Below are 57671 nucleotides of genomic sequence, written 5' to 3'. Positions count from 1 at the left end.
ATTTCTTCCGCGACCAGCTGAGCTGTTTCCTGATCGATAACCTGGTTGATGGTTGCCATCGCCCCCAGTTTCATCATCGTTTTGATGACCTGAGAACCTTTGACCGCCATTTTGTTGGCCAGCTCGGCAACGGTAATGGTTTCGCCAATCACCACATCACGGTTGACCGCCTGCACAGGCTTATTAAAGCCTTGCTGCAGCGTACTCGGCTTACGTTTACCTTTACCGCCGCGAGTCACCGCACGGGCTTCTTCACGGTCAGCTTTCGACTCAGACAGGCGATTGCCTTTCTTCTGTTTGGTTACTTTGCTGCTGCGACCGCGACCGCGACCACCTTCGACCTGACGATCGTTCTCATCTTCCGCTTCACGCGCGTGATGAGAGGTGGTTACGTGGTAATCGGCGTCTTCGGTAACTTCGCTGCCTTCTTTTTCCCAGCGTCCGGCATTTTCTTCTGCCATCCGGCGCGCTTCTTCAGCGATACGACGAGCTTCTTCCTCGACTTTACGACGAGCCGCTTCTTCCGCCTTACGCTTGAGCTCAGCCGCTTCCGCTTCGCGACGCGCTTTCTCAGCCTGAGCTGGTTTAGTCATACTATCGTTTTGTTGATTGCTCACTTTCTCTTTTTCCGCTACGTCACGCTTAGCTTTTTCGGCGGCCTCACGTTTGGCTTGCTCTTCAGCAACGGCGCGTTTTGCCTTCTCTTCTTCCTCACGTTTGGCTTTTTCTTCAGCCTCACGTTTGGCTTGTTCCTCAGCAGCGCGCTGTGCCTGTTCTTCCGCTTCACGCCGTGCCTGCTCTTCCTCAGCTGCAGCTTGCTGCTCTTCGTGAGGATCGCGTTTTACATAGGTGCGCTTCTTGCGGACTTCGATCTGCACCGATTTGCTCTTACCACCGGTGCTGGGAATATTTAACGTGCTACGTGTCTTACGCTGCAACGTTAATTTCCCTGGCGCAGCACCGCGATCACGGTTCAGATGCGCCAGTAGTGTTTCTTTTTCGTTCTGAGTCACAGAGTCCGACGCAGATTTGGTGATTCCCGCATCAGCAAACTGCTGTATCAGGCGGTCAACCGGCGTCTGGATCTCTGCGGCCAGTGATTTTAGGGTTACATCTGTCATGCTGTTCCTTTCCTGCTACAGTTCGTTATTCGTTACTGCCACCAAACCAACAGATATTACGTGCGGCCATAATCAGCTCACCGGCTTGTTCTTCATTAAGCCCTTCGATATCTGCCAGGTCATCGACGCCCTGCTCAGCAAGATCTTCCAGCGTGCAAACACCACGAGCTGCTAGTTTAAACGCCAGCTCACGGGACAGACCAGATAAATTGAGCAAATCTTCTGCCGGCTGACCGTTGCCACGGTTCTCTTCATTCGCCAGAGCCAGTGTAGTCAGCGCCGCTTTCGCACGTTCACGCAATGCTTCGATGGTTTCTTCATCTAATCCATCGATTTCCTGCAGCTCATGCATGGGGACATAAGCCAGCTCTTCTAGTGAAGAGAAGCCTTCTTCAACCAGTGCGGTGGCGAACTCTTCGTCGATATCCAGATGTTTGGTGAAAATATCGATAGCAGCATGGGCTTCGGCCTGATGTTTGGCCTGCAAGTCCTCAATGGTCATCACGTTCAGTTCCCAGCCACTCAGTTGGGAAGCCAGACGCACGTTCTGACCGTTACGGCCGATAGCCTGAGCCAGGTTACCCGCCTCAACCGCGATATCCATGGTGTGTTTGTCTTCATCAACCACAATGGATGCCACATCAGCCGGTGCCATAGCATTAATCACGAACTGTGCCGGATTGTCATCCCACAGGACTATGTCGATACGCTCGCCGCCCAGTTCGCTGGATACGGCCTGAACACGCGCACCACGCATCCCTACGCACGCACCGACCGGGTCGATACGCTTGTCGTTGGTTTTAACCGCGATTTTAGCGCGGGAACCCGGGTCGCGGGCAGCGGCTTTGATTTCAATGACTTCTTCACCGATTTCCGGCACTTCGATGCGAAACAGTTCAATCAGCATTTCAGGGCGGGAACGGCTCACAAACAACTGCGCGCCACGCGCTTCCGGACGAACGGCGTACAATACACCGCGAATACGGTCACCTGGGCGGAAGTTTTCACGCGGCAGCATATCTTCACGACCGATCACCGCTTCAGCATTACTGCCCAAATCCAGCGTGATGTTATCGCGGTTCACTTTCTTCACTACACCGGTAACAATTTCGCCTTCCTGCTCACGGAACTGATCAACCACCATCGCACGCTCAGCTTCACGCACTTTCTGTACGATAACTTGCTTAGCGGTCTGCGTGGTGATGCGGTCGAAAGTCACGGATTCGATCTGATCTTCGATGTAACCACCCAGATCAATACTTGGTTCTTCGAATTGCGCCGCTTCCAGCGTGATTTCACGTGTTGGCTGGGTCACTTCGTTGACGACCAGCCAACGGCGGAAAGTATCGAAATCGCCGGTTTTACGGTCGATGCAAACACGAACATCAATTTCCTGCTCGTATTTTTTCTTGGTCGCTGTCGCCAGCGCAGTCTCCAGCGCTTCAAAAATCTTTTCGCGCGGCACGGCTTTTTCATTGGAAACCGCTTCAACAACAGCCAGAATCTCTTTATTCATCCTAGTTGCCTCATCCAAACTTTAAAAGTGGGGTACCAGGTTCGCCTTCTGGATATTGCTCAGCGCGAACACTTCATCTTTGCCTTCCACTGTTACGGTAATCATCTCACCTTCGACAGACTTGATAATACCTTGCCACTTACGGCGATTCTGAACCGCCATGCGCAGTACCAGACTCACCTCTTCACCCACAAAATGCGCGTAATGTGCAGCAGTAAAAAGCGGCCGGTCCAGGCCCGGTGACGACACTTCCAGGTTATAGGCAACGGATATGGGATCCTCAACATCCAATACCGCACTGACCTGGTGGCTAACATCAGCACAATCATCAACAGTGATACCATCTTCACTATCAATATAGATACGCAGTGTCGACTGGCGTCCCCGGATGAACTCAATGCCCACCAGCTCATAGCCCAGGGCTTCAACAGGTGCCGAAATCATCTCTGTTAACTTTTGTTCTAATGTGGACAAGCCCACCCCCAAGACATAAAAAAAGGGCTTAATAGCCCAGTAATTCTGCTGTCAGATAACAAAAAACCCCGATATATCGGGGCTTTATGCAACTGGACCCTATTTACCGCAAACTGCTGCGGTATAACTACCATCAAGTATTCTTTCAAAATTCACCGTAAACAATACGTTTGATGCAAAACAGTTTATTTGAAAAAAAACTTTTCTGGGAAGTTAAGTGGTTGCGGGGGCCGGATTTGAACCGACGACCTTCGGGTTATGAGCCCGACGAGCTACCAAGCTGCTCCACCCCGCGTCCGAAAACGTGGCAAATACTACGCTGACAACCGCTAAAATGCAAGTTATCTATAGGATTGGTACCGAGGACGGGACTTGAACCCGTAAGCCCAATCGGGCACTACCACCTCAAGGTAGCGTGTCTACCAATTCCACCACCTCGGCATCACAATTTGTTTTTATCATCAACATTTTCGTTGATGAAACGTCTGCGATTATTTAGGAATATCGCTCGACGGTGCAGCTGGTGCTTTAGGCTGGTCTGCTTTTTCAGCAGCTGCCGGCTGACTCAGGTTATCCCAGCCACTGCTTTTTTTGCTGTGGTCAGAACTCATATTACCCAGAATCAGACTGAGTACGAAAAACAGCGTGGCAAACAGCGCCGTCATTCGGGTCATGAAATTGCCGGAACCGCTAGAACCAAACAGCGTAGCGGAAGCACCTGCTCCGAACGACGCTCCCATATCTGCACCTTTACCTTGCTGCAGCATGATAAGACCAACAAGGCCAATTGCTACCAGCAGGAAAATTATCAGAAGAGCTTCGTACATAGTTGTACCCGTTATGTATCCTCACCATTCGGCAAGGCATCGCTAATTCTTGCGGTTCACCCGCGACTATCCGCAACAGGATGAGCAGCATCCCCTATAAAGCGGGTCTGAATACTAACTAAAGCCTCGGATGTACGCAAGGGTAATTTGGCGCCCATTAACCGATTGAGGAAAAAAACAGCGCCTTGGAGAAAAAGACTGGAAAATACTGATTACTCAGTGGTTCACACATTTGCCAGAGTGGCGGCAAGGGTATCCGCCCCTTGCCACCATTTCAGTCTGTCGCGTTACCGTTTAGCCTGCGGCTTTTACTGCATCCGCAATGTGGTTTGCCATCTGTGTCACGGTCGCCTCATCTTCCCCTTCCACCATCACACGGATTAGCGGTTCCGTACCCGACTTACGCAGCAACACCCGGCCACGGCCTGCCAGTTGTGTTTCCACATCCTGAGTCGCCTGTTTCACCGCATCGCTTTCCAACGGGTCACCCTCACCGGAAAAGTGAACATTCACCAGTATTTGCGGGAATAGTTTCATACCGCTGCACAGGTCATGCAAGCTCATGTGGTTGCGAACCATCGCCGTCAGCACCTGCAAGCCTGCGATAACTCCATCACCCGTCGTCGTTTTATCCAGCAGGATAACGTGGCCTGAATTCTCCGCCCCCAGCCGCCAGCCTTTTGACTGCATCAGTTCCAGAACATAGCGGTCACCCACTTTAGCGCGGGCAAACGGCACACCAAGCTGTTTTAGCGCTACCTCAAGCCCCATGTTACTCATCAGCGTGCCGACCGCACCACCACGGAGCTGGCCCTGACGCAACGCTTCACGCGCAATAATATAGAGGATCTGGTCGCCATCCACTTTGTTACCCTGGTGATCAACCATAATCAGACGATCACCGTCACCATCAAACGCCAGACCCACATCAGCCTTTTCAGACAGTACGCGTTCCTGAAGTTGGGTCACATCGGTCGCGCCACACTGCTCATTGATGTTCACCCCATCAGGCTCACACCCAATCGCGATCACCTTGGCACCTAACTCTCGCAATACGCTGGGCGCAATGTGATAGGTCGCGCCATTCGCACAATCCACCACGATTTTGAGGCCATTAAGACTCAGTTCACTCGGAAACGTACTTTTACAGAACTCAATATACCGCCCAGCAGCATCGACGATACGGCTTGCCCGACCCAATTCGGCGGATTCTACGCAAGTCAGCGGTTTTTCCATTTCCGCCTCGATCGCCTCTTCTACTTCGTCCGGCAACTTGGTGCCGTCAATCGAAAAGAACTTGATGCCGTTATCGTAGTAAGGGTTATGGGACGCTGAAATAACGATGCCAGCCTCTGCGCGGAAAGTCCGGGTAAGATACGCCACGGCAGGGGTTGGCATCGGGCCGGTGAATGATGCTGACAGCCCTGCGGCAGCCAAACCAGCTTCGAGCGCAGACTCCAACATATAACCCGAGATACGGGTATCCTTGCCGATAATGATCTTTCTGGAGCCGTGACGTGCCAGTACCTTACCGGCAGCCCAACCCAATTTCAGTACGAAATCGGGTGTAATCGGCAGGTCGCCCACCTTGCCCCGAATACCATCGGTGCCAAAATATTTGCGGCTACTCATATTTGTTGTTATTCCTTCGCTGATAGAGTTGCTTCGACTACACGTATCGCATCCACCGTCGCTTTCACATCATGGACGCGGATAATATGGGCGCCTTTCATGGCGGCAATCACCGCACACGCCACACTCCCGTAAACCCGCTCAAGCGGCGGGACACCCAGCAGTTGCCCAATCATGGTCTTTCTGGACATGCCAACTAATAGCGGTAAGCCAAATTGGTGTAAGTCTTCCAGACGTCCCAGCAGTCGATAATTGTGCTGCAAATTCTTGCCGAACCCGAACCCGGGATCCAGCAATAACTGTTCGCGTGGCATGCCAGCAGCGGTACAGCGGGCAATATGATGCTCAAAAAATTCCATAACCTCACCCACAACATCATCATAATGCGGCGTGTGTTGCATGGTTTTTGGTAACCCTTGCATATGCATCAGGCACACAGGCAAACCTGTGGCTACCGCAGCCTCCAGCGCCCCTGGCTCTCTGAGCGCCCGAATGTCATTAATCAGATGGGCACCCGCCTGTGCACTGGCAGTGATCACTTCCGGTTTAGACGTATCGACTGAAATCCAGGTTTCAAAACGTTGGGCCAGCGCTTCCACCACTGGCACAACGCGATCCAACTCCTCTTGTGTGCTGACTTCATCAGCGCCAGGGCGGGTAGACTCACCACCAACATCGATGAAAGTCGCACCCGCGGAGATCATCTGCTCAGCATGGATCAGTGCAGCGTTTAGAGTATTGTGCTTACCGCCATCAGAAAAGGAATCAGGGGTGACATTCAGGATCCCCATAACCTGGGGACAGGAGAGATCTAGCGTTAATCCGCGCGCGTTCAATTTCATGTTCTGTATCTCAGTGCGTTTGGTCAGTGCGCCCTTCTGGAGTAAAAAACCCCGGCAAGCCGGGGTTTGAGGGAATTGGCAGCCCAGATGAGGACTGTCACACCATATTTGTCTTACTTGTCGTTCAACGGCCCAGACATCGTATTGCCCGACGTTGGAGTATGGGGTTCATCCGCCGTTGTCGGCGCTTTAGGTGTACCGCCATTATCAGACGAGGAAGAGTTATTACCCGGTGTCGGATCTTCCCAACCAGCCGGTGGGCGAACATCCTTGCGAGACATCAGATCGTCAATTTGCGGCGCATCGATAGTTTCATACTTCATCAATGCGTCTTTCATTGAGTGCAGGACGTCCATATTAGCCATCAGCAACTCACGGGCACGCTGATAGTTACGTTCGATCAACGCCTTCACTTCCTGATCGATGATGCGTGCGGTTTCATCCGACATGTGCTTGGCTTTAGCAACAGAACGGCCGAGGAACACTTCGCCTTCCTCTTCCGCGTACAGCAATGGCCCCAGTTTTTCAGAGAAGCCCCACTGCGTTACCATGTTACGCGCAATAGACGTCGCCACTTTAATATCGTTGGACGCACCGGTAGAAACATGTTCCGGCCCATAGATGATCTCTTCAGCCAGACGACCGCCGTACAGTGTAGAAATCTGACTTTCCAGTTTCTGACGGCTGGCGCTGATAGCATCGCCTTCTGGCAGGAAGAACGTCACCCCTAGCGCACGGCCACGCGGAATAATTGTCACTTTGTGTACCGGATCATGCTCAGGCACCAGACGCCCGATAATGGCATGCCCAGCTTCGTGATACGCCGTGGATTCTTTTTGCGCTTCGGTCATGACCATAGAGCGGCGTTCCGCCCCCATCATGATTTTGTCCTTGGCTTTTTCGAATTCCACCATAGACACCACACGACGGTTGCCACGAGCGGCAAACAATGCTGCCTCATTGACCAGGTTGGCCAGATCGGCACCGGAGAAACCCGGCGTACCGCGAGCGATAACGGAAGCATCGATGTCTGGCGACAGCGGCACACGACGCATATGAACCTTCAGAATCTGTTCGCGGCCACGCACATCCGGCAAGCCGACCACAACCTGACGGTCAAAACGGCCGGGACGCAACAACGCCGGGTCCAGTACGTCAGGACGGTTAGTCGCGGCGATAACGATAATACCTTCGTTACCTTCGAAACCATCCATTTCAACCAGCATCTGGTTCAGCGTTTGTTCACGTTCATCGTGACCACCACCCAAACCTGCACCACGCTGACGGCCCACAGCGTCGATCTCATCGATAAAGATGATACAAGGCGCGGCTTTCTTGGCCTGTTCAAACATGTCTCTTACGCGCGAAGCACCGACACCGACGAACATTTCCACAAAGTCGGAACCCGAAATGGTGAAAAATGGCACCTTGGCTTCACCCGCAATGGCTTTCGCCAGCAAGGTTTTACCGGTCCCCGGCGGGCCAACCATCAGTACGCCTTTCGGAATTTTACCGCCCAGCTTTTGAAAACGGCTTGGTTCGCGCAGGTATTCGACCAGCTCGGCAACTTCTTCTTTGGCTTCATCACAGCCCGCCACATCGGCGAACGTGGTTTTAATCTGATCTTCAGTCAGCATCCGTGCCTTGCTTTTACCGAACGACATGGCACCTTTGCCACCTCCGCCCTGCATCTGGCGCATAAAGAAAATCCAGACGCCAATCAGCAACAGCATGGGGAACCAGGAGATGAAGATCGACGCTAACAGGCTCGGTTCTTCCGGCGGCTCACCAACCACTTTTACGTTTTTGGTCAGAAGGTTATCCAGCAGTTTAGGATCGTTGACAGGGATGTACGTGGTGTAACGGCTGCTGTCTTTTTTGACAACATTGATCTCGCGCCCATTGATGCGCGCTTCACGGACCTGATCCTGATTCACTTCAGTCAAAAAGGTTGAATAATCCACCCTACGGCCATTCGACTCGCTGGGCCCAAAGCTCTGGAATACGGACATCAGCACAACTGCGATGACCAACCAGAGAATCAGGTTTTTCGCCATGTCACTCAAGGGATTAACCTCATATTACATCTGTGTTAAAGAATAGCGTCAGGGTACTATAGTTTACGGCCTGTCGCTACAATGTACACCTCACGGGACCTGGCTCGGGAGGCATCTGGCTTACGAATCTTTACCGTCGTAAACAGGGAGCGAATCTCGCGTAGGTACTCATCGAAGCCCACGCCCTGAAATACTTTCACTACGAAACTACCACCTGGTGCTAATATATCCCGGCACATATCCAATGCAAGTTCAACCAGATACATCGCCCGGGGAATATCTACCGCCGGCGTACCGCTCATGTTCGGGGCCATGTCAGACATCACCACCTGAACCTTTTCGTCCCCAACCCGTTCCAACAGGGTTTTGAGCACTAATTCATCACGAAAGTCCCCTTGAAGGAAATCGACTCCGACAATAGGATCCATCGGTAAAAGATCACACGCGATAATGCGCCCTTTTCCACCGATCTGACTGACGACATACTGCGACCATCCGCCTGGCGCCGCCCCCAGATCTACCACGGTCATACCGGGTTTAAACAGCTTGTCCGTTTGCTGTATTTCATCAAGTTTAAACCAAGCGCGCGAGCGAAGCCCCTTTTTCTGCGCCTGCTGTACATATTTATCGCTAAAGTGTTCCTGCAACCAGCGACTGGAACTTGCAGAACGCTTTTTGTTAGCCATCGATTTTCCAACTATGATTTTTCTAACTAGTGTTAATTAAGATGCCAGCAGCGGACAACAGCGCTCAACGATAGCCAATCAGTATAGCCGGATTGGTGATAATCATGAGATGGCGGTAGAATGGTCCGTTTTCAATCCTAACCTAAGCAAAAAAGACAATGAATCTGAGTAACAAACAAAAACAGCACCTGAAAGGCCTGGCTCATCCGTTAAAACCAGTCGTCATGCTGGGCAACAACGGCCTCACCGAAGGTGTACTGGCTGAAATCGAACAGGCTCTGGAGCATCACGAACTGATCAAGGTGAAAATCGCTACCGAAGATCGTGAAACCAAAGGGTTGATTGTCGATGCCATTCTGCGTGAAACCGGCGCCAGCAACGTTCAGGTCATCGGCCACACTCTGGTGCTCTATCGTGCGTCAAAAGAGCGCAAGATTGTGTTGCCTCGTTAACATTTTCGGTTCAGGTTACCTTGTTTCACCGCAAGGTTCCATGACCCGCTGGTGAGAAAAAAGGCCGATATCGGCCTTTTTCCTTTCTTTACAATCCAGACTGGCGTCTTGTTTGCTCACCGTTATCAGAGGTATTCAACCTTCAGAATTTCGTACTCCACCACGCCACCCGGCGTGCTGATCGTCACCACATCATCTTCTTCTTTGCCAATCAGGCCACGGGCAATCGGCGAATTCACAGAAATCAGGTTCTGTTTGAAATCAGCCTCATCGTCACCCACGATACGGTAAGTTTGCTCTTCTTCCGTATCCAGGTTCATGACCGTCACCGTAGCACCAAAGATCACGCGACCATTGGCCGCCATTTTGGTGACATCGATGACCTGAGCATTAGACAGCTTGGCCTCAATTTCCTGAATCCGGCCTTCACAGAACCCTTGCTGCTCACGGGCCGCATGGTATTCCGCGTTTTCCTTCAAATCGCCATGTTCACGCGCCTCAGCGATCGCAGCGATAATTTCAGGCCGACGCACCGACTTCAGGAAGTCCAGCTCTTCGCGTAACTTTTCAGCACCACGCAACGTCATCGGAAATTGTTTCATATCGTCACTACCTCTAAAAAATCCGTACGGCTCACGTTACCGTCATCCTGACGCGATAAAATCACCTGCGACGGAATGTTTCCATGCCAGTGCACCTGACAATTTAAACAAAAACTGCCTCGCCCGGAACATCACTTCCAGGCCAGACGCGTTTTTGCATTTTGATACGCATTTTACCCCAGAGTTCCACCAGGGTCATCGTTTACTTTATCCCTTGATGCGCCGTAGTATGACCACCACGTTACCCTGTACTTGATTGAGATTATGCGTTTTTTATCGATTCTGACCGGTTTTACCTGTGCAGTTGCCCTGCATGCCAACGCTGCCGCCATGGATGAGTACACCAAATACCTGCCAGATGGGGCCAATCTGGCGCTGGTGGTGCAAAAAATCGGTGCCACGACGCCAACGCTCGATTACCACAGCCAACAGATGGCGTTACCCGCCAGTACACAGAAAGTCATTACGGCGCTGGCGGCATTGCTACAGTTGGGGCCTAATTACCGCTTTGTCACAACGATAGAAAGCAACGGTGCCCTCACCGGCGGGGTATTACGTGGCAATCTGACAGTGCGCTTTAGCGGTGACCCAACACTGAAGCGCCAGCAGATTCGCAATATGGTACAGGAACTGAAAAAGCGGGGAATCAAGGAAATCAGTGGTGACGTCTTCATCGACACATCCGTGTTCGCCAGCCACGATAAAGCCCCCGGCTGGCCCTGGAACGATCTGACCCAATGCTTCAGTGCACCGCCCGCCGCGGCCATTGTCGATAAAAACTGCTTCTCTATTTCACTTTATAGTGCGCCGAAAGCCGGTGACAACGCCTTTATCCGAGTGGCGTCTTATTATCCGGTGCACATGTTCAGTGAAGTACGCACACTGCCAAAAGGCTCGCCTGATGCCCAGTATTGCGAACTGGATGTCGTGCCGGGCGAACTCAACCGATACACCCTCACGGGTTGCCTGACACAACGGGCAGAACCCTTACCCTTGGCGTTCGCGATTCAGGATGGTGCCAGCTATGCCGGGGCTATCGTAAAAGATGAACTGGAGCAGGCCGATATTCGTGTCGATGGGAACCTACGGCGCCAGACATTACCGGGTACCCCCGGTACAGTGCTGGCACAAACCGAATCAGAACCGCTGCATGAACTGCTGACCACCATGCTAAAGAAATCGGACAACATGATTGCCGATACCGTATTTCGCACCATCGGGCATGAGCGCTTCAAAGTACCCGGGACCTGGCGTGCCGGAGCCGATGCCGTGCGTCAAATCCTGCGTCAGAAAGCGGGTGTTGATCTTGGCAACACCATTATCGTTGATGGCTCAGGACTTTCGCGACACAACCTGATCGCCCCTGCGACCATGATGCAGGTGTTGCAATACATCGCCCAACACGATAATGAACTGAATTACATCAAGATGCTGCCGCTGGCTGGTTATGACGGCACGTTACGCTATCGGGCGGGTCTACACGAAGCTGGACTTGATGGCAAAGTCTCAGCTAAAACCGGTTCTCTTCAGGGCGTATACAATCTGGCAGGATTTATTACCACCGCCAGTGGTCAGCGCATGGCTTTCGTGCAGTATCTTTCAGGCTATGCCGTACCACCGGAAGATCAAAAAGAGCGACGTATTCCGCTGGTCCGTTTTGAAAGTCGTCTTTACAAAGACATCAACCAAAACAATTAACCAGACAAAAAAATCCCCTATCTGCGGTATGCAGATAGGGGAAACATGTACAACTAACAAGCAAATCTTTCGACTACCGACCTGATGGTCGTCGCGGTATTAACGCTGATAAACGATTTCGACGCCTTCGTCGTCATCCTCATCCCAATCGTCATCCCACTCTTCTTCCGCTTCTGCCTGAGCCGCTTCCAACTGCTCACGGTGATAGTCATCCCACATGAAATCGACTTTTTCAGGTGCCTTGCTTTCGACTTCAGCCATGGCTTTCGGCTGAGTCTCCAGGAAGTTCATCACATCCCAGCACAGGGCATTCACCCCTTCACGGTTAGCCGCTGAAATCAGATAATATTTGCCTTCCCAGCCCAGCGCTGTAGCAATTGCCTTCGCACGGCTTTCCGCCTCGCCTTTCTCCAGCAAGTCGACTTTGTTAAATACCAGCCAGCGCGGTTTTTCTGCCAGAGACGCACTATATTGCTGCAACTCATTGACGATCACTTTGGCATTTTCAATCGGATCGGATTCATCGATCGGCGCCAGATCGATCAGATGCAATAGCACACGACAACGTTCCAGATGCTTCAGGAAACGGATCCCGAGCCCGGCACCTTCAGATGCCCCTTCGATAAGCCCAGGGATATCCGCCACGACAAAGCTTTTCTCGCTATCCATACGCACAACGCCCAGACTCGGCACCAGCGTTGTAAACGGATAATCGGCTACCTTCGGTTTGGCCGCTGACACCGCACGGATAAAGGTCGACTTGCCTGCATTCGGTAACCCCAGCATGCCAACATCCGCCAGCAACAGCAACTCCAGCAACAACTCACGCTCTTCACCCGGCGTACCATTGGTTTTCTGGCGAGGCGCACGGTTGACGGAAGATTTAAAGCGGGAGTTACCCAGCCCGTGCCATCCGCCTTTCGCAACCATCAATTTCTGCTGATTACGGGTCATATCGCCCAGTACTTCGCCCGTGCTTTTATCCAACACACGCGTACCAACCGGCACTTTGATGGTGATGTCTTTACCGCGCTTACCAGTACAATCACGGCTCTGACCGTTCTGGCCACGCTCTGCACGGAAACTTTTCTCAAAACGATAGTCAATCAGGGTGTTGAGGTTTTCATCCGCCAGCAGGTAGACGTCACCGCCGTCACCGCCGTCACCACCGTCAGGCCCACCGTTTGGAATATATTTTTCACGGCGGAAGCTGACACAGCCGTTGCCACCGTCACCCGCCACAACCAAAATAGTGGCTTCATCTACAAACTTCATGAACTATCTCCGCAAAAAACCAATAGAGAATGACCGACGCGTTTGAATAATTTATTGGTTCTCTTTGGCTCAACGAATTGGGTTGATGACAGATAACCACAGTATGTCACCTGCCACTGAAAAACCGACGCATCAGAACTGTTTCGATAAAAGGGCGCTGATTGTACCTGCTTGGCGAAAGGATTTCACCTGTATTAAAAATAATCAGCCCACATCAACTTCGGCATGGCCTTAAACATGCCTTGCCACAGCCGCCTCACACCCGAGGATATTTGGAACGTTTTGCTGCGATCACATGATGCCCAATCGCGGCAAACATCGCCCCTGCCACAACGACAAATGCACCGACGTATCCCAGAATATTAAGCGATGGCGCAATAAATACCGATGGCCAGGCCAATGACAACAGATCGGAGAAAAACAGCGTAAACAGCGGCGTCAGCGTAATAATGGTACTCACCTGCGCGGCTTGCCAGCGAGCCATGGCTTCCGCCAGCGCCCCGTAACCAACCAGCGTATTCGCACCGCAAAACAACAGGCAAGCTAATTGCCAACCGGTTAGCTGAAACAGTGTGCCCGGCTTCGCCCACGGTGTGATGAACAATACGCAGAGCGCGTAGAGCAGGAAAAGCAGTTGCTGCGAAGTCAGACGCCGCAGCAATACCTTTTGGGCCACACCATACGCAACCCACACGGTGGCTGCCGCCACGCCCAGTAAGATCCCGAAGGTGTAATCCGTCAGGCGGGTAAACAGCTCCACCAAACTGTTGTTGAAAAACATCAACAGCCCACAGATCAATATTCCGGCACCGATTACCTGGTTGATACGCATCTTCTCTTTCAGGATAACGACGCTGGCGACCATCAGCCCTACCGTAGACAACTGCCCGATCACCTGCGACGCCGTAGGACTCAGGTATTGCAGCGAAGAGCTGAACAATACGAAATTGCCCAGCAGTCCTCCTGTTGCTATCAGCAACAAAATCCACCAGCGTTGATGATCGAACGCCCGCAGCTTTGGCAACGCGCTTTTGCTGTACAAGAAAATGCCCAATCCGACGGACGCAATCAGAAACCGATACCAGACGATGGTGTAAGGCTCCATCGTCGCCAGAACCTGTTTCATCGCGATTGGCAGCGCCCCCCAGCATACGGCAGTGGTCAGCGCCAGACAAAACCCGATGCCAGCATTCTGTTTCATCACATCACCTGCTCTTTTTTATTGATGTCGTTAACGTGCAGCGTTTTTATCGTACATCTAAATGTAAAAAGCCCCGCAACAAGTGCGGGGCTTTATGATTCAACCTGATACCAGAAAATTACTCAGCAACGATGCTGATGTATTTACGGTTGTTCGGGCCTTTAACTTCAAATTTGACTTTACCGTCAGACAGTGCAAACAGGGTGTGGTCTTTGCCGCAACCTACGTTGCTGCCGGCGTGGAACTTGGTGCCACGCTGACGAACGATGATGCTGCCAGCCAGAACTGATTCACCGCCGAAGCGTTTTACGCCAAGACGTTTGCTTTCTGAGTCGCGGCCGTTACGAGTAGAACCGCCAGCTTTTTTGTGTGCCATTAATCCGCTCTCCTAAAACTTAAGCGCTGATGCCGGTGATTTTCACGTCAGTGAACCACTGACGGTGGCCAGCCTGCTTACGGTAGTGTTTACGGCGACGAAACTTAACGATTTTAACTTTCTCGCCACGGCCGTGAGCAACAACTTCAGCCTTGATTTTGCCGCCTTCGACGAAAGGAACGCCGATTTTGACATCTTCACCATTGGCAACCATCAGAACCTGGTCAAACTCAACAGCTTCACCGGTTGCGATGTCCAGCTTTTCCAAGCGAACGGTCTGGCCTTCGCTTACTCGGTGTTGTTTACCACCACTTTGGAAAACTGCGTACATATAAAACTCCGCTTCCTGCGTGCTTCTTTGAATGATGTGAAGCGCGCTATAAATATTCACAATAGGGCGCGAATTCTACGCAAAAAACCTACTGATGACAAGCGCAGAATCAATCAATGTGAAGAAAAAGGATACAACCCATGAACTGCCGTTTATCTGTGCCGTTTTTCAAGTACAATCGGGCCTAACGTTCCCTTTTCGGTGCCGATATCAGCAGTATTTTCACGGCAGAAACAGAAGCAATCAGCTGGCAGAAACAATGAACTTAGAGCAAATCACAGCGTTAAGCGCACAGGATATGGCCGCCGTCAACCAGACCATACTGGATCAGCTCAACTCCGATGTTGTCCTGATCAATCAGTTAGGAAATTACATCATCGGCGGTGGCGGCAAGCGCATCCGTCCCATGATAGCGGTACTTGCCGCCAGAGCGCTGAATTACCAGGGTGACAAGCACATTACCGTTGCCGCGCTGATTGAATTTATCCACACCGCCACGCTTCTCCATGATGACGTTGTCGACGAAAGTGATATGCGCCGCGGAAAAGCCACGGCGAACGCGGCATTCGGTAATGCCGCCAGCGTGTTGGTCGGCGATTTCATCTATACCCGCGCGTTTCAAATGATGACAAGCCTGGCTTCGCTGCGCGTTATGTCGGTCATGTCTGACGCCGTTAACGTCATTGCGGAAGGCGAAGTACTCCAGCTCATGAACTGCAACGACCCGGATATCACCGAAGACAGCTATATGCGGGTGATTTACAGCAAAACGGCCCGGTTATTCGAAGCGGCCGCGCAATCTTCCGCTATTTTGTCGGATGCCAGCAGCGAGCAGGAACTGGCGTTACAAGAATACGGTCGCTACCTCGGCACCGCATTCCAATTGATTGACGATTTGCTCGACTACAGCGCCGACGGCAAAACACTGGGGAAAAATACCGGTGATGACCTGAACGAAGGCAAACCCACGTTACCGTTGCTGCATGCCATGCACCACGGTAATGATGAGCAGCGCACCATGATCCGCCAGGCGATTGAGCAAGGCAACGGCCGCCATTTACTGGAACCGGTATTAGCTGCCATGCAATCCTGCGGCTCTCTCGCCTATACGCGCCAAAGAGCCGAGGAAGAAGCCGATAAAGCTATCACCGCGATTCAGTGCCTGCCCGCCAGTGATTTTCGCACTGCGCTTGAAGGGCTGGCCCACCTTGCAGTGCAGCGCGACTTCTAAATCACTCTTCTTTATTTACACAGTCCAGGCTTTGGCATTTATGCGGCCCGTTTTCCAAACGGGCCAGCACACTCATCGCCCCTTCACGCAGGATGTGCCCAATTAACCGGGTACGTTCTTCCGCCGACAGTTGATGATAAATTTGAATCCAGGTGTATTCCTGCGCACCGGCCGATGCCGCCGGGACATAATCGGGCGAGGTTTCACGCATCAGCGTCGTCCCCATTAACGTCGCGCTCATCAATGTTGCTTTGACCTCTTCCGGCAAGCTCCAGATAGCATATTCGACGCCTTTACCCTGAACGCCTTTGCGACGTCGTCTTTCCCAGCCATGATCCTTGGCTTTTTTATTCAGCCCCTGACGAGATTTCGGCAATCCAGCCACGCCCAATAATTCATTCGTCGTAAACCATGTTTTTTCCATCCTAATCTCTCCCTTTCATCTCATTCCTGATACGAATACATAATCAGGCGACTAAAAACCCGATTACGTTTCCATATAATAGACTAATTTTATTCAAACCACTAACGCAATAGCGTTAAAGGCAGAGTTAACGGTGTCGGTGAAAATTCCACAGAAAGAAATAAGCTGGAGAAACCGCAGGGAAATAGGAGAAAGCCATTCCGCAATAGAGGGTAACTGGGAATGGCTGAGAGATTTAATCAGAAAAATCTTTTATCAAAGTTGCGCTTACCGTATTCGCCAGACCGAGCTGCTTCAACGTAGATGACACCCCTTCGCGCATGATATGCGCCACCAATTTTTCCCGTTCAGGGACCGACAACTGGTGGTAAATTTGAATCCAGACTGACAGCATGTCTGATGGTTTTGCCGCATATTCACCTGACGTTTCCTGCAGTAGCAGCGTTTGCTGAACAGACTGAGGTAAGCTATGGATAGAATATTCTACCCCACGTCCTTGTACACCTTTACGGCGACGCTTTTCCCAACCATCTTCTCGGGCTCGCTTATTCAATCCTTGCCGTGATTTAGGGAGTCCGCCAATACCAACCAATTCGCTGGTCGCAAACCACTCTTTTTTCATGTCCTTTTCATCCCGATAGTGATACACGTTACCTATTCAGATCCATTTGGAAATTAATTTGGAAATATTAAGGAAATTGGTGCTATATTATTTCCAAATAATGGCTTGAGGTTAGCAAAACCATTAACCATTAGCTGTTAGTTATACCATTAATACGCTGTCGTCTTAATAGCAATAAGGGAAGGATTATGAATTCAAGGAAAAATGACTGGCATCCTGCCGATATTATCGCAGCATTGAGAAAGAAAGGGACAACACTTGCTGCAGTATCGCGCGGTGCCGGCTTGAGCTCTTCCACACTGGCTAATGCCCTATCCCGTCCGTGGCCAAAGGGCGAATGGTTAATAGCCGATGCGCTGGGGATTCATCCGTCGGAAATATGGCCCAGCCGCTATTACGATCCACAAACGCAAGAATTACTCGACCGCAAAAAGCTGATCCGTCCTCCATCCGATCCACAACCCGAATAATGCTGCCAAAAAAAGAAAGGCCGGAGAATACACTCCGGCCTTATCAGCAACACAGGTAATCACAATTCGTGATTATTTCTTGTTGACGAACTCTTCGCCCAGCGCGATATCCTGTTTCAGGGTATCCAGCATGCTGACCAGAGCCTGTTGTTCAAATGCGCTCAGCGTACCAATCTCTTTACGCTCCGCCACACCGTTTTTGCCCAGCAACAGCGGTTGTGCGAAGAAGCGGGCATGTTTGCCATCACCTTCAACATAAGCACATTCAACCACACCGCTTTCACCCTGCAGAGCACGTACCAGAGACAAACCAAAGCGAGCGGCAGCCTGACCCATGGACAAAGTTGCAGACCCGCCACCGGCTTTTGCTTCAACCACTTCAGTACCGGCATTCTGAATACGCTTGGTCAGGTCAGCCACTTCCTGTTCAGTGAAGCTTACGCCCGGAATCTGAGACAGCAACGGCAGAATGGTCACGCCGGAGTGGCCACCGATAACCGGTACTTCAATATCCTGCGGCTGTTTGCCTTTCAGTTCAGCCACGAAAGTATTTGAGCGGATAATGTCCAGCGTCGTGACACCGAACAATTTGTTTTTGTCATAGACGCCCGCTTGTTTCAGGACTTCAGCCGCAATCGCCACCGTCGTATTGACCGGGTTGGTAATGATACCGATACAGGCTTTAGGGCAGGTACTGGCAACCTGAGACACCAGGTTACGCACAATGCCCGCGTTAACGTTAAACAGATCGGAACGATCCATGCCCGGCTTACGGGCAACCCCGGCAGACATCAGCACGATATCCGCGCCTTCCAGAGCCGGAGTCGCATCTTCACCACTGAAACCTTTGATTTTCACGTCGGTAGGAATGTGGCTCAGATCAACCGCCACGCCCGGTGTAACCGGAGCAATATCATAAAGTGAGAGCTCTGAACCTGAAGGAAGCTGGGTTTTGAGGAGAAGAGCAAGGGCTTGACCAATACCACCTGCGGCTCCGAGAACTGCAACTTTCATCCTAAACTCCTTATTATGTTAAGTAAAATTACCGTGGATGCGTTTAGTTAAAAACGTTTATGCTCGCGAGACAAGCCAGGCACCAGACCTGCTTTCAGAGAGGCACTACATAGGTCCGCTGCAGTAGATCGGTGCACAGCGATAACGCACTATGTGATTAATAATAAACTAACAATCCGCCTGATATCTGAAAGGTAATTAAAGTAACAGGCAATTGTGATGTGCCCCGACATAAGCCCACGACTGATTAACGGGTATGTTACATTACACCTGTAAGCAGCCCCCAAACAACATCATTTTGATAACATTTATTTTACTTTTATGTGATGAAGAGCACACTTTTTGACGTCCCGGTAAAGTATCGCCCTACACATTTTCTCGCCTGATAGACTCCCCCCACAATCCGGTTTTATACGCGCCTATATTGCATAAAAATTCATTTAAATGCATAATCGCGGTATGTTTCACTTTTCCTCGGACACGGTGCAGAATGCGTAGCTCCCCTAAACAAGAAGATCTGGTAAAAGCGTTCAAAGCGCTGTTAAAAGAAGAGAAATTCAGCTCTCAGAGCGAAATCGTACAGGCATTGCAGGACGATGGCTTCGACAACATCAACCAGTCGAAAGTATCACGCATGCTGACCAAGTTTGGCGCGGTGCGTACCCGCAACGCCAAAATGGAAATGGTTTATTGCCTGCCCGCTGAGTTAGGGGTGCCAACCACCACCAGTCCGCTAAAAAATCTGGTGCTGGATGTTGATCACAACGATGCCGTGGTCGTCATTCATACCAGCCCAGGTGCGGCACAGTTAATCGCACGCCTGCTGGACTCACTGGGCAAATCGGAAGGTATTCTTGGCACGATTGCGGGTGATGACACCATTTTCACCACGCCTGCCAGAGGATTTAGCGTCAAGCAGCTATATGAAGCTATCCTGGTTCTGTTTGAACAGGAACTCTGATTTCCCGCCGCCCCGCGATCTGTTCGGGGCGACAAGACGATATCAGCAACGCATCACAAGGCCGGCAACTCAGCCAGCGGCCAGCGTGGCCGCACAGTAATGCCAAGCTCCCCGGTAACGCCCTGAGCGAACCTTACTGCGCCCGCATACGCAATCATCGCGCCGTTATCGGTACAAAACTCAGGACGCGCATAGAACACCTCACCACCGCGTTTAGCCATGATCTCTGCCAGACGTTGGCGCAATGTCCGATTAGCGCTTACGCCGCCCGCCATCACCAGCCGACTGAACCCGGTCTCGTCAAGCGCACGCCGACACTTGATGGCCAGCGTATCAACGACGGCATCTTCGAATGCTCGTGCGATATCGGCTTGTGTCTGCGGATCGTTGCCATTCTCACGGATGGTATTGGCGGCAAAGGTCTTCAATCCCGAGAAACTGAAATCCAGACCGGGGCGATCCGTCATGGGCCGCGGGAAGACAAAACGACCGGGGTGCCCGTTCTGCGCCATTTTTGACAGCAACGGCCCCCCAGGGTAATCCAGCCCCAAGAGTTTGGCGGTTTTATCGAACGCTTCACCCGCCGCATCATCGATGGATTCGCCCAGCAAACGGTATTCGCCAATACCGGTCACGCTGATCAACTGAGTATGCCCACCAGAGACCAACAGTGCTACAAACGGAAACGCGGGGGGGTTATCTTCCAGCATGGGCGCCAGCAGATGCCCTTCCATGTGATGGACCGGTATGGCGGGCACATTCCAGGCGAACGCCAGCGAACGTCCCACCGTCGCACCCACCAGTAGCGCGCCGACCAGACCTGGGCCTGCGGTGTATGCGATGGCATCGATATCACCCTGCTGTAGCCCAGCTTCTTTTAGCGCCGCCTGAATCAGTGGCACGGTCTTGCGGACATGGTCGCGGGACGCCAGTTCAGGTACCACGCCACCATAATCGGCATGCAGTTTTACCTGGCTATAAAGCTGATTTGCCAGCAGCCCGGCCTGCGTGTCATAAATCGCGACTCCGGTTTCATCGCAGGATGTTTCAATACCCAATACGCGCATTGCTGTTTTCACTCTCGGTTACATTTTTACCGCGACCAACCTGGCCGCTTGATTCAGGCGGCGCATAGTCTATCATAAGCCCGCCCACAGACACGTACCCCCGCATCGCGCGTTTTATGATCGCTGATGGACTTTACAAACGCGCCACAGTTGCAGTAGAATTCCGCACCATTTTGAAAAGGCTGGCACAAGGCCAGCAACAAACCGAATTTACTGAGGTGAGAGGCACATGCCGGTAATTAAAGTACGTGAAAACGAGCCGTTCGACGTTGCTCTGCGTCGTTTCAAGCGTTCCTGCGAAAAAGCGGGTGTTTTGGCTGAAGTTCGTCGTCGTGAGTTCTATGAAAAACCGACTACTGAACGTAAACGCGCTAAAGCATCTGCTGTGAAACGTCACGCTAAGAAGCTGGCTCGAGAAAACGCACGCCGCACTCGTCTGTATTAATTTTTAGGAGGGTTATCCTCCACCGCGTGATTAATCCGCAGACTTAGCAGTTGCATACGAAGGCCGTGCATTTCCGAAAGGAATGCGCGGCTTATTGTCGTTTATAAACGTATATAGATAAGGGGCTTATGGCTGGACGTATTCCCCGCGTATTTATTAATGACCTGCTAGCCCGAACCGACATCGTCGACCTGATCGATGCGCGCGTTAAACTGAAAAAGCAGGGCAAAAATTACCACGCGTGTTGCCCGTTCCACCACGAGAAAACCCCGTCATTCACCGTAAACGGTGATAAGCAGTTCTACCATTGCTTTGGCTGCGGTGCCCATGGTAACGCCATTGATTTCCTGATGAATTACGATCGTCTGGAATTTGTTGAAAGCATTGAAGAACTGGCTGCAATGCACGGCCTGGATGTCCCTTACGAAGCAGGCACCGGTCCGACCCAGCTCGAACGCCATCAACGGCAAAGTTTATACGAGCTGATGGAACAATTAAGCGCATTTTACCAACATACTCTGAACCAACCCGCCGGTACGCCCGCCAGAGAGTATCTGGCCAGACGAGGCTTGAGCGATGATGTCATCCGTCAGTTCGCCATCGGATGTACGCTGCCAGGGTGGGATAACGCGTTAAAGCGTTTCGGACGCAACAGCGACGATAAAACGACGCTGACTGACGCCGGTATGTTGGTGACCAACGAGAATGGTCGTACTTACGATCGTTTTCGCGATCGGGTGATGTTCCCTATCCGTGATAAACGCGGGCGGGTCATTGCGTTCGGTGGTCGGGTCATGGGTGACGGCACCCCAAAGTACCTGAACTCGCCGGAAACCGAGATTTTTCATAAAGGTAGACAGCTGTACGGCCTGTACGAAGCACAACAGAAAAACCCGGAATTGAAACGGTTGTTGGTGGTCGAAGGCTATATGGATGTGGTTGCGCTGGCACAGTTTGGCATCGATTACGCGGTCGCCTCACTGGGAACCTCAACAACGGCGGATCATATTCAGTTGCTGTTCCGCGCTACCGATCAGGTGGTGTGTTGTTACGATGGCGACCGTGCTGGACGCGACGCCGCCTGGCGAGCGCTGGAAACCGCGCTACCCTATTTGGATGACGGCAGGCAGTTGCGTTTTATGTTCCTGCCAGATGGCGAGGACCCGGATACACTGGTGCGTCAGGAAGGGAAAGACGCGTTTGAGCAGCGTATTGGACAGGCGTTGCCACTGTCGTCGTTTTTGTTCGACTCGCTGTTACAACAGGTGGACATGAGTACCCCGGACGGGCGAGCCAAGCTGAGCACGCTGGCTTTACCCCTTATTGGTCAGGTACCGGGTGAAACGTTACGCTTATACTTACGTCAACAGCTCGGCCATAAATTGGGGCTGCTGGATGACAGCCAGTTGGATCGCCTGTTACCGAAGACAGCGGAACAAACATCGTCTTACCAGCCTCCACGGCTAAAAGTCACAACTATGCGTATACTGATAGGACTTTTAGTACAAAACCCGAGGCTGTCCGCCGAAGTGCCGACACTGGCGCTGGATGGCGTGGAAGAAAGTAAAGTGGCAGGACTGGAGCTGTTTTTAGATCTGGTGAAAGCCTGCAATGAAAGCCCAGGCATGAACATGGGGTTGCTGCTGGAGAAATATCGCGAAAGTAAATATCGCAAGCAGCTTGAAACCCTCGCCGCCTGGGACCATATGATTGAAGACGACGAGCTCGAAGAGAAATTCAGGGTCAGCCTGGCCGAGCTCTACGACCAGTTGCTTCAGCAACGGATGGATACGCTCATTGCCCGCGAAAGAACGCACGGGCTGAGCATGAATGAGCGCAAAGAGTTGTGGTCTCTGCAACTGGCGCTGACACGAAAAAACTGATTTCCTGCGGCTTAACTGCCGATAAATAGTAGGGTTGATCCCTACAGCGTGCCGCTACAGGGGCTGCGGCGATAAGAAAAATTCCCCTAATGCTATTGTTAGCGATTTACGCTGACCGACACCAACCCCAATATTCTGAAGTGTGGATACCGTCTTATGGAGCAAAACCCGCAGTCACAGCTCAAGCTACTTGTCACCCGTGGTAAGGAGCAAGGCTACCTGACCTATGCCGAGGTCAATGACCATCTGCCGGAAGATATCATCGACTCCGATCAGATCGAAGACATCATCCAGATGATTAACGACATGGGCATCCAGGTGATGGAAGAAGCACCGGATGCCGATGATCTCATGCTGGCTGAGAATACCGCCGACGAAGACGCTGCTGAAGCCGCAGCACAGGTATTGTCCAGCGTCGAATCCGAGATTGGCCGCACGACCGATCCCGTTCGCATGTACATGCGTGAAATGGGCACCGTTGAACTGCTGACCCGTGAAGGGGAAATCGATATCGCGAAGCGAATCGAAGACGGGATCAATCAGGTTCAGTGCTCTGTTGCCGAGTATCCAGAAGCGATCACCTATCTGTTGGAACAGTACGATCGCGTTGAAGCCGGAGAAAGCCGCCTGTCCGATCTGATAACCGGCTTTGTCGACCCGAACGCCGAAGAAGATTTGGCACCGAACGCCGCGCCTGAAAACGCCGAACTGGCTGATGACGGTATCGACGACGACGACGACGAAAACGAAGAAGACGAAGACGATTCCGACGATGACAACAGCATCGACCCGGAGCTGGCGCGTCAGAAATTCACCGAACTGCGCGATCAGTACGAAGCGACCCGCCTCAGCATCAAGGCGCATGGCCGCAGCCATCCGTCGGCTATTGAAGAAATCAACAAACTGTCTGAGGTGTTCAAGCAGTTCCGTCTGGTGCCAAAACAGTTCGACCTGCTGGTAAATAACATGCGTTCCATGATGGATCGCGTGCGTGCTCAGGAACGCCAGATCATGAAGCTGTGCGTTGAACTGTGCAAAATGCCGAAGAAAAACTTTGTCACGCTGTTTACCGGCAACGAAACCAACAGCAAGTGGTTCGAAGCTGCAATGTCCATGGGCAAACCCTGGTGTGAAAAACTGCACGACGTTGAAGACGACGTACATCGCAGCCTGCAAAAACTGCAACAGATCGAAGAAGAAACCGGCCTGACTATCGAGCAGGTAAAAGACATCAACCGTCGCATGTCCATCGGCGAAGCCAAGGCGCGTCGCGCCAAGAAAGAAATGGTGGAAGCGAACCTGCGTCTGGTTATCTCGATCGCCAAGAAATACACCAACCGTGGCTTACAGTTCCTCGACCTGATTCAGGAAGGCAACATCGGCCTGATGAAAGCGGTAGACAAATTCGAATACCGCCGTGGCTATAAGTTCTCCACCTACGCCACCTGGTGGATCCGTCAGGCGATCACCCGTTCTATCGCGGATCAGGCGCGCACCATCCGTATCCCGGTGCATATGATTGAGACCATCAACAAACTCAACCGTATTTCTCGCCAGATGTTGCAGGAAATGGGTCGCGAGCCGACGCCGGAAGAACTGGCTGAACGCATGCTGATGCCGGAAGACAAGATCCGCAAGGTATTGAAGATCGCCAAAGAGCCTATCTCGATGGAAACCCCGATCGGTGATGATGAAGATTCGCATCTGGGCGATTTCATCGAAGATACCACGCTGGAGCTGCCGCTGGACTCCGCTACCTCTGAAAGTCTGCGTTCTGCCACCCATGACGTACTGGCTGGCCTGACCGCACGTGAAGCCAAGGTGCTGCGCATGCGTTTTGGTATCGACATGAATACCGACCACACGCTGGAAGAAGTCGGCAAACAGTTCGACGTCACCCGCGAACGTATTCGTCAGATTGAAGCCAAAGCGTTGCGTAAATTGCGCCACCCGAGCCGTTCTGAAGTGCTGCGTAGCTTCCTGGACGACTAAGAGAACAGGTTTTACTCCTTATCACATCCCCGGTTTCGACCGGGGGTTTTTATTTAGGCCTCAAATAGCCTTAGCCTGCCAGTCTGCCAGTCTGCCAGTCTTCCGGGCAAAAGCGATCCCTCTCACCCAGCCAATGTACTCATACCCTGCCCCACCGGAAGATGTGCGAATCCCTAGTAATAACAATCCACTGTAGAGTGAATACAAAACGACCATATGGTCGTCGCACTATAGACCCGACTAGCCGGATTACCTATAATCAACACCCGCATGGCCCCTTAGCTCAGTGGTTAGAGCAGGCGACTCATAATCGCTTGGTCGTTGGTTCAAACCCAACAGGGGCCACCAAATTTTAGTTTTAGAATCATATAATTAAGCCACCTCTCAGCGGGTGGCTTTTTTGTTTCACAAATTGCGAATGTCCATTTTTTGTCTCCCAGGGCCAAGCTGACACCGATAGCATTCGGATTAATACCCTGTTCTCGTGTGGTGAAGGCACACAGATGATTTCTTCGAATATCCGGCTGTCGTCTTTTTGCCTGATGTAATATGAGAAAAAATCTCAGATTTGAATTTCTGGTTTGTACAACCTAAACTGTCACATTCAGCAATTATTTCAACCTGATAGCGTGCCAGGTTGTTTGTACCAATGACACTTGCAGGCTTCCTACAGCAAGGGCACGGTAGCCACTTGCTCTTTAGCTGGTAACCTCCTTGTCATTGCCTCCTGACCCATAATGTCTAATACCCAATGCTGAAATGCTTTCACGACCGGCGTTCAGGCGAACATAGCGTGTAGGTGGGCCACCACATGCGAATCCTTATTCTTCTCGATGAGTCGTTTATACGATTGGTCGCTGAATCGATGACTAATGACATTCCCGCCGAAAATTCATCTGAATTCTCGTTCTACCAGGTTATTAATAGATTTCACATTTCTCATCGGAACATCGCGAAAAAACATTAAGACTTCCCCATTTAACAAGTACCTGGTATGGCAATGTTATGCAGCAGATGCAGCTCAATTTGACAGTTGGCTAAGAGTGAGGTGTAGATATTCTTATGGCGAAAGGCCTTTCGGCACATAATATCCCTAATTCAATAACCCTAATTCATTCGCACTCCCCTCTACGAATTATTTCACATGTAATTAATTTCAAACATGCAGGTTTATTTCATCGTACCTTAATGGTTCACCCCAACCAATAATAAATAATAGAATAATAAAACAAAGGAACTAAACACCCACAATTAATAACAAGTGATGCAAATTAAAGGTAATCATCATTATCTATTTTATTTTTTAATATAAATCAAAATATTATAAAAAATAGCACGATTTGATAATTCATTAAGATATTAAATATTTTCTTTATATTGCTAATTATCATTTGGCAAAAAAACCTTATCTCATTGATTGCATGATCAAAGAGCGTTTCTTTTCATTTGAAAGAAAAAATAATCCGTATTTTTTATGTAAGGATGAGCCTTTATGCCCTGTTCAGGGAAGATAGGTAGAATTTGCACAATTCTAAAAACGGATAATACTTATATCGTTCTTGAACAAAACAACATAGTCAATTGGCGTGAAATATGGTTTCCATCACTCAAAGATACTGAAAGGGAATATAACACTATGTCTTCCTATTCTATTTCTGTTAAAAACTCTAGCGGCGCTGCGGCTAATGTCGCCATCTATCAAACTTACCCTAATCTGGTCACCGGTTTGCCATTGGTATGGCTGCTGCAGACGATCAACGATGGCAATACGAACAGTTATAACTGGTCAATCGACTGGGCGCTGAACTGGGGTACAACTGAACAGCCATTGGCCCCGGGTGTTCTCTGGAGTTCCGGTGGCCCGATCCAAAGTATGAATCCTACGGCCAGTGGCGGAAACAACTCGATGGGTGTTACCTACACTAATGGCCAGTTCCAGACACAGCCGACGGCATATAATAATCCGGATGTTGCTTCCGGCAACATGCTAGTGACAACCGATTCAACATTCACTGTCACACAATCCAAAGCAATGAGTCTTGCTGTTTATATGAATTCCCTACCCGCATTCGCGATGCAGGGGAAACCCAATGGGAACTTCATGTTTGATACACATCCAACATATTGGATTTGCACAACAGATTCAAAAATAGGTGTTGCTGTTTCAGGAACATTTGTCAGCAGCCCGAAGCAGTTCTCTTTCGCTAACGGAGTAACCTCATTGAAGTTTGAGCTTAATGATACGTTGCAATTTGTTCAGCTCTGATAGAGTGGTTTTCCCGAAAGGATATTTGTAGCGACTTTATTCACGGCTGTAGTCAGAGAAACCAACCTGGAGGAAACGACAGGTTGGTTTTTTGAAAAAAACAGGGTTATCTGAGCTTCACACATTGATAGAAATCAGTTTGTTATGATTTTACTCCCTATCATGAACGCACGATAACACAGAAAGCACTGTCGCCTAAGTTTGCCTTAATAAGGATCCCTATTGTGGCTTATTCAGTAACCGTGACCAATAAGAGTGGTCTGCAGCAAAATGTGGCCATATATATAGGCGACTCCTCAGACAATAGTAACTTCTCACTTGTCTGGTTGTTGAAGCCGATCAATAACAGTGGGAATGCTACCTTCTCATGGGATGAAACCGATTATGGGTTAGGTTGGGGTAATACCAGCGGGCAGATTGATATTGGTGTGGCATTTTCTAAAGGGCAAGATCCCACACCCGTATTTCCGAATTTTTCCGGCGGAAAAAATTCACTGCCCATTAGCTATAACAATGCCGGTTTTTTCTCTGGCATACCTTATTTAGACAAAAATATTACTGACAAATTAAAAGTCTCAACCGATTCAAGTTTTACGGTTTCGAATGCACTGACCATGGGTATTGCCCTATTTATCTATAAACTGCCTGCGATAATAATGCAGGGCAGCCCTAATATGAATTACTACTTTATGATATCGAAATTGTCATATTATTTGGTTGTCACCAATTTTAAACAGGGGATCGTACTGCCTGCAACGGACTCGATGTATGCCATGGATTCGATGTATGCCAGAAGCACATCAGCAAATAGCATGGGCAAGCCAGTTAAAATCCCCTTCGGTCCAGGATCAGAAAACTTAGCTTATACGTTGGATGGCTCTCTAAATTTCATCGCTAGTTAAGGTGTTTTTTTTAAAAAAACGCTAACGAAAACTTAATTTATTATCCATACAAAAAATTTTACTGTTTCCAGGCTTCCAACAATGCAGCTGCGTTCACCAATATCAACGCAGTAGCCAACACGAATACTGCCACCGTACCAAACTGTCAATAAGCACATTGTCTGTTTTAGAAACGACCGGTGGTGGAAGCGTTATCTCATTTGCTACCTACCGTCCGGAAATATCCGGGCGGTAATATCCGACCTTTTGTGCTTTCAAAACGCGCCAGAGTAAAGAGCACAAAATTTGCCATTCATGATATGTCTGTGCGCAAAGTAAGGACTCCCACCTCTGGAAGGGCTTCTTTCTGGTAGCGCTGCATGGGAGAAATCAGCGACCAGACTTCATCGGGAAAGTTGTAACGAGCCAAATTAAAGAACTTTTTGTGGTGAAACCACATCCCTGATTGTACAAAAAATAGTTATGGGCCGCCCAGCCTACTGTTTACCCTTGCTCAGGATGCATGGCGCAAACGCTGATATTTTTTACCTGCAGCATTTGCGCCATCACCGCTCACGCGATTCAGGTTGGATTAGAAACGCGTCCAGCCTTCTGTTGCTGTGCTCTGTAGCGCTGTCGTTGATTTCGGCTTACTCAGTCTGGCAACGGAAGGCGGCGCCAGCGACACCGGTGCGGCAGCAAACGTGCCAATATTGAACACCGATACAGACTGCAGAAGCTGTGTTGCCTGCTCTTGCAGACTCTGTGACGCCGAAGCTGACTCCTCAACCAGCGCTGCGTTCTGCTGTGTGGTTTGATCCATCCCGCTCAGCGCCACGCCAACCTGCTCGATACCCCGCGCTTGCTCTTCGCTGGCAACGCTGATTTCCGCGACTGTGTCCGTCAGTTGCCCCACGGCGGTCACGATGCCGGTCATGGTTTCGCCGGCCCGGCTGACCAGCTCGCTGCCGCGATCCACGTTTTCCACGTTGGAGGCGATCAACTGCCGAATTTCACCTGATGCCGTCGCGCTGCGCTGCGCCAGGCTTCGCACTTCGCTTGCCACAACGGCGAAGCCTTTGCCGTGTTCTCCCGCACGGGCCGCTTCCACGGCGGCATTCAGCGCCAGAATATTGGTCTGGAAAGCGATACCATCGATAACCGTCGTGATGTCCGAAATACGTCTGGAGCTACTGTCTATCAATTGCATGGTGCTGGTTATCTCAGACGTGACGTCACTCCCTTCCCGGGCAACACGCTGAACGTTTACCGCCAGCTGTCTGGCCTCGCGGGCGCTGTCGGCGTTATTTTTTACCGTAATACCCAGTTCGCTCATCGTCGATGCCGTTTGTTCCAGCGCACTGGCTTGCGCTTCGGTGCGTTGTGACAGATCGCTATTGCCCTGTGCTATCTGCATGCTGGCCGATGCCACGCTCTCGGCATTGCTTCTTACCGTGCTGACGGTGCGGGTCAGGGATTCTTGCATCTCGCCAATCGCATTGAGCAACCGGCCCGTTTCATCCCGGCTCCCTGTCGGCACGTCGCCACTCAGGTCACCACGGGCGATTCGCTGCGCCGACAGCAGTGCCTGCTGTAGAGGACGGGTCACACTGCGGGTGATCCCCCACGCAAAGAATATCCCCAGGAGTAATGCAATAGCGGTGGTCACCGCTAGTAATATCACTGCGTTATCACGCTCATTAATGACTCGCGCTGCGCCGTCGCTCATCCTTTTACGCTGGAATTGCACCATCTCTTTTAATGCCGCCATGTAGCTAATCTGGCTCTGATAGCGGGGGCCGAAAAGAAGTCGGGTCGCCTCTTCTTTTTTACCCTGCATCCCCAGCGCCACAACATCATCAATAAACGGGAAGAACTGCTCGCCGTTACGTTGCATGGCCGTAAAAATCTCTCTGCCTTTGTCGGTTTCAACGTGGTTTCGCAGCAGTTCTGTCATCACGTTGATCTGGTTTTTTTCTGTATTGTAATCGCGTAAGAAACCCGCTTTTCTTTCCGGGTCATCCATCAGAATGATATTGCGAGCAAGCCGACTCATATCAGCGGTGAAGAAGCCGATTGAAGAGGCGGCGTCAACGTTAGCGTAAATGTTGTCTGTAATCGATACGGTTGTATTGCCGAGGGATTGCAGGCGGCTGATACTACTCAATGCCATAATGATAACCAGCAGCATCATGAAACCCAATGCCATCCAAAGCCGTGTGCCAATTCTAATATTATTCATAACAGTCCGTCTTACTATTGATTATCCAAAATAAAAGCTGGTGGATGAAACGAACACCAGGATATAAACCTACGCGTTTCAACATCCCATCTGTAGGCGACGGAATTAAAAAACACATAACGTACGGAGTGAATAGCATTATCACAAAGATATTTAATAAAAAAGTATCCTGCTGTGTGGAACCACAGCAACGCCGACCGTGAGCCACATGTTATGAAGCCATGAAAACAATAATAACGTATTGATATTTAATGTTATTTATTTTTTTACAAAAAACCACCCCGTTTTCAGGGATAAACAAAATAAATGGGAGGGGGGTAAATAGAGGGAATTACGCTATCGAAAAGTCGGATGTCAGCCCAAATAACCTACATCGTTATCAGGGGAATAAAACCCTATGACGATTTAAGAAATCGATTATCCAGCCAGTGAACCATTTAAATCAGAAATCAATCACACTATGGAAATTCTTCACGCCATTATTCAGTTAAATTAATACTGGGTGATATTTTAAACAACCAGACAATACTCCATTTATTAAATTTATTTTCATTATTCATCCCCTGCTATCACCACCAAATAATCTGTATCTAATTGTAAAAATACACAATGACGTTGTGATGAAAGGACTATTTTTTGATCTCTGGTGACAAAAATGGCATCAATATCCGAGCGTTGCGAGAGATAAGCCAGCCCTTTTTCTACCCCCATGCCATAAAGCAGCGTGGTATAAATGTCTCCATCAATAGACGCATCGGTGATGAGTGTGACGCTCAGTATTTCATTATCGAGTGGATAACCTGTTTTGGGATCAAAGATATGGTGATAAATGCGCCCCTCAAATGTGAAATATCGTTCATAGATACCGGATGTCACTATCGACTTGTTCACTACCTGTATCAGCCCAAGCAGTTCATGACTCTCGCCAAACGGCTTTTGTAACCCCACCGACCAGGCGGCCTGATGGGCGCTTTGCGGTCTGCCGATAGCCAGGACATTCCCGCCCAGATTGATCAGCGCATGATAGACGTGGTGCTGGTAGAGAAATTGCCTGGTAACATCCGCAATATAGCCCTTCGCTATCGCCCCTAAATCGATTTCCATCCCTGCTTTTTCCAGCCATACCGAGCGCGCCTTGGCATCAAGAATGACGTGACGAGGGTCGGTCAGCGCCAGTAACGCACGCAACTCATCGGCAGGCGGCACCCTTTCGCCCTGAAAGCCGATTTTCCAGCGCTTTACCACCGGTCCGATAGTGACATTAAAGCAACTGCCTTCCAGCAGGCTGACCTCTCTGGCCCGCGTAATCAGGTTAAACAACCACGGGCTGACGACAACCGGGTGTTTTCCTGCCGCCTGATTAATAGCCATCACCTCAGAGTTAGCCCGATTAACGGTCAACACATCTTCCAGTTGTTTAATGCGACCAAACACCCGCAATGCCAGTGCTTCATTCGGTTCAAACAATTTGAGCAGGATGGGCGACCCCATCAGCACGGTGGAATAGGTATACATCCGATCCTCTGGCGACATAGCGGGTACCTCTGAAGAAAAACACATCGAGCCTGCGTCAGCAGCGAGGGCTGACGCAGGTTGGAATGATAGACTGACACGAGCCCCGTACTTACATGCGCACGTAAGTCGCGGCGTTACGGCCTGCCTGAATGCCAAACACAATGATATCGGCGATGGCGTTACCGCCGATGCGGTTGCCACCGTGGATACCGCCCACCACTTCACCGGCAGCGAAAGCGCCCCGAATCACCCGTTTCTTGCGGTCCAGCACGGCGGTATCAGTATTGATCACCACACCGCCCATGGTGTGATGTACACCGGGCGCGATGCGAATAGCGTAAAACGGCCCCTGATTGAGCGGATGACGCAGCGCGGTTTGGCGGCCGAAATCGTCGTCATGCCGTTTTTCAACAAAGCGGTTATAGCGCGTCAGCGTCGCTTGTAGTGCATCAGCATCGATAGCCAGTTTATCCGCCAGTTCACGTGGAGAGGCCGCACTCACCACAAAACCACGGGATAAATACTCGTCCGCTGCCTTGTTTTTCGCCCTCACCTGCTCATCAAACAAGATATAAGCGTACTTCTCCGGCAGAGCGATGATTGACGCCGACACCTTGTCACGGGTTTCCATTTCGTTAAAGAAGCGCTGGCCCTGCTGATTCACCAGAATCGCACCGCCGCCGCGAATGGATTCCGAGATCAGATACGAGGTGTTCTGCTCCACCGTGGGATGGATCTGGATCTCGCCTAGGTCCACCGTATCCGCACCGACCTTCTCCAGAATGGCAATACCACAACCAGTCGCACCGCTATGATTGGTGGTGACAAAACCATCCAGATCCGGGCGGTATTTCAGTACCATGTCGCGATTAGCGCTGAAACCGCCAGTGGCAACGATCACCCCTTTGGTGGCGATGGTCAGTTGCTCGTTGTCTTCGCTCTGCACCCGCACTCCGGTCACCGCTCCGGCGTCGTGGAGGATATCGATGACCGCGGTTTCCAGCATGACATCGATGTTGCGCTTATTGATATTTTTGACCAGCCCACTGATCAGGAAACCGCCAACCGCCGAGCCATCTGCCGGTCGGTGGGTACGATCCACGCTCATGCCGCCAGTAATAGTAATGTCGTTCAGTTCGATACCACGCTCTGCCAGCCAGTCGATCGCCATCGGCGCACCTTCGACGAATCGTTTCAGCAAATCGGGGTTATTTTTTGTTTACCGCCTTTCAGAGTCTCCTCGTAGAAACGCTGCTTGTCGTCAACAATACCGCGCATTTTCTGGAAACGCGTGCCTGCCGCATTCATGCCGACAGACGCTTTGATGGTGTTGCCACCGATGCTGGACATTTTCTCGACAATCAGCACGCGGGCACCGTCGTCACAGGCCTGAATCGCCGCCGCCAGGCCCGCTCCACCACTGCCGATCACCACCACGTCGTAACAATCCATCTCAGCCGGGTCGCCGCCCTCCTCCACAATCGCCGCCTTACAGGAGCGGGCCAGCGCCTTGGAGACGGCTTTTTTCACCGCTTCACTTTGCACCGTCGCGCCAGTCACAGCATCCACATGCGGGCTGTTTGCCTCCAGAATTCGGGAACGAATCACCTCAAAGCTGCTGACAAATTCAGTATGCAACTGCGCATGGGGCGCAAGTGTCACATCGGCGATGCGGTCCGTTTCCAGACTGATGTTAATAACCAGCTCGCCGACATCATCCTGTACGGTTTCCTGAAAAACGCCAGCTTTGAATTTTTTCGCCGCCAGACTCATATCGCGGATCATCGCTTCCACCAGTGAGAAACGCCACAACGGTTCTGGAATAGTCAGGGTCTCACGCTGGGTGCTGTCGATAAACAAATCGATTTTCTGCTGGCTGATGAGCCGATCGGTCCAGTCCGGGTAAGCAATGCAGGCTTTCCCTACCGCCACCAGATCGTAACCATGCTCCAGCGCGGCATCGGCATCGGCTTGATTAACCACCCCGCCCACGCCGATAACCGGTACTTTAGCCAGCGTGTCAGAACGCATCGCGACATATTTACCAATCAGCGGGGTAGGATCGGTAGTATCGACGATGGAAGAACGCAGGGTATACCCCATGGAGAAATGCAGATAATCCAGCCCGCGAGCCGCCAGTTTCTCCAACAGGTACAGGGTGTCGTCAAAGCGGATGCCCGGTTCTTCGATTTCTTCCGGTGAAAAGCGATAGCCAATGATGAAAGAAGCGTCCGCGTACTGGCGCGCCATTTTGTGGGTGATATCCAGCACCGCGAGCGGAAATCTGGCACGGTTGTCGCGGCTACCGCCCCATTCGTCGGTGCGCTGGTTGGAGTTCGGTGAGTAAAACTGCTGAATCAGATAAGTATTGGCACCGTGGATTTCCACGCCGTCGAACCCTGCTTCAATCGCACGGCGTACCCCTTCGCCAAATTTGGCGATCATCGCCTCGACTTCCTCGCCCGTGAGCGCCAGCGGCACCGCTGCGCCTTCACGCGGTGCGGCCACTGCACTGGGCCCAACCGGTGAACGTCCGCCAATCAGTTTCGGCTCCACCATGCGACCGCCGTGGTAGATTTGCAAAATAGCCTTTGAGCCTTTCTCCTTGATGGCAGAGGCGATTTTTGCAAGCCCGGCGATTTTATTGTCGTGGTCGATACCGATGGCGCCCGGAAATGCCAGCCCTTTATCGTCGATAAAGCAGCACTCCACGATCACCGCCCCGATACTACCGGCACGCACCTGATAGTACTCCACCAGTTCCCTGGTGACGGTACCGTCATAAAAGCCGGTACAGGTGGTCATCGGTGCCATCAGCAGACGATTTTTAAGTTCGACGCCGTTAGGCAAGGTAAACGGACTGAATACCTGGTTATTAACGCTCATAAGAGACTCCATAAATTACCAATGTTTTATAGGCTTTGAATGGGTTATCGGTTTATTGTTTTTGATTTTTCTTAATGGGCCGATGTCATAGCGTTAATATGATTGGCTTTTTAGTTTCTAAATAATCAATTTAGTTAATTAACTAATAAACCACTATTATGTCATCGTGTTGTTTAAAGCCTGGTAAAAGGGAAAATAAGTTGTTCACATTTATTTTAAATAAGGTAACGCTTCATTTACCTGAGCAAGAAAAACGATGACATGAGACAGCAAGGGGCTGACGAAGGCATCATGCGCCAGAAGACGGCTTTGGCGCTAAGCATAACGGTGGCAGGAGAACAGGGTTTGCGAAAGCGGTAACAGCAGGGTCAACACCAGAAAAAAATATGACAAATTGCCTCTAATAAATAAAACACCGGTTCATAATCATTAACCGTAAAATAAAAATCCACTCATGGGGGTTAGCATGAAATCATGGCGATTCGTATTTCGGTGCTTTATTTTATCTGTCCAGTGCCCGTAATAAAACATCTTCCCAAACCCGACGCCTGAAGGAAACCATCAGGCATCAGGAAGGCTTATAACGTCAATAAAACTTATCGCATCGACAAGCCTTATGGCGTCGGTAACAAAAACGCCTTGAACTGCGGGGTCATCACCGCCTCAAATCCTTTATCGGTTTTGGTAATCAGGTAAACCGCCAGTCCCTGCTGTTCCGCTAGCTTCAACGCTTTTTCGGTGCCCAGCACCATCAACCCGGTATCCCAGCCATCGGCTTCCAGCGCCGTTCTGGCAATCACGGTGGCGGAAACCAACTGATGGGTAATCGGCCGCCCCGTAGCCGGGTCGATGATATGAGAGTAGCGCTTGCCATCCTGCTCGAAATAATTGCGATAACTACCGGAGGTACTGATACCGTAGCCCTGCAGGTCAACCGCGGCCTGAATCGCGTTTTCTTTATCGGTGGGTTTCTGAATAGCGACCCGCCAGGGTTGTCCCTGACCGTTGACACCTCGACTGGAAATCGCCCCGCCGACCGACACCAGATAATTGGTGATGCCTTTACGGGTCATCAGTTGCGCCAGCAACTCAGCGCCGTATCCCTCGCCCAGCGTGGAGAGATCCACATACATATCGGGCAGATCTTTTTGCAGCCATTCGCCCTGATTATTACTGATCAGACGCAGGTGGTTTAGCCCCACTTTATGCCGCGCCTCATCAATCTGTTGCTGGCTGGGTACCCTGGTCGGCTGCTTCTGCGGCCCGAACCCCCACAGGTTAACCAGCGGCCCTACCGTGATATCCATCGCCCCGCCGGTTGCCCGGCCGATACGCTGTGCGGCCAGAATAATATCCGCCATGCCGTTACTGATTGGCTGAGGGTCTGTCCCAACGTAGCGGTTAAAACGGGATAAAACCGAATCACTACGGTACGTGGAAATCTCGTTGTTCGCCTGCTCCAGCAACGCATCGACTTCCTGTTGCAACTGCTGGCTGCTTTCCGGCAACGCCCCGCTTATCTTCACGCTATAGAACGTGCCCATGGTTTTACCTTCAAAGGTGGTAAACGGGCGCGAATTTTCAGCGGATGATTGCGGTTTACAGGCGCTCAGCACGCCAAGAACACCGAGAAAGAGAACGGATTTTAGGGCGAAAGACGCCATGAACAGCACTCCTTGAATCACAATGACGCGCTATTGATAGAGCAAGAACGGGTGATTGAAAAGTGCTGATGGGAAAAAACCTGTCTGAACGCAAGAGATCGGCGCAACATCGTGCTTTCTGCCTGTCAAAGTCATCCGACCGCTTTACGACCTGAGCCCCGTGTTTTCCACTGCCCCCTTTGTCCGCCACAAAAAAAGAAACGCGCCCCAGGGCGCGTTTCGATGAGATCCTGTTACCGTGATTACGGCGCTTTCGGTGCAGCGGGTTCTTGCTGGTGTTTGGCAAAATTGTCGTTAAACTGCTTTTTCTGTTCCGGCGTCAGCACGTTGTACATTTTGTTCTGAATCTCCAGACGAGTCAGCATATGGGCTTTGTTGGCCTCGACCATGCTATTGACCACTGCTTCCGCTTTGGCTTTATCAAAACTGTCAGCTGCAATCAGGCTGTGCCATTGCGCACGATGCTCTGGCGAAGGACGTTCACGATCCTTTTTCGCATTCGCCATAATGTCGCGCATTTTCTGGCGCTGCTCATCAGTCAGGTTCAGCCCCTTGAACATCATGTTTTCCTCCATGCCGCGTTCGCCACGCGCGCCGTCATGATGTTTCATCATGCGTCCGCCCTGATCCGGCGGGGTGGTATCCTGAGCGTGGGCGAACCCGGCGCTACTCAGCGCCAGTGCAGAGGCAATCATAATCACGGTTAATTTAGACATAAGACCTTCCTTCACGTTACGGTTTTAATTATCAACACACCACAGTGCGTCAACCTGTAATGCATCAACCTTTGCGATGCAGTATAGGTCGGTGAAATTCAGTTAACCGAGAGTCAGGGTAAAGGTTTGCAAGGGAGATATTCACAATTGCGCCAATTGTGGAGAAAGCGGAAGTATTGCGTAAGCAACACGCCAGAATGAGAAAAAGGCAGGGTGGTCAATCACTCTGCCTTTTCGTTAACGCCCGACCACGCGATGTTTATCAGGCGGTTTGCGTCTGACGAAGATGTTTTTCACGGCGGATTTTGCGCTCTTCCATCACAGCGACCATCGCCATCAGGCAGATACAGCCGATAGCGGCGGCATCGAGCGCGGCAAACGTTCCCGCCCAGCCGGTCAGCCCGAAAATCGGGGTGCCATCGGCTATCATGCCCAAACCCAGCTTGGCGAAACTGTCACCAATCAGGTAAGCGAAGGTACCTTTAATACCATCCGCAGCGCCGATGGCTTTCTTCGGTACAAACCCAACGGCGGCTACGCCAATCAGCAACTGTGGGCCGAACACCAGAAAGCCCAGCGCAAACAGCGACGACAGGTAAACATACTGGTTGCTGGCATGCTGATAGACCCCCAGCGTGACGATGATCAGCGCCAGCGCGATACAGGCAACCAGTCCACGGCGGCCGTTCGCCAAATCCGACAGCCAGCCCCACAACAACGTTCCCACCAGCGCACCGGCTTCAAACAGGGTGAAACCCTGAATGGCGACAGCTTTCGGTAACTTCAGCTCCTGATAGGCATACACCGTGGACCACTGATCGATACCGATGCGCACCACGTACAGGAAGATATTGGAGAAACACAGCAGCCAAATCACTTTATTTTTCAGCACGTACTCGACGAAGATCTGCCATTTGGTCATGGTGCCGTCCTCGGCTTCTTTGTCTTCGTCAGAGATAGCTTCATCAAACAGCTCCTCTGCTTTTCCCAAGCCGTAGGATTCCGGTGAGTCACTGCCAAACCGCAGGCCAATGAAGCCGACAACCAAGGCGATGATAGACGGGAAAATAAACATACCGATGACATGGCCGTCGAACAGATAGTTGGCACCGAACAAAGCGACACCGGCGGCCCCCGCACCGCCGAGGTTATGGGAAATATTCCACAGCCCCAGATAGGTGCCGCGCTTGCGGCGTGGCGTCCACTTGGTAATCGTGGAATAGCTGCATGACCCGCCGGTACTCTGGAAGAACCCACTCAGCGCATAAAACGCGATCATCAAAAACAGGCTGACGGAACCGGTTCCCATGCTGGCACTGAAACCGAGCATGCAAATCGCCGACAAGATCAGCATAAACGGCAGAAACTGCTTGGTGTTTTTACCGTCGGCGTAATAGGACACCAGTGTTTTACCCACGCCGTAGGTTATCGAAAAGCCCAGACCAATCATGCCAAGCTGCGTCATGCTCAGCCCATAGGTGCCGATCATGTCATTTTGAGCGATGTTAAAGTTTTTACGGATCAAATACATGGTCAGGTAGCCGATGAATACCACCAGATAAGACTGCATGAACGGCTTAAACCACATTTTTCGCCGCACATCGAGCGGCAAATCCAGCGTCGGGCGACGCACCTGGGTTAAAAAGTTAAGCATGATGTTTCCTCTTACGGGACGGGATAGCCTGCGGCCTTGCGACCCGCAGTGATCTTTTCGCCCACATTGTAAGAAGCCCTAACACCACGGGCTTGAGGGAACGTCCTGCTTAAACTAGGAAATTTTCCCGGTTTTTGCCGGTTCAGAGGAAAAGGGTGAAGCGAATCACGCTATATCGGTTCATGCTACATCTGCTCATACTACATCTGTTCGCGCGACATCTGCTGTGGTTCGCGGCGACGACGCACGCAGGAAAGGCAGTAACAACAGTGCAGAGATGCCGCCCGCGACGGCAATGACCGCGAAAAAACCGGTCCAGTGCCAGATGTCCATGATACGCGCCAGCGGCCAGCCCGACAGCGACGCCCCCAAATAGGCAAACAACCCGACAAACCCGGTGGCTGCACCGGCAGCATCTTTGTGAGAACATTCAGCCGCCGCCATGCCGATGAGCATCTGCGGGCCAAAAACGAAGAACCCGGTGGTAAAGAAACAGGTAGCCTGCATCACATAGCTGGCGAATGGCATCAGCCACAACGAGCCGACAGACAACAAAATGCCAGCGGCAAAAATCAGGTTCATCGGGCCGCGGTTGCCGTTAAACACTTTGTCCGACCCCCACCCGGCTACCAGTGCGCCGATAAACCCGCCCAGCTCAAACATGGTCACCGCCGAGTTCGCTGTCACCAGATCCACCCCCAGCGTTTCCGACATGTAAAGGTTGCCCCAGTCGTTAATGGCGGCGCGCACCACGTACACCAGCACGTAACAGCACGCCAGTAGCCAGATGTATGGGTTAGTGAACACATACTTATGCAGAATCTCCCGGTGTGACAAGCCAGCGCCTTCCTGCTGTTGCGCTATCTCCAGCGCATCCTGCCGCCATTCCCCGACATGCGGCAGACCAAGCGTCTGCGGCTTATCACGTAGCCGCCAGCATAAAAACAACCCGGCGGCGATCGCGAGCGTTCCGGCGATCATCATCCCGGCGCGCCAGCCGTAATGCAGTGTCGCCGCCCCCACCACCATCGGGATCACCGCGCCACCCACGTTATGCGCCGTATTCCACAGCGCCCACCAGCCGCCACGCTCGGTGCGCGAATACCAACTGGTGAGCAGTCTGGCGCATACCGGCGCGCCCCAGCCCTGGAAAAAGGCATTCGCCATCCACAATGTCGCAAACGCCCACAGCGATGAGGAAAAGCCAAACAAAATATTGGTCACGCCGGTCGCCAGCAGCCCCATCCCCATAAAATAGCGGGCATTGGAACGGTCACTCACCACACCCGACAGGAATTTCGACGCCCCGTATGTCACATAAAATAACGTGGCCAACAGCCCGATATCCGTGCGCGCCATTAACCCACTGGCGAGGATCTCCGGCACCGCGGCGTTAAAACTTTTCCGGGTGAAGTAAAACAGCGCATAGCCCAGATACAGCGTAATCAGGATATGACGACGCCAGTAACGATAGGTGTCGTCAATCGCCTGACGGTCGCGCAGCGGCGGTGCGCTGGCGGGAATATTCAGGAACCGGATGAGGGAGAAACGGGGGTGAGGGAAGCCGGACATCAAGACTCCTTGCTGGCAGACAACGGCACACTGACGGTGACACGCGTACCGTGAGTACAGGAAAGTTGCAGGGTGCCACCCAGCGCGCTCACGCGCTCACGCATCCCAAGCAGACCAAACCCACCCGAACCGGAGCCGGGCGGCAGCCCGCAACCGTCGTCCTCGATAACCAGCATCAGGCGTTCATCCTGCTGCCAGGCCTGTAGCGTCACCGCACTGGCGTTGGCGTGTTTGACAATATTATTTAACCCTTCCTGACAGACGCGAAACAGCGTGACCCGCAACCCTTCACCGAGCGACGCTTCGTCGATATGCCAGTCGAGGTGGCTGATGATCCCCTGCTCTTCCAGCTCCATCTCGCGCATCAACGAACGTACCGCCTGTTCCAGCGTGAGGTCGTCCAACTGGCGCGGGCGCAAACGCCCCATCAATCGCCGCACCGAGTCATACACACTCAGCGATAATTGCTCAATGAGCGTGCTACTTTGACGGACATGGCGGCTTTCCGGGGCCAGCCGCTGAAGAATACCCGCCTGTGTGCGAATGGCGGTTATCGTCTGACCAATATCGTCATGCAATTCCCGTGCGACATCGCGTCGCACGTATTCCTCCATCTCCAGCAGGCGTTCCGCCAGACGGCGATTACGCGCCAGTTGGTTTTGCAGCGACACATTCAGTTCACGCAAGCGCTGGATACCCGCACCGAGCAATAACCCGGTCAGGCTCTGAGCCAGCAACGAGAGCAATAAATCCACCGGATGCTCATGCCAGGTCTGGCTGGCGATAAGCGCAATCGCATTCATTAACGTGGCAATCAGCGCCCCCTGCCAGCCATAATGCCAGGCCAGCGCGATGATCGGCAGCGCCAGACAAAACGGGGTAAAGCGCGACAAATCCGCCGGTAGCCCCAGTTGCAGCCCCAGACTGACCACAAACAGCAGCAGATACCACAGCAGATGACGCCCACGCCAGTTCACCGGCTGCGACACCAGCGATGGCCCCAGCGGTAGCCAGGTCGAGCTGGACAGGTAATGCCAGATAAGCAAACAAGTCGGCGAGAGCGTCAGCCCACCGGTCAGCGTTAGCAATAACACGGTCAGTGAGTCTTCACTGTGGCCAAGCCACGGCAGGGATTGCAACAACGCGGCTGCAATCAGCGCACCGCCTTGCAACAGCAGCGTGTGCCAGTCATCCTGACGGGCCTGTCGGGATGCCAGCATCACCGGCAGCAACGCCAGTATGCTGCCCGTTAACAACAACGGGAGATGAGTCAACGCGACTTCATTTGCAAGCCAGACCAGCAACAGCCATTCGCTCGCCAGCAACACCGGCCAGAAACGACGTGGCGATTGCAGCATCAACCCCTGCCGCAAACCGAAAGGAAACAGCAACACCGCCAGATCCGGGCGCGCAACCAGATGCAGGCTGATGCTCCACAGGCAAAACCACGCGGCGCAAAAGATAAAACTGCTGGCGAAAGCGGCAATGAGCCAGGTGACAATCGGGCGCATCACCAACCATCAAACATGCGTCGGGCCAGTTCCACGTCATTGCTGACGCCCAGTTTTTCCATCAGGTTGGCGCGATGAACGTGAACGGTTTTTGGCGACAACCCCAACTCTGCAGCGATGGTTTTCACCGCCATCCCCTGCGCCAGTTTTTCCGCCACCTGGCGTTCGCGACGCGTCAAGGGATCCCGCCTGCCGGACGCCAGTTTCAGGGCGATATCCGGCGTCAGATAACACCCGCCACCCGCCACGGTACGCACGGCGGCAATCAGTTCATCCGGGCTGCAACGCTTAGAGAGAAAACCACGCGCGCCAGCATTCAGCGCCTGCTCAATCAGTGCCGGGCTATCGTGCACCGACAGCATAATCACCGCCATCCCCTTCGGAAGTTGGCTAAGCAGTTCAAGCCCAGTGCAATCGGGCATAGAAATATCACAGATACACACCTGAGCCCCCCGCCCCGGCAATCCCGCCAGCGCCTCGCGCCCGGAGCCGAACTCCCCGACTATCTGCATATCGGGCTCCAGCCCCAGCAATTGGGCAAAACCAGAACGGACAATAAGATGATCATCAATCAGGGCAAGGGTAATCATGGTTAAACCTGGGGCGACAGGGAGGCACTTACCTTAGCGTTAAGATCTGGTGCGTTCAAGGGGTGAGCAATCAGGTATTGAGCTACCCAACATGACGTTATCAGGGAATGAGTAAAAACGGGCTGTCGCCAGCCCGTGAGTCTCGCTTATCCGCCGAAAGTCAGGCTACTGCTTTGTACCCCAGCGTATTTCTGGGCAAAGGTTTTGGCCTCAGAAACCGTCTTCAACGTGTAACTGTAATTGGAGGACGGCGTCCACTTGCTGGCCGACGAGGTTTGGTTGGTAATGGACGGTGTACTACCGGTATCGGTAAACGTCCCGTTCCCTTTGTCGTCCAGCATCCCTTTGTTACTGCTGCTGGTAGTACCAAAATAGTTATATTCGGACACAATCTTGGCATTCTGTGCCAGTGTGAACCCCAGTTGGTATTTGTCGATGAAGTTGTTATAGGCGTGGAAATAGCCGTAACGCATCAACCCCGGCGCGCGCACGTAGATATTGCTGAAATAGCAGTGGCAAATAGTCAGGTGAGGGTAACCGTCGTAAGTGGAACCATTGCTGCTGCCATCCTGCGGATAACCTAAGATCAATCCGTATTCATGGTTTTTAAACAGGCAATTGCTAATGGTGATGTAATCGGCTTTGTCTCCGATATAAATCAGTTTATCCAGTCCACCGTCGGTCAGCGTATAATCGTGGCCAGGGAAAGTGAGGTGATCCAGCCAGTATTTACTACCGCTCGTGAGGTAAATCTGAATATCGTCATTACCGTTGATAGTGCTGGTATGTTTAAACGTCAGATTTTGAAAAATAATATTCTTCGAACTCGACGTACTGCGAAAATGAATATTGGTCAGCGTATTACTGCTATAAGAACCAATAATCGATTTATTCGCCCCCAGCGATACCTTGGTTAATGCGCTGGCACTGATATTGGCATTAATCACCAGAATTTTCGCATCTGTTCCCGCCACATGGGTTTTCAGGTCGCTCAGACTGGTAATCGAAACCACAGTACCGCCGACACCACCAGTGGTGCCGCCCGCTTTTGCAAAACCGACCATACCGGAAGTGCCAGTAGTTGGATAGGCCATAATAATGCTCCTGTCGAAATATCCCGCCATACTTCAGGTTACAGGTGCGTTGGCTGTGTTTACTTACCCCAGAGACTTACCAGAATAAGCTCACGAGAATGCACTCAATTGCTGCTTTTCTGTAACTCGAACTAATTTGGGTATAGATGAATGAATAAAAAGAGAAGGGCTCTCTTTTTTCTTGCCTGATAATTCAGACATATTTACCCTACAACAGGAATTTATGACGTTCATTATTTTAGTATTGGCTCACTTACTGCACAACGGACAGTATACCCCCCTCAAAAAAACACATACAAAAAGAAAAAACAAAGAAGACAATTAAATTATAAATAAAATATTAATCCATTCAGGAAAATAAAAAACAAATATAATTACCAACAATAATAATACCAAAAATAAAACAGTTCTGCCCTGACCACTCGTCAGGGCAGAGAACGATAAAACGCCGCAGCCTCGTTGGCCAGTGCGTCCAGATGGGCACGGATCAGATTAATTTTCTGCAATAACGGATTACGTTCAGGGGACTGATCCATCATGTTGACCCTGGTCACCAGCTCATTGATTCTGGCGCACAAGTCCGCTTCGCGCTGACGCGCCTGTATCAGTTGCACGTGGAGCTGCTGATAGTCGCGCTGCCAGATCTGCTGTTGTCGGCTGACACTGGCCTCCAGCGCCTGCAATGCGCTTTCCAGCCGTGATTCCAACTCTTCGATACACATGGGGGTTCCTTCTGACGTGCCTTCTCTGACGTAACCTGCGGATTATAATGACAGTCCCGTGCGACAACAAATGCCATTCGGAATCACCGGGTTTTCACCGAGCGCAGCACGACGAATTTCGCATTGCTGGCAACGTTCTGGCAGTTGCCAAACAGCCGTTTCAGCTTGTGAAAATAATCCAGATGACGGTTGCCGACTATCCGCAACTCCCCACCTACCGTCAGACAACGACGCGCATCAACAAACATCTGCCAGGCAATGTCATCGGTGATCGCTTGTTGCTGGTGAAACGGCGGATTACACAGTATCGTCTGCTGACTATCCGGGCCGACGCCTGCCAGTGCATGGTTCACGACAAAGCTGCTGCGGTCCCTATCCTGCGGCCGGTTGTCTTCCACATTGCGCTGGCTGGAAGCCACCGCCATATAAGACTCGTCGAAAAAGCTGACCGATGCCTGCGGGTTCAGCGCCAGCGCAGTCAATCCAATCACGCCATTGCCGCAACCTAAATCAACGATTTTACCGTCCAGTTGCTCTGGCAGATGTTGCATAAAAAACCGCGCGCCGATATCCAGCCCGCTGCGGGAAAAAACGTTGGCGTAATTATGAATACGAGCATTGTGGATAGGACTGGCGGCCTCATCCAGCGGCCAGACCGTTATCACCGGGTTGCTGTCCACCAGGTTGTCATCGATAACACGCGCTTGTGGCTGACAGTGAATCAAGCGGGCCTTTTTCCATGCCAGCGAGGTACGGGTCGGCCCCAGAATTTGCTCGAACAGTTGCAGCGTAGAAGTGTGAATATCACGCGCTTTCGCCCCTGCGATAATCACGGTTTGCGGCGTCACCACCTCCCGTAACTGGCGCAATTGATGCTCCAGCAACGCCAGCGTTTTCGGCACTTTCAACACTACCAGTGCCGGTGCGCTCGGCAATGGGGAGAGACTGTCTTGCAACGTGACCGACTCCGGCGCGTAACCATTGAGCGACAGGTTATGTCGGGTCGCCAACTGACTAAGGAACGAGTCGCTGATGCAATAAGGTGCCTGCGACTGCAAGCCACAGGCCAGTGCACCGAACGCATCGTTGAAAATCAGCCAGGGACCGGGGCCAATCGGCATCGTCGCCAGTTCCCGCAACAGATACTCATCCGCCGCTTCCCATGCCTGCAACAATGATTCACGTTCAGACTGCGGGTAGCGGACCAGCGTCAGGTTATGTGTTTCCAGCTCAAGTTGGCTCATGGCCTCTCCTGCAATACAAAATCTGGCGCTGTTTATCCCTTAAAACAGCGTCGCAGTAAATGGTTTTCCGGCAACGTAGGACAGTTCGTTACCTCTACGCTCTATTATACTGAGGTATCAGGCCATTGCGGTGTACATGAACGCATCAGATTGTCATGCGTGGCAAGCCAGGGGTTGACCCTGTACAGAAGCTATCCTATCTTTTGTCGTGCAAAGGGGAGTAACTTCTCGCTGGTTAATCGTCATTACAGTGCAAGCGCACTCGGTTACCAGGCAACCTTAATGACTTTATCCGCATTAAGTTGTAAGTGAGACCTTGCCAGCAGGCGAGGTCCATTTGCAGCATAGTGAATAGCAAACGGCCTGTGCCTTCTGACACAGGCCGTTTTGTTTTCTGACAACTGGGCCAGAACACACTTCCTCATGGGAAAGGCACTAAAGGATACTGTTATGGTAACGATAGGAACCCCGCTGCTGTGGAGCAGCTTCGCCATCATCGTGGTAATCATGCTGGCTATTGACCTGTTTTATCAGGGCAAGAAAGGCTCGACGGTGATGACGTTTAAACAGGCCGCCGTCTGGTCGCTGGTGTGGGTCAGTCTCTCACTGTTGTTCAACTTTGGCTTCTGGTGGTATCTCAGCGGTACGGCAGGCCGCGATGTGGCCGATGCTCAGGCACTGGCGTTCTTTACCGGTTACCTGATTGAAAAAGCACTGGCCGTCGACAACGTGTTTGTCTGGCTGATGCTATTCAGCTATTTTTCCATCCCCGCGCAGTATCAGCGCCGGGTACTGGTGTATGGCGTACTGGGGGCGATAGTCCTGCGTACTATCATGGTGTTTGCCGGTAGCTGGCTGGTTTCTCAGTTCCAGTGGCTGCTATACCTGTTTGGGGCGTTCCTGCTGATAACCGGGCTTAAAATGGCGCTGGCGAAAGAAGACGACGCCGCCATCGGCGAGAAACCGGTCGTGCGCTGGCTACGCGGTCACCTGCGAATGACCGACACCCTGCAAGGCGATCGTTTTTTCATCCGACAGAACGGCTTGCTGTACGCCACACCGCTATTTCTGGTGCTGGTGATGGTGGAAATCAGTGATGTCATCTTCGCGGTAGACAGTATCCCAGCGATTTTCGCCGTCACCACCGACCCGTTCATCGTGTTGACGTCAAACCTGTTCGCCATTTTAGGGTTGCGCGCCATGTACTTCCTGCTGGCGGGCGTGGCACAAAAGTTCTCTATGCTGAAATACGGTCTGGCGGTGATCCTCGTGTTCATCGGCATCAAGATGATGCTGATAGACCTGTTTCACATTCCCGTCGCCATTTCACTCAGCGTGGTGGCCGCTATCCTGCTGGTCACCATCCTTATCAACATCTGGGTTAACCGGCGCGCCGGACAGTAACGCCATCCTGTCAACGTCGCCCTATCACGCTACGCGCCCCGTCTGAAGACGGGGCATTTTTTAGGTGTGTCGGGTTCTTTTTTCAGGCGCGGTTCTCAGGCGCTTTTGGTAGATGTTCTCAGGCACTTTTGGTAGAAGAGTGCGGCTCATCCACCCTGAACGGGTCGATACCGTTACGCTGCATACGCCAGAAGCGGATGATATTGAAGCCGTTTATCACCAGAAAACTGGCTTCGATCAACGAGCCACCAATCGACCCCAACCAGATATTGTGTGTCACCCACAGCGCGGTCGAACACCAGATGATGCAACGGGTCGTCAGTCCGTGTGCACGGAACAATGCCCAGGTACTGCACACCGTACCGATAATCGGCAACAGTTCCATCGGGTGTTTTACGCCCGGCAACCCGAGCGACAGCGTCAGGGCGATAAACACGAACATCACCACGATATTGCTGGTTTTCAGGGTCACTAATGTACGGCCTGAATTGAGCAGAGCACTGATGCCTGCCGCGTTCGCGCCCATCAGGAAGAAATGGCAGGCGATAACCGCGCTATAGACGGAGAGTTGGATTTTGAATTTTTTTTCACTGCGGTTGAAAAACATGGTGATACCGACAAAAAAAGCCAGTACACCAACAGCCTGGGCAAACACGTAAGAAGTCATGATTCCTGCCTTAAAGCGCCATGATGAAAAAACGGCGTTCAAATAATGAAACGCCGTTTTATTTTATGTGAAATCGTTTAGATTTACAACGCCAGGCTTATCACGATCGGTTTTATAACGTTACACCGCTCTTAAATATCGCCAGTTCGCGGAAGTCGTTGATTTCGTTTTTCGCCAGTTTACCGTTGGCTATCTCGACAATCAGCTCAACAAACTGCGACAGCAGCTCATCCATCGACATCCCATGAATCAGACGCCCGGCGTCAAAATCGATCCAGTGCGGTTTCTTCTGCGCCAGTTCGGTGTTGGTCGCCAGTTTCACCGTCGGCACAAAGCCGCCGTAAGGCGTACCGCGACCGGTACTGAACAGCACCATATGGCATCCTGCACCGGCCAGCGCACTGGTCGCCACCGCGTCGTTACCCGGCGCGCTCAGCAGGTTCAACCCCGGCGTATGCAGGCGCTCACCATACTTGAGCACGTCCACCACCTTGCTCTGCCCGGCTTTCTGGGTACAACCGAGGGATTTCTCCTCCAGCGTAGTGATACCACCTGCTTTGTTGCCTGGCGATGGGTTCTCGTAAATCGGCTGGTTATGTTCAATGAAATACTGTTTAAAATCATTGACCATATGCACGGTTTTCTCGAATGTGCTCTCATCACGGCAGCGGCTCATCAGAATACGTTCGGCACCGAACATTTCCGGCACTTCGGTCAGCACCGTCGTGCCGCCGTTGGCGATGAGATAATCAGAGAACCGTCCCAGCAGCGGGTTGGCGGTAATACCAGACAGCCCATCCGAACCGCCGCACTCCAGACCAAATTTCAGCTCGCTCAGTTTACCCGGCTCACGGCGATCGTCACGCATCACCTGATACAACTGGTGCAGGCGTTCCAGACCGGCTTCTACTTCATCTTCCTGCTGCTGGCAGATCATGAAGTTAACGCGATCGGCGTCGTACTCGCCCAGCGTGTCACGAAACGCGGACACCTGATTGTTCTCACACCCCAGACCAATCACCAATACCGCCCCGGCGTTCGGGTGGCGCACCATGTTTTGCAGCATGGTACGGGTATTTTCATGGTCCTGACCCAATTGCGAACAACCGAACGGGTGGGTAAACAAATACACGCCGTCGATACCTTCCGCGTCATGGGTTTCCTTGAGGAAACGCTGCTGGATCTGACGGGCGATACCGTTGACGCAACCGACGGTCGGCAGGATCCACAATTCGTTACGGATCCCGACGTCGCCGTTTTTACGGCGGTAAATCTGCACTTCACGATCCGCCATCTGCTCCGGCAGACTGATGAACTCCGGCTGATAGTGGTATTCATCCAGATCGCTCAGGTTGGTTTTCGCGTTCTGAGAGTGGATGTGCTCACCTGCGGCAATCGCCGCCAGTGCATGACCAATCGGCAGACCGTATTTCACGATCATCTCGCCTGACGCAATCGTCTTGAGGGCGAATTTATGCCCGCGCGCCACCGCCTGCGGCAACGCCAGGGTGACATCACCAACCGACACCGTCTCGCCCTGTTCCAGATCGCGCAAGGCAACGGCGACATTGTCCAGTGAGTGAATTTTAATGATGCTCTGCATGGGGACGACCTTATGCGATTAGCAATAACCTGCTAACGCATCGCGCATGCCGCGCTCAACGATAGCCTGCAGTTGTTCGGTGACCAGCGCCGCCAGACCGGGCACCAGCGTCAAATCCTGCTCCCAGTGTTCCGCATCGCTCAGCACGGCGTTCACCACCTGCGCCAGCGACGTGGTACCGGCACGCACGCCGCTCCACAGCACTTCGTAACGCTCCAGCCAGTGGGCGTCGTCCTGCAACGGATAGCGGTCATCGTTGCGCTCGCCGCGATAAAACGCAATCAACGCCGCCAGCGCAAACGTCAGGCGCTTGGGCAACGCGTTATGACGTTCACGGTACATCAACAGTTGCGGCAGAATGCGGGTACGGAATTTGGTCATGCCGTTCAGGGCGATAGACAGCAACTGATGCTGAATGAACGGGTTTCTGAAACGGCTCAGTACCGCCTCGGCAAACGACATCAGCTCGTCATGTGGTAAATCCAGTACCGGTACGATCTCTTCGGCAATGGTGGTTTCGACAAATTTGCCTATCTGGGCATCATTCATCGATTCGCCCACGGTATCGAGGCCTGCCAGAAACGCCACCGGCACCAGCGCGGTGTGGGCACCGTTCAGAATGGCCACCTTGCGCTCTTTATACGGCTTGATGTCATCAACAATGCGTACGTTCAGTTTCAGTTGGTTCAGGCGCAGTTCTTCCGCCAGCCATTGCGGCCCCTGAATCACGAACAGATAGAAGTACTCAGCGGTATCCAGGAAGGTGTCCTGATAACCCAGCTCCTGTTGTAACGCGTCCACTTCATTGCGCGGATAGCCCGTCACAATGCGGTCCACCAGCGTTGAACAGAAGGTGTTGTGCTCGTTGAGCCAGGTGGTGAACGCAGCCGGCAGCGCCCATTGCGCCGCATAACGCAACACCAGTTCTTTGAGTTTTTCGCCGTTGTAATCAATCAATTCGCACGGCAGCAGCACCCAGCCTTTATCGGCGGCGCCATTAAAATGGTTGAAGCGTTCGAACAGCAGGCGGGTCAACTTCGCCGGGAAGCTGGCTGGCGGCGTGTCAGTCAGTTTGTCATCAGCATGGTAGCTAATACCGGCTTCCGTGGTGTTTGAAAACACAAAACGGATGTTGGCGTCATGTGCCAGCGCCAGATACTCATCAAACTGACGGTACACGTTGATTTCACGGTTAACCGAGCGGATAAGGCGTGGCTCGCGCACCGCGTCACCCTGTTCGTTCAGGCCGCGAATAATGGTGGTATACAGCCCATCCTGGGTATCCAGAGCAGGAGGGAAATCGGTATCAATCGGACGAACCACAACAATACCCGCATCCAGATCAGTATGTTCATTCAACAGATCCAGTTGCCAGTCAATAAAGGCGCGCAGGAAATTGCCTTCACCAAATTGAATAACGCGGTCAGGATGACGACGGCCAGGAAAATCACGACGATTAAGCGTTTGCATTAACAAGCTACCTCAGAACACGACACTTCGGGACAAACGCCAGTCGGTACAGCCATCAGATCATTAAACAGCGTCAGGTCAGCACGACAGCGTCAGGGCGGCAGATTCAGCACCCTGCGCCAGCCCGAAATCACCACATTGACAGACGGGCCCGAGACGGGCCCGTCCTCCCTTTTTCTTACAACTCGATACCGAAATAATTTTTGGCGTTATCGAAACAGATATTTTTCACCATCTCGCCCAGCAACGGCAGGTCGCCCGGCGCTTCGCCGTCTTCCACCCAACGGCCGATCATCTGGCACAGAATGCGACGGAAGTACTCATGGCGGGTGTAGGACAGGAAACTACGGCTGTCGGTCAACATACCGACGAAGCGGCTCAGCAGGCCCAGTTGCGCCAGTTGTGTCATCTGACGTTGCATACCGTCTTTCTGATCGTTGAACCACCAGCCGGAACCGAACTGCATCTTGCCCGGCATCCCTTCCCCCTGGAAGTTACCGATCATGGTGCCCAGCACTTCGTTATCACGCGGGTTCAGGCAGTACAGGATGGTTTTCGGCAGCAGGTTTTCTTCATTCTGCTTACTGAGCAGACGCGACAGCTCTTGCGCCAGCGGGCGGTCGTTGATGGAATCGAAGCCCACATCCGGGCCCAGCAGGTTGAACTGGCGCAGGTTGTTGTTACGCAGCGCACCGATGTGATACTGCTGTACCCAGCCGCGACGGGCGTATTCAGCCCCCAGCCATACCAGTACCGCGGTTTTGAACTGCGCCACTTCGTGTTCACTCAGGGTCGCGCCGGACAGGCGGCGAGCCAGAATGCCATCCAGTGTGGCTTCATCTGCGTCGGCGTACAGCACCACGTCCAGCGCGTGGTCGGACACTTTACAGCCGTGTGCGGCGAAGTGGTCCAGACGTTTGGTCAGCGCGGCCTGCAAATCGCTGAAACGACGGATATCGGTATCAGACACTTCACCGAGCTTCGCCATATAGTCGTTAAACGTCGCCTGTTCGATATTGAAGGCTTTATCCGGACGCCAGCTCGGCAGCACTTTGATGGAGAAGGTTTTATCTTCAGCCACCGCTTTGTGATGCTGTAGGTCATCAATCGGGTCATCGGTGGTACCGACCATTTTGACGTTCATCTGCTGCATGATGCCACGAGCGCTGAACTCATCACGTTCCAACAGTGCGTTGGTGCGGTTCCAGATGTCTTTAGCGGTAGACGGCGACAACAGTGTGCCGGTGATGCCGAATGGACGGCGCAGTTCCAGGTGCGTCCAGTGATACAGCGGGTTACCGATGGTGTGCGGGACGGTAGCAGCCCAGGCTTCAAATTTCTCCCAGTCGCTGGCGTCACCAGTACAAAAACGCTCTGGTACACCATTGGTACGCATGGCACGCCATTTGTAATGGTCACCCTTCAACCAGATGTCATACAGGTTTTTAAAGCGATAATTCTCGGCAATCTGCGCAGGCGGCAAATGGCAGTGGTAATCAAAAATAGGCTGATCCGCTGCAAATTCATGATACAGCCGACGGGCAAACTCAGTATCCAACAAAAAATCTTCACTTAAAAACTGGGGCATGTTCGCTTCCTCACACTACATTTGCCAACCAAAACGCGGTCACGATTACAAAGATATCACACCAATTATCTGCAATAACCTACATCATTAGTGAGGTCATGATCTCAAAAATGACAGAAATCGCTTTCAATTACACCATTTTTACGCTTTCACCGCCTCAGGAGGCCCTGTTTGTCGGCCAGATTATTTTATTCCCCAGCAAAATAATGGTTTTGTGATATCACTCAACTTTTAAATTGGTATGACAAATTATTGTAGCGCTGCCTGATGAGGGGATTCAATCTCAATATCGTCAACCAGGTTGAACCCCACCGGAAAACAATAAACGCGTACGGCGGGATCGCCGTCGCAGCCCGCCAGCTGTGCCCGGCGGCAGGGCAACCGGCCAGGCGGCAACTCCCGCAGGTTTTGACCGGGGTGCATAGAAGCGCTCCGTCACTTTCAGCGTGGTCGACACCTATCGCAGCAGACTGATAACGGTATTCGTTGCGGTAATTACACTCGGAGAGATATTTAACATGTTCAAGATCAAAGGCTTGCGCTGGTACATGATCGGACTGGTGACCATCGGTACCGTTCTGGGCTACCTGACGCGTAACGCAATTGCCGCAGCGGCACCGACACTGCAGGAACAGCTCCATATCAGTACTCAGCAGTACTCCTATATCATCGCGGCCTACTCAGCCTGTTATACCGTGATGCAACCTGTTGCCGGTTATGTGCTGGATTTACTGGGTACCAAAGTGGGTTACGCCGTGTTCGCCATCCTGTGGGCGTTGTTCTGCGCCGGTACAGCGTTAGCGAGCAGCTGGGGTGGTCTGGCTGTAGCGCGCGGCGCAGTCGGCGCGGCGGAAGCAGCGATGATTCCCGCCGGTCTGAAAGCCAGTAGCGAATGGTTCCCGGCCAAAGAACGCTCTGTTGCAGTTGGCTATTTCAACGTGGGTTCATCAATCGGCGGCATGCTGGCTCCACCGCTGGTTGTCTGGGCTATCATGGCACACAGCTGGCAGATGGCATTTCTGGTCACCGGTGCATTGAGCATGTTGTGGGCAATCGGCTGGCTGTATTTCTATAAGCACCCGAAAGATCAGAAAAAACTCAGCAAAGAAGAACGCGACTATATTCTGGGTGGTCAGGAAGCACAGCATCAGGCTGGCAACGCCAAGAAAATGTCCGCCTGGCAGATCCTGCGCAACCGTCAGTTCTGGGGTATCGCCCTGCCGCGTTTCCTGGCTGAACCAGCCTGGGGGACATTCAACGCCTGGATCCCGCTGTTCATGTTTAAAGTCTATGGCTTTAACCTGAAAGAAATCGCCATGTTTGCCTGGATGCCGATGCTGTTTGCCGACCTCGGCTGTATCCTCGGTGGCTACATGCCGATGCTGTTCCAGAAGTACTTTAAGGTTAACCTGATCGTTTCTCGTAAACTGGTTGTGACGCTCGGCGCGCTGCTGATGATTGGCCCAGGTACCATCGGCCTGTTCACCAGCCCGTACATTGCCATCGCGCTGTTGTGCGTCGGCGGTTTTGCTCACCAGTCCTTGTCTGGCGCGCTGATTACGCTGTCTTCCGATGTTTTCGGTCGTAATGAAGTCGCCACCGCCAACGGTTTGACCGGGATGGCTGCCTGGACTGCCAGTACGCTGTTTGCTCTGGTGGTCGGTGCACTGGCTGACACTATCGGCTTTAGCCCGCTGTTCGCCGTACTGGCTATCTTTGACCTGTTGGGCGCAGTGGTTATCTGGACAGTACTGAAAAACAACCCTGCTGCCGAAGAGGGCAACAAAGACGCGGATCTGAAAGCCGCACAGCAGCACTAACAGAGAAATTTCTGCCTCACGTCGTTCATCCGGTATCATAGGGTACCGGATGAATCCTTTCTTCTGGGCGAACCCTGGCCGCTAACTGTGACATGGGCATTGGTCGCCATCTATTGTGGGTGGTATAACAAATCTATTCTGATTATCATTCTATATACCCCAGGTCATTCGAGTTGCAGGACAACCAGCCCGCGTATGAAAGCTGGCAATAAATGTAAAGCGGCCTACCGGGCAGGACCAGAAAGCCAGTACACCTGCAACGGGAAACATGACGGGGATATTAACGACACACCATAACGGGATAGACGCAGTGACGCAGCTTACCTCATGGAGCGTCATCTATCTTAAGAGCAGGCATCATGGCACTGACAGAATCCAGGCGGCTTTACCAGCAACTGGCCGCAGAATTGAAACAACGCATTGAAAACGGCGTGTATCCGGTAGGTGACAAGCTACCGGCCGAGCGCAATATTTCCGAAGAGATGAATGTCAGCCGTACTGTGGTACGCGAAGCGATCATCATGCTGGAAGTGGAAGGTTACGTGGAAGTCCGTAAAGGTTCCGGTATTCACGTGATCTCGAATCAACAGCGCCACCTGTTGGCCGCTAACGGCAGCGATGCCGATTTTCTCACCGCTGGGCCATTTGAACTGTTACAGGCTCGTCAGCTGATAGAGAGCAATATTGCGGAATTCGCCGCCACCCAGGTGACTCGTCAGGACATTATCCAACTGATGGAAATTCAGGAGAATGCCCGTCAGGAAGATCGTTTTCGCGACTCAGAGTGGGATCTGAAGTTCCATGTGCAAGTGGCACTGGCAACGCAGAACTCAGCCATGGCGACGATCGTAGAAAAAATGTGGAGCCAGCGCATTCACAACCCATACTGGCGCAAACTGCACGAACACATTGACGACAAGTCGATTGAAAGCTGGTGCGAAGATCATGACCAGATCCTCAAGGCGTTGATCCGTAAAGATCCTTACGCAGCTAAGCTGGCAATGTGGCAGCACCTGGAAAACACCAAACAGATGCTGTTTCGTGCCACTACCGACGATTTTGAATTTAACGTCGACCGCTATATGTTTGCCGAAAATCCGGTTGTCCACCTCGACCATATCACCAGCGGCAAATCCTGAATTTTCTCACCCGTTAGCGCCTATTGCCCCCACCCTTCGGGGGCAAAAAAAGTCATCCAACGTCGAGTTCTGTCAGCAAGTGTAAAATATGACGGCAATCACACGATTTTCCCGCTAGACACCTCGTTATACGTTTTCAGAACGTGATATTTTCCTATCTCGCCTGCATGGCTTTTGTTACAGTTAGGACACTTTTTTTACGTTTAATGACTGGCAGAACGACCTGACCGGCAAAAAACGGAAAGGAATAATACCGGGCGTGAAAAATACACGGATAAAGAAATAAGTATGCCCGGTGCGCAAATCGCTGGCAGGAAAGCACAGGACGACATGTGAAGGAATACGCAACCGATGTTCAGTCATGACCGCTCTGCGTACCTGACTTGTCAGGCTGGTGTTGACTGGCCGCAGGTTCCCAGCGTGGTTTCTCCAACGCCGCAGTACAGGAACACCAGATGGATATAATGAAAGAACTTTTGTATGCGCTCTGGCATCAGGATTTCACTGTTCTGGCCGACCCCAAATTCGTCTGGAGGATTTATCTGCTGTTGTTTCTGATTCTATTTCTGGAAAATGGTCTACTGCCAGCCGCCTTCCTGCCGGGTGACAGCCTGCTGTTTCTGGTCGGGGTGCTGATCGCCAAAGGCACCATGAGCTACCCGTTTACCATCGCCTTGCTAACCGTCGCCGCCAGCCTTGGCTGCTGGGTCAGTTACCTGCAAGGGAAATGGCTTGGAAATACGCACGTCGTTCAGGGATGGCTATCGCATCTTCCGGCACACTATCACCAGCGTGCTCACCAGTTATTCCATCGTCATGGGTTATCAGCCCTGTTGATGGGTCGCTTTCTGGCTTTTGTGCGAACCCTGTTGCCGACCATTGCCGGGTTATCCGGGCTGAACAATGTCCGCTTTCAGTTTTTTAACTGGATGAGCGGCTTTTTGTGGGTCACCAGTTTGGTTTCTCTCGGTTTTGCACTAGGCAACACACCGTTATTCCGCAAATACGAAGACCTGTTGATGTCCTGTCTGATGCTGCTGCCGCTGGTTTTACTGTGCGTCGGGTTGGCTGGCTCGATACTGGTGCTCTGGCGTAAAAAACGCATGATGTCACGTGAAAAAAGGAATTGATTGATGAACTTCTCTGGGCTTAGGAAGCCCTTCATCTGGCGTCCAGTGTTGCTGCTGTTTCCACTGCTGGCATTGCTGTTGTCTATGTCGTCACCGCGCCTGCCGGACGAAGTGATGCTGCACATTACCCCGCTACATCAGGGCGTAACATTGCCGGATGGTTTCTACATCTACCAACGCCTTAATGAACGGGGTATCGCTATCAAAAGCATTACCCCGGAAAACAACAGCATTATTGTGCGGCTGTCTTCACCGGAACAAAGCGGTGCGGCCAAAGAAATACTGAGCATCGCACTGCCGAATACCGTCGTCATCGCCCAGCGTACCCATGGCACGACACTGGTTGCCAGAAGCTGACGCCTCCCGTTAATCGTCTGAACTGGTTTGCTTTTCTTTCACTTTTCATCCCTTTCACCTTTCATCTCTTTCATTTTTGATCCCTTTCGCTTTCCATTTTGCTGTTCAATGGCTCCCCGCTCTTTCCTCTTTGTTTTTCCTGGCATTCAACACCGCCCTGTTGCGGGTTATCAGAATTATCCGTCGTCATTGCGCTAACAAAGATGAAAATCTGCACTATAGTTAACACGACGATTAGTTAACACTATGATTCATCAACTAAAGGAGTATTCATATGGCACAAGAATCCGATACCGAACAGTTGCGGGCGGAACTGCGCTCTTTGGGAGATACTCTGGAAGAGGTGTTACGTTCCTCTGGCGATAAGTCCAAAGCCGAACTGGAAAAACTGCGCGACAAAGCAGAAACCGTGCTGAAAGAATCACGCGAGCGCCTGAACGACACCGGGGATCGTATTACCGCACAAGCCCGTGAAGCCACACAGTGTGCCGATGAGTTTGTGCATAAAAACCCCTGGACCGGGGTAGGCATCGGTGCTGCCGTGGGTGTCGTGCTGGGCCTGTTGCTGGCACGCCGCTAATCTATGACGACAGAATCACCACGTCAAGGCCCCGGCCGTTCCGCCGTTTCTACGGTACAACGCATTTTCGCCTTACTGATTGGCATGGCGGAAACGCGGCTCAGGCTGGCGGTCATTGAGCTGGAACAGGAAAAAAACCTGCTGATTCAGCTGTTGC

Annotated in this window: 50 protein-coding genes, 3 tRNA genes and 2 pseudogenes (2 of these 55 only partly in view); 18 read left to right on the top strand and 37 right to left on the bottom strand. The window is 51.9% G+C overall.

Annotated features, from left to right (window positions below; all coding sequences use genetic code 11):
• From infB to rlmE, 10 genes are all read right to left on the bottom strand, one after another.
• Nucleotides 1–1121 carry the 5' end (the start) of a translation initiation factor IF-2 gene (infB, locus tag DZE2538_RS03025; RefSeq protein WP_038915554.1) on the bottom strand. It extends 1597 nt beyond the left edge of the window, so only the first 1121 of its 2718 coding nucleotides appear in the window; it begins with the start codon at nucleotides 1119–1121; the stop codon falls past the left edge of the window.
• Nucleotides 1122–1146: 25 nt separating this feature from the next.
• Nucleotides 1147–2637, bottom strand: coding sequence for a transcription termination factor NusA (gene nusA, locus DZE2538_RS03020; protein ID WP_019843800.1), 1491 nt, complete (start codon nucleotides 2635–2637; stop codon nucleotides 1147–1149).
• 21 nt (nucleotides 2638–2658) lie between these two features.
• Nucleotides 2659–3111, bottom strand: coding sequence for a ribosome maturation factor RimP (gene rimP / locus DZE2538_RS03015; RefSeq protein WP_026357807.1), 453 nt, complete (start codon nucleotides 3109–3111; stop codon nucleotides 2659–2661).
• A gap of 218 nt (nucleotides 3112–3329) precedes the next feature.
• A tRNA-Met gene (locus DZE2538_RS03010) sits at nucleotides 3330–3406 on the bottom strand.
• 59 nt (nucleotides 3407–3465) lie between these two features.
• Nucleotides 3466–3552, bottom strand: a tRNA-Leu gene (locus tag DZE2538_RS03005).
• A 50-nt stretch (nucleotides 3553–3602) separates the two neighbouring features.
• Nucleotides 3603–3938 carry a preprotein translocase subunit SecG gene (gene secG, locus DZE2538_RS03000; RefSeq protein WP_012883338.1) on the bottom strand — a complete coding sequence of 112 codons (336 nt, stop codon included), beginning with the start codon at nucleotides 3936–3938 and terminating at the stop codon, nucleotides 3603–3605.
• Between the two features lie 294 nt (nucleotides 3939–4232).
• Entirely contained in the window at nucleotides 4233–5570 is a 1338-nt protein-coding gene (gene glmM, locus DZE2538_RS02995; protein WP_038915553.1) for a phosphoglucosamine mutase, read from the bottom strand.
• 8 nt (nucleotides 5571–5578) lie between these two features.
• Nucleotides 5579–6412, bottom strand: a complete 834-nt coding sequence (gene folP, locus DZE2538_RS02990; RefSeq protein WP_023638899.1) for a dihydropteroate synthase — start codon at nucleotides 6410–6412, stop codon at nucleotides 5579–5581.
• Between the two features lie 113 nt (nucleotides 6413–6525).
• Complete coding sequence (ftsH, locus tag DZE2538_RS02985; protein ID WP_012883335.1) at nucleotides 6526–8478, bottom strand: ATP-dependent zinc metalloprotease FtsH; 1953 nt, start codon at nucleotides 8476–8478, stop codon at nucleotides 6526–6528.
• Between the two features lie 47 nt (nucleotides 8479–8525).
• Nucleotides 8526–9155, bottom strand: coding sequence for a 23S rRNA (uridine(2552)-2'-O)-methyltransferase RlmE (gene rlmE / locus DZE2538_RS02980; RefSeq protein ID WP_012883334.1), 630 nt, complete (start codon nucleotides 9153–9155; stop codon nucleotides 8526–8528).
• 158 nt (nucleotides 9156–9313) lie between these two features.
• Between rlmE and yhbY the strand changes: the two genes are divergently transcribed.
• On the top strand, nucleotides 9314–9607 hold the full coding sequence (yhbY, locus tag DZE2538_RS02975; protein WP_012771131.1) for a ribosome assembly RNA-binding protein YhbY: 294 nt from the start codon (nucleotides 9314–9316) through the stop codon (nucleotides 9605–9607).
• A gap of 125 nt (nucleotides 9608–9732) precedes the next feature.
• On the opposite strand, the gene greA is transcribed toward yhbY, so the two are convergent.
• Nucleotides 9733–10209: a transcription elongation factor GreA gene (greA, locus tag DZE2538_RS02970; RefSeq protein WP_019843796.1), complete on the bottom strand. Its 477-nt coding sequence runs from the start codon at nucleotides 10207–10209 to the stop codon at nucleotides 9733–9735.
• 264 nt (nucleotides 10210–10473) lie between these two features.
• Here greA and dacB point away from each other — a divergent pair, with 264 nt between their 5' ends.
• A complete protein-coding gene (gene dacB / locus DZE2538_RS02965) occupies nucleotides 10474–11907 on the top strand; it encodes a serine-type D-Ala-D-Ala carboxypeptidase (RefSeq protein WP_038913138.1) in 1434 nt (477 codons plus the stop codon).
• Between the two features lie 99 nt (nucleotides 11908–12006).
• Here the strand turns inward: dacB and cgtA are convergent, their stop codons facing one another.
• From cgtA to rplU, 4 genes are all read right to left on the bottom strand, one after another.
• Nucleotides 12007–13182 (bottom strand): Obg family GTPase CgtA, encoded by a 1176-nt coding sequence (gene cgtA, locus DZE2538_RS02960; protein ID WP_019843793.1) that lies wholly within the window; start codon nucleotides 13180–13182, stop codon nucleotides 12007–12009.
• 256 nt (nucleotides 13183–13438) lie between these two features.
• Nucleotides 13439–14383, bottom strand: coding sequence for a DMT family transporter (locus DZE2538_RS02955; protein ID WP_023638896.1), 945 nt, complete (start codon nucleotides 14381–14383; stop codon nucleotides 13439–13441).
• A 118-nt stretch (nucleotides 14384–14501) separates the two neighbouring features.
• Nucleotides 14502–14759: a 50S ribosomal protein L27 gene (gene rpmA / locus DZE2538_RS02950; protein ID WP_012771136.1), complete on the bottom strand. Its 258-nt coding sequence runs from the start codon at nucleotides 14757–14759 to the stop codon at nucleotides 14502–14504.
• Nucleotides 14760–14778: 19 nt separating this feature from the next.
• On the bottom strand, nucleotides 14779–15090 hold the full coding sequence (rplU, locus tag DZE2538_RS02945; protein WP_012771137.1) for a 50S ribosomal protein L21: 312 nt from the start codon (nucleotides 15088–15090) through the stop codon (nucleotides 14779–14781).
• A gap of 259 nt (nucleotides 15091–15349) precedes the next feature.
• Between rplU and ispB the strand changes: the two genes are divergently transcribed.
• Nucleotides 15350–16321, top strand: a complete 972-nt coding sequence (ispB, locus tag DZE2538_RS02940) for an octaprenyl diphosphate synthase (RefSeq protein WP_038915552.1) — start codon at nucleotides 15350–15352, stop codon at nucleotides 16319–16321.
• A gap of 1 nt (nucleotide 16322) precedes the next feature.
• Here ispB and DZE2538_RS02935 read toward each other — a convergent pair whose 3' ends face one another.
• Together DZE2538_RS02935 and DZE2538_RS02930 are read right to left on the bottom strand one after the other, a co-directional pair.
• A complete protein-coding gene (locus tag DZE2538_RS02935) occupies nucleotides 16323–16745 on the bottom strand; it encodes a DNA-binding protein (RefSeq protein WP_038915550.1) in 423 nt (140 codons plus the stop codon).
• Nucleotides 16746–16980: 235 nt separating this feature from the next.
• The gene (locus DZE2538_RS02930; protein WP_012883327.1) at nucleotides 16981–17367 is read right to left on the bottom strand and encodes a DNA-binding protein; all 387 of its coding nucleotides are present in this window, start codon (nucleotides 17365–17367) and stop codon (nucleotides 16981–16983) included.
• A 188-nt stretch (nucleotides 17368–17555) separates the two neighbouring features.
• On the opposite strand from DZE2538_RS02930, the gene DZE2538_RS20120 reads away from it, so the two are divergent.
• The gene (locus DZE2538_RS20120; RefSeq protein WP_019843790.1) at nucleotides 17556–17837 is read left to right on the top strand and encodes a helix-turn-helix domain-containing protein; all 282 of its coding nucleotides are present in this window, start codon (nucleotides 17556–17558) and stop codon (nucleotides 17835–17837) included.
• A 72-nt stretch (nucleotides 17838–17909) separates the two neighbouring features.
• Here the strand turns inward: DZE2538_RS20120 and mdh are convergent, their stop codons facing one another.
• Nucleotides 17910–18851 (bottom strand): malate dehydrogenase, encoded by a 942-nt coding sequence (mdh, locus tag DZE2538_RS02925; RefSeq protein ID WP_016943768.1) that lies wholly within the window; start codon nucleotides 18849–18851, stop codon nucleotides 17910–17912.
• 490 nt (nucleotides 18852–19341) lie between these two features.
• Here mdh and argR point away from each other — a divergent pair, with 490 nt between their 5' ends.
• The gene (argR, locus tag DZE2538_RS02920) at nucleotides 19342–19812 is read left to right on the top strand and encodes a transcriptional regulator ArgR (RefSeq protein ID WP_016943767.1); all 471 of its coding nucleotides are present in this window, start codon (nucleotides 19342–19344) and stop codon (nucleotides 19810–19812) included.
• Nucleotides 19813–19865: 53 nt separating this feature from the next.
• On the opposite strand, the gene tsaD is transcribed toward argR, so the two are convergent.
• On the bottom strand, nucleotides 19866–20879 hold the full coding sequence (gene tsaD, locus DZE2538_RS02915) for a tRNA (adenosine(37)-N6)-threonylcarbamoyltransferase complex transferase subunit TsaD (protein ID WP_016943766.1): 1014 nt from the start codon (nucleotides 20877–20879) through the stop codon (nucleotides 19866–19868).
• 229 nt (nucleotides 20880–21108) lie between these two features.
• Between tsaD and rpsU the strand changes: the two genes are divergently transcribed.
• From rpsU to DZE2538_RS02885, 6 genes are all read left to right on the top strand, one after another.
• Nucleotides 21109–21324 (top strand): 30S ribosomal protein S21, encoded by a 216-nt coding sequence (gene rpsU, locus DZE2538_RS02910; RefSeq protein ID WP_001144069.1) that lies wholly within the window; start codon nucleotides 21109–21111, stop codon nucleotides 21322–21324.
• A gap of 128 nt (nucleotides 21325–21452) precedes the next feature.
• Nucleotides 21453–23207: a DNA primase gene (gene dnaG, locus DZE2538_RS02905; protein ID WP_038915549.1), complete on the top strand. Its 1755-nt coding sequence runs from the start codon at nucleotides 21453–21455 to the stop codon at nucleotides 23205–23207.
• Between the two features lie 156 nt (nucleotides 23208–23363).
• The gene (gene rpoD, locus DZE2538_RS02900; protein WP_019843788.1) at nucleotides 23364–25199 is read left to right on the top strand and encodes an RNA polymerase sigma factor RpoD; all 1836 of its coding nucleotides are present in this window, start codon (nucleotides 23364–23366) and stop codon (nucleotides 25197–25199) included.
• 272 nt (nucleotides 25200–25471) lie between these two features.
• Nucleotides 25472–25547: transfer RNA gene (locus DZE2538_RS02895), tRNA-Ile, on the top strand.
• Between the two features lie 1288 nt (nucleotides 25548–26835).
• Nucleotides 26836–27465, top strand: a complete 630-nt coding sequence (locus DZE2538_RS02890; RefSeq protein ID WP_023638891.1) for a hypothetical protein — start codon at nucleotides 26836–26838, stop codon at nucleotides 27463–27465.
• Between the two features lie 224 nt (nucleotides 27466–27689).
• Nucleotides 27690–28367 carry a hypothetical protein gene (locus tag DZE2538_RS02885; protein WP_038915548.1) on the top strand — a complete coding sequence of 226 codons (678 nt, stop codon included), beginning with the start codon at nucleotides 27690–27692 and terminating at the stop codon, nucleotides 28365–28367.
• Between the two features lie 260 nt (nucleotides 28368–28627).
• Here the strand turns inward: DZE2538_RS02885 and DZE2538_RS21505 are convergent.
• From DZE2538_RS21505 to rlmG, 13 genes and pseudogenes are all read right to left on the bottom strand, one after another.
• Nucleotides 28628–28776, bottom strand: a pseudogene (locus tag DZE2538_RS21505) (IS5 family transposase); the annotation flags it as partial.
• Between the two features lie 162 nt (nucleotides 28777–28938).
• Nucleotides 28939–30588, bottom strand: coding sequence for a methyl-accepting chemotaxis protein (locus DZE2538_RS02880; protein ID WP_038915547.1), 1650 nt, complete (start codon nucleotides 30586–30588; stop codon nucleotides 28939–28941).
• 552 nt (nucleotides 30589–31140) lie between these two features.
• Nucleotides 31141–32121 (bottom strand): FAD:protein FMN transferase, encoded by a 981-nt coding sequence (locus tag DZE2538_RS02875; RefSeq protein ID WP_038915546.1) that lies wholly within the window; start codon nucleotides 32119–32121, stop codon nucleotides 31141–31143.
• Between the two features lie 91 nt (nucleotides 32122–32212).
• Nucleotides 32213–34989, bottom strand: a pseudogene (locus DZE2538_RS02870) (flavocytochrome c).
• A 614-nt stretch (nucleotides 34990–35603) separates the two neighbouring features.
• A complete protein-coding gene (apbE, locus tag DZE2538_RS02865; RefSeq protein WP_038915545.1) occupies nucleotides 35604–36653 on the bottom strand; it encodes an FAD:protein FMN transferase ApbE in 1050 nt (349 codons plus the stop codon).
• Between the two features lie 242 nt (nucleotides 36654–36895).
• The gene (gene spy, locus DZE2538_RS02860) at nucleotides 36896–37369 is read right to left on the bottom strand and encodes an ATP-independent periplasmic protein-refolding chaperone Spy (protein WP_038913130.1); all 474 of its coding nucleotides are present in this window, start codon (nucleotides 37367–37369) and stop codon (nucleotides 36896–36898) included.
• A 262-nt stretch (nucleotides 37370–37631) separates the two neighbouring features.
• Nucleotides 37632–39023 (bottom strand): hexose-6-phosphate:phosphate antiporter, encoded by a 1392-nt coding sequence (gene uhpT, locus DZE2538_RS02855; protein ID WP_019843781.1) that lies wholly within the window; start codon nucleotides 39021–39023, stop codon nucleotides 37632–37634.
• 195 nt (nucleotides 39024–39218) lie between these two features.
• On the bottom strand, nucleotides 39219–40595 hold the full coding sequence (gene uhpC, locus DZE2538_RS02850) for an MFS transporter (RefSeq protein WP_038915544.1): 1377 nt from the start codon (nucleotides 40593–40595) through the stop codon (nucleotides 39219–39221).
• Nucleotides 40595–42106, bottom strand: coding sequence for a signal transduction histidine-protein kinase/phosphatase UhpB (gene uhpB, locus DZE2538_RS02845; RefSeq protein WP_038915542.1), 1512 nt, complete (start codon nucleotides 42104–42106; stop codon nucleotides 40595–40597). Before uhpB ends, uhpC begins: the two co-directional genes overlap by 1 nt.
• A complete protein-coding gene (gene uhpA / locus DZE2538_RS02840; protein WP_019843778.1) occupies nucleotides 42106–42696 on the bottom strand; it encodes a transcriptional regulator UhpA in 591 nt (196 codons plus the stop codon). The genes uhpB and uhpA overlap by 1 nt, the downstream gene beginning before the upstream one ends.
• A gap of 146 nt (nucleotides 42697–42842) precedes the next feature.
• Nucleotides 42843–43790, bottom strand: a complete 948-nt coding sequence (locus DZE2538_RS02835) for a pectate lyase family protein (RefSeq protein WP_038915541.1) — start codon at nucleotides 43788–43790, stop codon at nucleotides 42843–42845.
• A 425-nt stretch (nucleotides 43791–44215) separates the two neighbouring features.
• Nucleotides 44216–44512 (bottom strand): MbeD/MobD family mobilization/exclusion protein, encoded by a 297-nt coding sequence (locus DZE2538_RS02830; RefSeq protein ID WP_023638883.1) that lies wholly within the window; start codon nucleotides 44510–44512, stop codon nucleotides 44216–44218.
• An 83-nt stretch (nucleotides 44513–44595) separates the two neighbouring features.
• Complete coding sequence (gene rlmG, locus DZE2538_RS02825) at nucleotides 44596–45756, bottom strand: 23S rRNA (guanine(1835)-N(2))-methyltransferase RlmG (RefSeq protein WP_038915540.1); 1161 nt, start codon at nucleotides 45754–45756, stop codon at nucleotides 44596–44598.
• 450 nt (nucleotides 45757–46206) lie between these two features.
• Here rlmG and DZE2538_RS02820 point away from each other — a divergent pair, with 450 nt between their 5' ends.
• Nucleotides 46207–47160, top strand: a complete 954-nt coding sequence (locus DZE2538_RS02820; protein ID WP_038915539.1) for a TerC family protein — start codon at nucleotides 46207–46209, stop codon at nucleotides 47158–47160.
• A 118-nt stretch (nucleotides 47161–47278) separates the two neighbouring features.
• On the opposite strand, the gene DZE2538_RS02815 is transcribed toward DZE2538_RS02820, so the two are convergent.
• From DZE2538_RS02815 to DZE2538_RS21080, 5 genes are all read right to left on the bottom strand, one after another.
• Nucleotides 47279–47827 (bottom strand): YgjV family protein, encoded by a 549-nt coding sequence (locus tag DZE2538_RS02815; protein WP_038915538.1) that lies wholly within the window; start codon nucleotides 47825–47827, stop codon nucleotides 47279–47281.
• Nucleotides 47828–47939: 112 nt separating this feature from the next.
• Entirely contained in the window at nucleotides 47940–49430 is a 1491-nt protein-coding gene (locus tag DZE2538_RS02810; RefSeq protein WP_023638880.1) for a UxaA family hydrolase, read from the bottom strand.
• Between the two features lie 18 nt (nucleotides 49431–49448).
• Nucleotides 49449–50900: a tagaturonate reductase gene (locus DZE2538_RS02805; protein ID WP_019843772.1), complete on the bottom strand. Its 1452-nt coding sequence runs from the start codon at nucleotides 50898–50900 to the stop codon at nucleotides 49449–49451.
• A gap of 178 nt (nucleotides 50901–51078) precedes the next feature.
• Nucleotides 51079–52488, bottom strand: coding sequence for a glucuronate isomerase (uxaC, locus tag DZE2538_RS02800; protein ID WP_026357804.1), 1410 nt, complete (start codon nucleotides 52486–52488; stop codon nucleotides 51079–51081).
• A 249-nt stretch (nucleotides 52489–52737) separates the two neighbouring features.
• Nucleotides 52738–52911, bottom strand: coding sequence for a hypothetical protein (locus tag DZE2538_RS21080; protein WP_012883299.1), 174 nt, complete (start codon nucleotides 52909–52911; stop codon nucleotides 52738–52740).
• Between the two features lie 95 nt (nucleotides 52912–53006).
• Between DZE2538_RS21080 and DZE2538_RS02795 the strand changes: the two genes are divergently transcribed.
• The 6 genes from DZE2538_RS02795 to DZE2538_RS02770 form a co-directional block, all read left to right on the top strand.
• Nucleotides 53007–54308 carry an MFS transporter gene (locus DZE2538_RS02795; RefSeq protein ID WP_038915536.1) on the top strand — a complete coding sequence of 434 codons (1302 nt, stop codon included), beginning with the start codon at nucleotides 53007–53009 and terminating at the stop codon, nucleotides 54306–54308.
• A gap of 359 nt (nucleotides 54309–54667) precedes the next feature.
• The gene (gene exuR / locus DZE2538_RS02790) at nucleotides 54668–55447 is read left to right on the top strand and encodes a transcriptional regulator ExuR (protein WP_012883297.1); all 780 of its coding nucleotides are present in this window, start codon (nucleotides 54668–54670) and stop codon (nucleotides 55445–55447) included.
• 455 nt (nucleotides 55448–55902) lie between these two features.
• Nucleotides 55903–56577 (top strand): DedA family protein, encoded by a 675-nt coding sequence (locus tag DZE2538_RS02785; protein ID WP_019843769.1) that lies wholly within the window; start codon nucleotides 55903–55905, stop codon nucleotides 56575–56577.
• A gap of 3 nt (nucleotides 56578–56580) precedes the next feature.
• Nucleotides 56581–56934 carry an EnvZ/OmpR regulon moderator MzrA gene (mzrA, locus tag DZE2538_RS02780; protein WP_019843768.1) on the top strand — a complete coding sequence of 118 codons (354 nt, stop codon included), beginning with the start codon at nucleotides 56581–56583 and terminating at the stop codon, nucleotides 56932–56934.
• Nucleotides 56935–57208: 274 nt separating this feature from the next.
• Nucleotides 57209–57514 carry an ElaB/YgaM/YqjD family protein gene (locus DZE2538_RS02775; protein ID WP_019843767.1) on the top strand — a complete coding sequence of 102 codons (306 nt, stop codon included), beginning with the start codon at nucleotides 57209–57211 and terminating at the stop codon, nucleotides 57512–57514.
• 3 nt (nucleotides 57515–57517) lie between these two features.
• On the top strand, nucleotides 57518–57671 hold the 5' end (the start) of the coding sequence (locus DZE2538_RS02770; protein ID WP_019843766.1) for a phage holin family protein. 245 nt of this gene lie beyond the right edge of the window; the window shows 154 of its 399 coding nt (coding positions 1–154); it begins with the start codon at nucleotides 57518–57520; its stop codon lies beyond the right edge, outside the window.

Source organism: Dickeya zeae NCPPB 2538 (assembly GCF_000406165.1).
In the GTDB taxonomy this organism is placed as follows: domain Bacteria; phylum Pseudomonadota; class Gammaproteobacteria; order Enterobacterales; family Enterobacteriaceae; genus Dickeya; species Dickeya zeae.
Note: the sequence above shows the minus strand (reverse complement) of the source record. Positions and strands in the feature narration are given on the sequence as shown.

Coding starts and splice junctions, on each gene's coding strand:
- uhpA (WP_019843778.1), bottom strand. CDS start 42,696: ATGATTACCCTTGCCCTGATTGATGATCATCTTATTGTCCGTTCTGGT.
- DZE2538_RS02955 (WP_023638896.1), bottom strand. CDS start 14,383: ATGAAACAGAATGCTGGCATCGGGTTTTGTCTGGCGCTGACCACTGCC.
- DZE2538_RS21080 (WP_012883299.1), bottom strand. CDS start 52,911: ATGCACCCCGGTCAAAACCTGCGGGAGTTGCCGCCTGGCCGGTTGCCC.
- DZE2538_RS02880 (WP_038915547.1), bottom strand. CDS start 30,588: ATGAATAATATTAGAATTGGCACACGGCTTTGGATGGCATTGGGTTTC.
- uxaC (WP_026357804.1), bottom strand. CDS start 52,488: ATGCCCCAGTTTTTAAGTGAAGATTTTTTGTTGGATACTGAGTTTGCC.
- uhpT (WP_019843781.1), bottom strand. CDS start 39,023: ATGCTTAACTTTTTAACCCAGGTGCGTCGCCCGACGCTGGATTTGCCG.
- ispB (WP_038915552.1), top strand. CDS start 15,350: ATGAACTTAGAGCAAATCACAGCGTTAAGCGCACAGGATATGGCCGCC.
- argR (WP_016943767.1), top strand. CDS start 19,342: ATGCGTAGCTCCCCTAAACAAGAAGATCTGGTAAAAGCGTTCAAAGCG.
- DZE2538_RS02820 (WP_038915539.1), top strand. CDS start 46,207: ATGGTAACGATAGGAACCCCGCTGCTGTGGAGCAGCTTCGCCATCATC.
- mzrA (WP_019843768.1), top strand. CDS start 56,581: ATGAACTTCTCTGGGCTTAGGAAGCCCTTCATCTGGCGTCCAGTGTTG.
- tsaD (WP_016943766.1), bottom strand. CDS start 20,879: ATGCGCGTATTGGGTATTGAAACATCCTGCGATGAAACCGGAGTCGCG.
- DZE2538_RS20120 (WP_019843790.1), top strand. CDS start 17,556: ATGAATTCAAGGAAAAATGACTGGCATCCTGCCGATATTATCGCAGCA.
- apbE (WP_038915545.1), bottom strand. CDS start 36,653: ATGGCGTCTTTCGCCCTAAAATCCGTTCTCTTTCTCGGTGTTCTTGGC.
- nusA (WP_019843800.1), bottom strand. CDS start 2,637: ATGAATAAAGAGATTCTGGCTGTTGTTGAAGCGGTTTCCAATGAAAAA.
- rlmE (WP_012883334.1), bottom strand. CDS start 9,155: ATGGCTAACAAAAAGCGTTCTGCAAGTTCCAGTCGCTGGTTGCAGGAA.
- rplU (WP_012771137.1), bottom strand. CDS start 15,090: ATGTACGCAGTTTTCCAAAGTGGTGGTAAACAACACCGAGTAAGCGAA.
- folP (WP_023638899.1), bottom strand. CDS start 6,412: ATGAAATTGAACGCGCGCGGATTAACGCTAGATCTCTCCTGTCCCCAG.
- secG (WP_012883338.1), bottom strand. CDS start 3,938: ATGTACGAAGCTCTTCTGATAATTTTCCTGCTGGTAGCAATTGGCCTT.
- DZE2538_RS02775 (WP_019843767.1), top strand. CDS start 57,209: ATGGCACAAGAATCCGATACCGAACAGTTGCGGGCGGAACTGCGCTCT.
- dnaG (WP_038915549.1), top strand. CDS start 21,453: ATGGCTGGACGTATTCCCCGCGTATTTATTAATGACCTGCTAGCCCGA.
- mdh (WP_016943768.1), bottom strand. CDS start 18,851: ATGAAAGTTGCAGTTCTCGGAGCCGCAGGTGGTATTGGTCAAGCCCTT.
- rpoD (WP_019843788.1), top strand. CDS start 23,364: ATGGAGCAAAACCCGCAGTCACAGCTCAAGCTACTTGTCACCCGTGGT.
- exuR (WP_012883297.1), top strand. CDS start 54,668: ATGGCACTGACAGAATCCAGGCGGCTTTACCAGCAACTGGCCGCAGAA.
- DZE2538_RS02795 (WP_038915536.1), top strand. CDS start 53,007: ATGTTCAAGATCAAAGGCTTGCGCTGGTACATGATCGGACTGGTGACC.
- dacB (WP_038913138.1), top strand. CDS start 10,474: ATGCGTTTTTTATCGATTCTGACCGGTTTTACCTGTGCAGTTGCCCTG.
- glmM (WP_038915553.1), bottom strand. CDS start 5,570: ATGAGTAGCCGCAAATATTTTGGCACCGATGGTATTCGGGGCAAGGTG.
- yhbY (WP_012771131.1), top strand. CDS start 9,314: ATGAATCTGAGTAACAAACAAAAACAGCACCTGAAAGGCCTGGCTCAT.
- uhpC (WP_038915544.1), bottom strand. CDS start 40,595: ATGTCCGGCTTCCCTCACCCCCGTTTCTCCCTCATCCGGTTCCTGAAT.
- rlmG (WP_038915540.1), bottom strand. CDS start 45,756: ATGAGCCAACTTGAGCTGGAAACACATAACCTGACGCTGGTCCGCTAC.
- DZE2538_RS02830 (WP_023638883.1), bottom strand. CDS start 44,512: ATGTGTATCGAAGAGTTGGAATCACGGCTGGAAAGCGCATTGCAGGCG.
- DZE2538_RS02930 (WP_012883327.1), bottom strand. CDS start 17,367: ATGAAAAAAGAGTGGTTTGCGACCAGCGAATTGGTTGGTATTGGCGGA.
- greA (WP_019843796.1), bottom strand. CDS start 10,209: ATGAAACAATTTCCGATGACGTTGCGTGGTGCTGAAAAGTTACGCGAA.
- DZE2538_RS02810 (WP_023638880.1), bottom strand. CDS start 49,430: ATGCAGAGCATCATTAAAATTCACTCACTGGACAATGTCGCCGTTGCC.
- DZE2538_RS02805 (WP_019843772.1), bottom strand. CDS start 50,900: ATGCAAACGCTTAATCGTCGTGATTTTCCTGGCCGTCGTCATCCTGAC.
- DZE2538_RS02890 (WP_023638891.1), top strand. CDS start 26,836: ATGTCTTCCTATTCTATTTCTGTTAAAAACTCTAGCGGCGCTGCGGCT.
- DZE2538_RS02875 (WP_038915546.1), bottom strand. CDS start 32,121: ATGTCGCCAGAGGATCGGATGTATACCTATTCCACCGTGCTGATGGGG.
- spy (WP_038913130.1), bottom strand. CDS start 37,369: ATGTCTAAATTAACCGTGATTATGATTGCCTCTGCACTGGCGCTGAGT.
- DZE2538_RS02835 (WP_038915541.1), bottom strand. CDS start 43,790: ATGGCCTATCCAACTACTGGCACTTCCGGTATGGTCGGTTTTGCAAAA.
- DZE2538_RS02785 (WP_019843769.1), top strand. CDS start 55,903: ATGGATATAATGAAAGAACTTTTGTATGCGCTCTGGCATCAGGATTTC.
- uhpB (WP_038915542.1), bottom strand. CDS start 42,106: ATGCGCCCGATTGTCACCTGGCTCATTGCCGCTTTCGCCAGCAGTTTT.
- cgtA (WP_019843793.1), bottom strand. CDS start 13,182: ATGAAGTTTGTAGATGAAGCCACTATTTTGGTTGTGGCGGGTGACGGT.
- DZE2538_RS02815 (WP_038915538.1), bottom strand. CDS start 47,827: ATGACTTCTTACGTGTTTGCCCAGGCTGTTGGTGTACTGGCTTTTTTT.
- DZE2538_RS02935 (WP_038915550.1), bottom strand. CDS start 16,745: ATGGAAAAAACATGGTTTACGACGAATGAATTATTGGGCGTGGCTGGA.
- rpsU (WP_001144069.1), top strand. CDS start 21,109: ATGCCGGTAATTAAAGTACGTGAAAACGAGCCGTTCGACGTTGCTCTG.
- rpmA (WP_012771136.1), bottom strand. CDS start 14,759: ATGGCACACAAAAAAGCTGGCGGTTCTACTCGTAACGGCCGCGACTCA.